The organism is Mesorhizobium sp. M0676, assembly GCF_040320535.1.
In the GTDB taxonomy this organism is placed as follows: Bacteria; Pseudomonadota; Alphaproteobacteria; order Rhizobiales; family Rhizobiaceae; genus Mesorhizobium.
Window position 1 is genome coordinate 56,253 of record NZ_JAMYPU010000018.1, and the last position, 54,929, is coordinate 111,181.

Consider the following 54,929-nt stretch of genomic DNA (forward strand, 5'->3'; position numbering starts at 1 on the left):
GCGCTCCCGCCCAAACGGAGAGCCGACATGCTTTATCAAAGCCCATTAACCGCCAAGTTCCATCGTGCCTTCACCCTCACGTCAGGTGAGCGTCAAGCTCTCGACGCGGTAAGAATAAGGATCGTTGCGATTGGCGCAAACCAGAACTTGGTTCGGGAAGGCGACCAGCCGTCCCGGTGCATAATGGTCCTGGCTGGCTTAGCCAGCACCTCGAAGGTAACAGGAGACGGGAAGCGTCAGGTCACTGCTTATCATGTGCCTGGCGACATGCCCGATCTGTTGAGCCTGCACCTCGATCTGTTGGATAGCGACGTTCGAACGGTGAGCGCTTGCAGTGTTGGCTTCATAGATCACTCGGCTATCCGGCTGCTCTGCGAACGCCACCCCAGGCTGGCGGCAAATCTTTGGCGAACGACACTGGTTGATGCATCGATTTTCCGCGAATGGGTGGTCAATGTCGGGAAGCGCCAAGCGCTTGGCCGAGTGGCCCACCTTCTCTGTGAAATCATGCTACGTATGGAAGACGCCGGACTCGCGTCCGATCAAACCTGCGCTTTTGCTGTGACTCAAGCTGACCTTGGCGAGGCGACAGGGCTGTCGGCAGTCCACATCAACCGCACGCTCAAGTCTCTTCGGGAGAAGCGCCTTACATCACTTGTGAATGGCCAATTGACCATCCATGATTGGGAAGGACTGGCCTTTCTTGCTGAGTTCCGGCACGATTACCTGCACTCAGCAAGGACCAATAAAACGGCCGAGTTCATGTCAATGCATTGATTGCTCCAGGGGAAAATCGCCAGAAATGCGGATTGGCTCCAAGGGTAGCCGGACCACTTGTTGGCCTTCGCTGACCATCAGCGGTGCGATCGCCCCCCAAACATGTTTTGCCATGGTGGCGCGGCGGAAATGATTAGCAGGTTGATACCAAGCCTGTCTGGCTTGCTTCTTTTTGATGCGGCAGGCGGGGCCGCCTTGCCCCAGGCCAAACGCAGGCCCCAAACGAACCCGGCCTCACTTGGTGCACGCTCCTTTTACCGCGCGGTCAATGCTTTGATGGCGCGTCGAAGCGTTAGCGCAAGGGGTTCACTTGCGCGCAGAGTGCATTCGAATGCTTACCGGCCCACACGGGCGTTGACTATCCGTATGGCCGTCTGGGTCGTGGAGGTTAACTGGGACGGGACACCTGCTCTCCTTGCCAGCCTTCGGGACGTTTCCTCGCCGCGTGCGCAGGAGGAACGTCGACGTCAATCCCAGAAGCTCGGAGCAATTGGCCGCCTCGCAGCCGGCATAGTTCACGATAACAACAATCTGATAGCAGCGTTCGACTCGGGCCTGCGGCTCCTGCAAAAGCAACTCGCCGAAAATCCCGGCGATCCGAAATCAGCCATCCTGATCGACGAACTGCTCAAACGAACACAGAACGGCGGGGCACTTACGCAGCAATTGCTTGCGTCTCTCGGCGCCAGTCGCTTACGCCCGAAAGCATTGATCTGAACGGACGGATCGAACAGCTTTCGATGCTGCTGGAACGAACGCTTGGGAGTGCAATCAAAATTGAACGCAACTTGGACGCGGCGCTTGGCCCTGTTCTGGTCGACCCCAACCAGCTCGATGTCGCCATGCTCAATCTGGCGGTGAACGCCAAGGACGCCATGGCCGGGCGTGGGAACGCTCACAATCGAGACTAGCGATGTCCCGGACGACATCGACGATGTGCATTCACTGGCGGGTTCGTGCGTTCGTATGACCGTGCGCGATGCCGGTTGCGGCATGAACAAGGAGATTCTGGCGCAGGTCTTCGAGCCGTTCTTCACCACCAAACCCGATGGACGCGGGACCAGACTTGGACTTAGCCAGGTTTATGGCTTCGTCAAACAATCCGGTGGGCACATTCGGATCGAGAGCGAAGCTGGTGAAGGAACAAGCGTCCATCTTTTTCTGCCGCCTGTGCAGAAGCAGTAACCAGGCTCTGCCGGTATCGTCTTTGCATTGGGTATCGCGGAAGTGACGGGGCCAGTCCGCCAAAGCAATCCCGTAGAGCGACATAATGGGTTGGTTAGCGGCCGCTTTAGAGATCGGGTGCAGAGGGTACACGGGCTGTCCCCTTTATCCTTTTTTCTCCCGGCCGCGCCACTGTCTATTATCGGCGGCTAGGCCGCTATCACCTTCTGAGCGGGTTAGCGATGGAGTGCCTTGGACGGTGAAAACGATTCCGGCATCCTCAAACGCTTTGCGGATGGCGGCCATGTTGTGGGGACGCGGTTTCCTGTATCCGTTCTCAAAAGCGCTGATCACCATCTCGCTAAGATTGGCCTTGGCGGCAAGTCGCACACGCGGCCAGTTCAGTAGGGCTCGTGCTGCTCTGACTTGATCTGCTGAGAGTAGGGTTCGGCTGTCCATAGCCAGTCGAACATTTAGTATCGCTAAACTGTTCCTCTTGACCTTCTGCGATTTCTAACGGTGTGAGGCCGGCTTGTCGGAAGCCGTCATCGATTATGGCTGCAACCTTTCGGACGGTTGTTACCTCGGCTCCAACAAGACGTACTGCCTGCATTCTTGCTTGGAGATCAGCCAAGCGGGCAACCAGGGCTTGCGTCCTCTCGAGTTCAGGGTTCGTCATGTTCATTATCCAGCTGAGTGGCATTTTGAATTTGTCCGGCTGAGTAGCGTTTGAATGCCCACGCTCGCCACCCAAGGGTGGCGAGCGTGGGTTCGTTCGAAATCTCAGTCGTAAACTTTCACGATCTTGCGGGTGCCCGGATCGACCAGGACCGTGCGGTTGTCGACCACCACGTAACGGTATTTGATGTTCGGGACCTCGTGGATCTCCACAGTTTCCGGCAGAGCTGTCCCGACGTTCAATTCCACGCCGGGAAGGTTCACCGAAGCCAAGGGCTGCTTCTTGACATACTCACGGATGACCGTGTCCTGTTCCGGCTGGATGATAATGTCGTCAGCGGCGGCGGAGCCGATCCCCGCCAAGAGCAACATGGCTGCGGCGGTGTTCACAATGTGCATCTTCATATCTTCTCTCCTGCAAGGACCGGCACACGACGATCATCGTCCCGCACTGCCCGGCAACCAACTTTGAACCGGGGTAAACGTTCCCGCCTACGCACCTTTGTCTAATCCGATTGGCCTAAAGTCCGAACCGTACAACGCAATGGTCTTAGCTTTGGACTAGGCGGAACGGATTAGGGCTTCAGGTTGTTGGTTCTCCACAACGGGAGAGAACAAATGGATCAAAGTGTTGGCCAGGCGCGATGGTTGCTCGCACCGATTTTTGCAACAGCCGTTACCTTTTTGGTAATGGCGGTCGTCCTTAGCTGACATGTCTTGGATCGGCGCAGCCAGGTCCCTTCCTGCGCTGATAGGATTCGCGAGTTGCTTGAGCGGCTGGCGAATCCTCTATTTTACCGTGCGCTGGGCCTGCTCCTTCAGCAGGCGGGGCGCTTCGTTCAGCTCATGTAACTTGGGAGGTTTACTATGGATCGGCGATCCTTTTTGACAGCGATGTTTGGCGTTGCAGGGGCAGCAGCCTTTGCAAGCGCGGTCCGGCCTATCAACGCATTGGCCGGTGTTCCAGCGGCCAAAAGCGGCATTCTCGAAGAACTCGACGCGCCAGACGCCTTCGACAACGAAGGTACTCACGCGGAAGTGGAGCCGGTCAACCATCGGCGCTACTACGACCAAGATTACGACCCAGATTACTACCACCGGCGCCGCCGCCGGCGGGGCTGGAGAAGAGTCTGCCGTAGTTACTGGCGACACGGGCGCCGTCGGGTCCGGTGCTATCGCCGACGTGGTCCTTCGGTCGTCTTGCGATTTTAGCTAGTCGGCTGCTTCTGCCCATGGCCCGTTCCGGCTGACGTGCTGAGAACGGGCCGGTACGATTCCTTTTTCGTGGCAAACGCAATCCATCTGAGGGCATTCATCAGCAGCGCCGATGGACCTGACTTACAGCTTGGTGGTGTCGCTGTGGTGCGCCAGGAGCGGTCTGACGATCCCTCTTGTGCAGCCCTTCGGCTGCCGCCAGCCTGGGAAAGCTTTTCGGAACGTTTGGTTCTGGCCGTTAGGCCACGGGGCCAAGCTCAGCCATCAGGACACCCCGCAAGCGATGAGCAGCGGGGCCTGTTAAGGCCCGGCGACCTCCTTTTGACATACGGGGAGAAACCAAGAAGGGCGCCGAGCATTACCGGCGCTGCTTTGAGGGAGACGACGCCGGACGAGATGAGAGTAGGCGATCATGCTAATTTCTGCGAACCATGCGAATGAAGGAAAGCCGTGTGCGATTCTTCGCTATCCAGCCACGAACCTCTGCCTTTCGGGCATGGCGGTCCGTCGCTCGATCGAAGATGAAGAACGCCTGTAGCGCTCGACTTCGTAGAGCCCGACCCGGATCTCGAACCCTGTCTGGCGGGTGGCATCGAAGTCACCGGGACCGATGACAGGGAAGGCGACGACGATGGCGAAGCGGACGACGAGCGCGAAGCCAACGATGCCGAGTATGGCTTCATAGAGGGAGGGCAAGGCCTATAATTGTCCGGTCGAGAATGAATAGCCCGCTGCCTCACGGTGGCTGGCTTCAGTTTTTGTGTGGCACGATGTAGCGACTGCTCACCGCACCCGCCCCTGTGCCCCGCGTGACGACAATCGTGCTATACCCGGCTGGAACGGAACCTGTAGCGGAGGGGTCGATCGAACTGCATCGCCCGACGATCTCCCCGTTGGGAGCGCCCTCGAGCCTCACGGCTAACGCCAACTGGCATGTGTCAAGGGATCCGAACATGGCCGGTGATGTATCGAGTGGCTTGCAGACTCCCTGGGCGGGACTGCAAGAAAGCAAAATCATCACAGCTGCAGTTGCCGGATCCATTCGTGAAGCTCCGTTGTTCGACGAGCCTCAACGCGGAATAGCGAGCTTTGTTTCGCAGGGGCTAAAATATGAGTTTTCTGGTCTGGCACGGTGGCGGGCTTTTCATTGTCACAGCTTTCGCCTCTCAATTGTCCCGATCCCGAACGGTAAAACAGCCATCCGACGAGACACACCGAGGGGATTGCGATGGCCAGAAGGATGCCGCCGGCAATGTTCACCATCAACATGAAATCCATCGGACCTCTCCCTCTTATATGCCGACAGTCGGAAACTCGTGAAATCAACATGGGTGAACAGGTTGCGAACATGCTGCTACGGTTTTTGCAGAGCCACGACATGAGACGAGACGGACCAGCAGGACAGGGACTAGCTCTCGTCGCAACAAATTGACAGACAAGGACTGGACGGAGTCGAACGGCAAGGGCAGGGACGCCATCAAGCGAATTTCAAAACAGATGCCTTGGCCGACGGGTAATCGCTGATAAGATCAAGGTATGCCCTGAGGTGACGTCACAAGGCAGTGTGCTTGGGTGTCGATCGGGCGGGCGGGTCGGAGAGGAACGGCAAATTCGGTGATGTCGCAATCGTCGGCATCACGAGCCCGCTGTATGGCGCTTAGAGCTTCGAACTCCCGCTTCGGCGCGGTGTCCATTTCGTTGCCGAAGCAAGTTCGTGACCGTGAAATCAGCTAACCGGCGCCGAAGGAGCGTCAGCATGGCGACGCCGCAGGCGAGACGCCGGGCCGCCGCCCCAAACGAGGGTGCCGTTTCAAGGCTGGTGATTTGGCCAGAGCACAGGGTGCGATTCTGACTACGCACAAGCCAGACGCTGTCATGGCGATGCTGGGTGGCCGGGCGTAGCGGCTTCGAAGCCGCCGATTACAAGTATTCTCGCTCTGTGGCTGCCGATTCTGCGATTAAGGATTGGATGAATAGGCATGGGGGAGAAAGGCCGCTATTCTAAGCCTCATTCCCCCTCGATGCAGGAATAACGAGATCATGGAGTAGGAAAATCTCATGCTATGCGGCGGAGGTGCTTACACGGGCGAGATTCACACCCGCCCAACGACAAGGCGCCCATCCGCTGCCCGATGGACGGTGGATAGAGTTTTGGTGCCATGAGCCAAACCCACACATTACAACCGTCATCTATCCGCGTCCCGGTACAACCACGGCTGGTGCCGGCGATCAAGGCGGCGCGTTATCTCCACCTGACGCTGCGGGAATTCATGGAATTTCTGCCCGCGTTGCAGGATCAAGGCTTTCCCAAGGCCTGCCCAATCACCGGCAACTACGACATGGTTGCGATCGACGCCTGGCTCGGTTAACGCTCGGGTCTTGCAGGATCAGGATCCGGCGCGCAGTCTAGCATTGACATTGCAAGAGCGAGGCTGGCGACCCTTGGGTAAGATCAAGTTGAAGCACTACGTCATCCGTAAGGGCAAATACGGCTACTGGCTGCCGACGCCGAAGATGGTCGAAGCTGGCTTCAGATGCATTTCCTGTGGAATCGACGGGCCTGAGGCTTGGACGATAGCCCGGGAGTGGGAAGACCGCTGGCAGGAACTCCGCAAGGGCAGGGAGCCGTCGCGCCTGCATGTATGGCCAAAGGATTCCATCGGAGACGCCTTTGCACGCTATCGCCGCATGGATGCATGGAAGCGCAAGCCACCGCGCACCCGCGAGGATTGGGAGCGCGGCTGGACCTTCATCGAGCCGTACTTCGCCGACCTGCCGCCAGCCGACATCACCCTCGAGCTGCTCGACGACTGGTATGGCCGTCTGCTCCGGGTCAAAGGTGTCGACATCGCCTACCGTGCCGTAAAGCGTGGCGTTCGCTCTATAATTTCATGGCCGGCATGAAGCTATGCCCGCCCGGCTCCGACCCATCGCAGGCGATCCGCCGCCAGACGCCACCACCGCGCCACCAGACCTGGACGGCAGGCGAGGCGGGGCGCCTGGCGCGCCGGCTACCGCGAACTGGCCTGCATCATCGCCGTTGCGTGGGACACGAGCTTCTCACCCGTCGACGTGCGCACGCTCACACCGGCGCAGGCAATGCAGACAGCACAGGAATGGGGTTTTCTGATTGCACGCAGCAAGAGTGGCGAGGCGGCTTTCGGCACGCTGTCGTCACGCACGCAGCGCCTGGTGCTGGCCTATGTCGAATCCTAGGCGTCACCCTGCTTGACGATGCGCCGATCTTTCGCTCGCGCGGTTTCGCGCCGGGCCCGAAGGGCGGCCGGCCGCGCGCCGGCGTGCCTTACACGAAGGATTCTCTGGTCGACGACTTTGCCGATCTGCGCACGCTGGTATTCGGGACATCGGAGAAGCGGCGGCTGATGGACATGCGGCGTTCCGGCGCGGTCGAGGCGAATGCCGGAGGCGCGTCGGTCGAGGCAATCTCGGCCAAGATGGGCAACTCGATCGACGGGAACAAGGCGCTGCAGAAGACCTATATGCCGGTCAATCTGGCCGCCGTCCGCTCAGCTGACGCCAGCCGCCGCAAGGGCAGAAAAGCTGCTTGGTCTGGAACGGAACGAATACAGAAAGTTGAAACTCTCCGGAGAATGAGAGTTGAAACTTTTCAAGGGGCGGTAGCTAACCCCTTGAAATTAATGGCGCGAGTGACGGGGCTCGAACCCGCGACCTCCGGCGTGACAGGCCGGCACTCTAACCAACTGAGCTACACCCGCGCATTGGACGAGCACGTGTCAGCCGTGTTCGTCGTTGGGGCGGTGGATAAGGGGTTCGCCACCGGGTGTCAAGCGCAGCTGGACAGCATAAACGCATCAGGAGAAGGTTTTTTGACAGGCGGCACTTTGCCCGCGAAAACCACTGTGCGGCTAAGCTAGCAGCTGCTCATTTGGCCTTGCGAAGCCGGTTGCGACCGCTTAAAGGTCCGGCCGGAGCGGGCGATTAGCTCAGTTGGTAGAGCGCTTCGTTTACACCGAAGATGTCGGCGGTTCGAGCCCGTCATCGCCCACCACTCAAGCTCTTGATAAATCGGTGCTTGCCCGGAGTTACGGTCTCATATCCGGTTGTACGCGTTGTCGGCATTCTGCTTCCTGGCCTTGTCGCGTTCGAAAGGGGTGACGCAGACCAAGTCGCTCTCGAACGCTTCACGCCAGACGTAGCCGTCGCGGCAGGTGCTGTCGCCGTAAGGTCCGCCGGTCGGCGAACGGTTGTTGCGGGCATTTGCATTCTGGGCCTGCACCTCGCCGTAGTCGGCAGGACTCACGCACACGCTGTCGCCGAAGATCGCCGATCGCCAGACGAATCCTTCCTTGCATCCTTTGGCCTCGATCGCTGCGGGCTCGATAGGCGACGGCAAAGGGGAGGGCCTCGGCCACAACGCCACCGTTGTCCCGCCGATGCCGAGCGCGATCATCGCGGCCAGCCCGTACAGCAGCCAGAGCCTCGGCCGCCGCGCCGCTGGCTTCGCTATCGCCGACGCAATCGCCGCCATATCGTCGTTGAAGCGCTCGTGGCGGACCTCCATGGCTTGACGCTTGGCCAGGTCCTGCAGATCGGGTGGCAAGGCGCTTTTCTTTGGCATGCTGGCGCCGTTGACGAGCACGGGGATGACGCGCACCCCAGCCTGGAGTGCCGTACGGATCTCCTTGCGCACGAAGTCGTCGGGGGACTCCAGCCGAACCTGGCCCTGCTCATCGGTAAGCGCGGCCCACTGCGGCCCCACGATCGCCAGCATGATTTTGCAACTGGCCAAACTGCGGGCAAGCGCCACCTCAAAGTCATCGCCGGGGTTGAGCTTGTCGACGTCCATGAAGATGGATGCATCAGGAAGCGCGCGGTTCAGATTATCGTAGACGCGGCCCGCCACGCCGGAATCGGTCTGCCGCCGGTAGTTGATGAATACGTCGCCAAGCAAGGCCTGCCTCTTCCCACATGAACGAGAAGGCCTCAAAGTAGCATGAGCGGTGACCTCGCAGCTAGTCTGGCGACAGACTGGCCATTACTGCGGATGCAGTCCGTTTCACGTCTCGCCAGAGGACACATGCACCGGCCCTTCGCGTCGCACGGTGGACTAAGTACAAGAGGCCATTACGGCGCGTCGCCAAAGCGGAATATACACAAATGTCTTCCGTCTGGATGGCAGCTGCAGAGCAAGTTCGGCCCACGCCCGCAACGCCAGGCGAACAATGCCTTTACCGGATTAACTTGGCGTATCCGGAAAAGCAGGTTCCTCCGGAAGGGCAGGGTGTTCTGGAAGGGTGGGTTCACCTGCACGGGTAGGTTCATCAGGAAGCTTAATATCTTGAGCGTCTATGCAATGTCGCTCTCTCAAAACCGGGGAACCGCTTTTGAGCGCCACGCATTGGGTGAGCACAGAAAGACGATCGGCTCCGCCACTTCTTCCTGTTTCGGCTCGCCGATGCGGGCAAGCGTGTACTTGTCGACGTTGTTCGCATACGGCTTCGATATCGGCGTAGGTGCCGTGTCACCGTGCCGCGATAAGGGTTCACAGCGGTCGAGTTGACGATAGCGTTCTCAGCGAAGATGTCGGCGGTTCGAGCCCGTCATCGCCCACCATATCTGGCCGACCATATCTCGAATGCCGGGCGCGGCCGCAACGAGCCGCACCCGCCGTTCTTCCCCGGCGCCACCTATCGTTTGACGTAGCAGTTCTTCTTCACGCGGCGGATGGGATCCTCGCCAAAGGCGTCGACGCTGCATGTGACGCCGTTCCTGAATACGCCCTGGACGTACTGGCCACGCGCCCCGTATCTCACCAGTTTGCGGCCACGGAACTCGCAGAACCGCCCCTCCGAGGCGCAGGCCACCCATCTGCCGCCGCCCTGGCCGTAGTCGTCATCGCCGTAATTGTCGTCGTCGTCATCATTGTCGCCATAGTCGTTACCGCCGCCGCGCCTCACGATGTAGCAAGCCTTGTCGCGGCCAGGCGCCGGGTCCCCAAAGACGCGATTCGTACACGGCACGGCACGACGATCGATGAAGCGCGAAGTGGTCTGCCCGCGCGCGCCGTAGACCACTTCCGAGGGGTAGGGCAGGCGGCAGATTTCGCCTTCGTCGGCGCATCGCTGCATCCGCTGGGCGGATGCGGTGGCTGGAAAAAGAATAGAGACGGACGAGGCCAGGCCGACCAGGCAGATGAATGTAAACGTCATCCGGATCAAAGCATTGAAGGTTTTTGACACGATTTGTCTCCCGTTCGATTCGACCAGCATGGTACAGCAGCCTTGTTAAATACACGATGAACGAAAGCCCTCCGGGAAGGCAGGACAATGATGGATCATCCAGGGCGCCTGATGCTGCGGTTGCTGTTCGCATTGGCAATCGTCGGCACTGGACGCTTCGCCTATGCAGGGAATGCGGGCGACGGCGTCGACCAGCCGGCGGCCAAGGCCGCCTTGCTCAAGGCCTATCCCGGACTTTTCACCATTTCGGGCAATGTACTGACCTGGACCGACGGCACCACGATGGTGTGGGACGACGGCAAGGCGCGCGACGCCGACGCGCTGCTGGAGAGCCCTGACATCGAAGACATGTTTCGCTACGTCTATCCCGGAGCAGCGGAGGGCGCGCTGGTCCCGGCCGAGGATTTCGATCCCGGCCGCATCCGCAACGAACCTTTCTTCGAGAAGCTCTACGGGGCAAGTGCCGCCGAGGTGGGCAAGCACATCGCCAACCTCAAATGGTTGCCGAAGCTCGGCAAGAAGACCGTGCAGGTCACCAGGATTTTCGGCATCAACGACCGGCTGGGCAAGGTCTCCGCTGCGCTTGAGGCGATGCCCGCGGAGCTGAGCCGTTACGGGCTCAAGCCCGGCGGCGGCTTTGTCTGGCGGCCCATCGCCGGCACGAACCGGTTGAGCGTCCACTCCTTCGGGGCGGCCTTCGACATCAATGTCGGCTTCTCCGACTACTGGTACAACAACAGGAACAAAACCAACCCCAAGGGCCCCATTCCGTTCAAGAACCGGATCCCGCTGGAAGTCGTGGAGTTGTTCGAGAAAAACGGCTTCATCTGGGGCGGGCGCTGGTATCACTACGACACCATGCATTTCGAGTACCGGCCTGAATTGCTGCTTTACAACAAATCCGGCTGATCACGGCGGCAGCAGCCGGAAATCCTTGCCTTCGGGCAGCAACTGGCCGCCGTCGACGATGATGGTGGTGCCGGTGATGTAGCTGGCATCGTCCGAGGCGAGGAACAGGAAGGCATTGGCGACATCGCGCGGACTGCCGAGGCGTCCCAACGGGATCGAATCCTCCATGTTCTTGATATAAGCGGCGCCCCGATGCAGCTCGATCGCTTCGGTCAGGATGTTGCCGGGCTCGACGCCGTTGACGGTGATGCCGTAGCCGGAAAACTCCAGCGCCGCCGAGCGGATGAAGCCGTTGATGCCGGCCTTGCTGGCGGCGTAGTGGCCATGGCCGGGGCTGGTGACATGCGGACCGGTGATCGATGAGGTGTAGAGCATGCGCCCGTAGCCTTGCGCCTTCATCGGCGCCAGCGCCGCCAGCGTGGCATTGAAGGTGCCGCGCAGATTGACCGCCATCACCCGGTCCCAGTCGCCCGGGCTGGTGTTCTCGATGAGCTGCCAGGGATAGATGCCGGCATTCTGCACGATGATGTCGAGACGACTGTGGCGGCTCAATGCCAGGGCTACCGCGGCCTCAGCATCGGCCATTTGCGAGATGTCGGTGCGGATGAAGGCAGCGCCGAGCTCTTCCGCGGCCGCTTGACCGGCCTCGGCTTCGCTGTCTGCCAGGACCAGCCGCGCGCCTTCCTCGGCAAAGCGCTGGGCGATGCCCTTGCCGATGCCGCGCGCGCTTCCGACGATCAGCGCGACTTTGCTTTCGAGCCGTCCTGTCATGCCAGCCGTCTCCTATGCCAGTCTTTGGCGAATGGTTTGCTTGAAGGCGTCGAGCAGCACGGCGGCGAGCACAAGCAGGCCGTGGATCACCTGGGTGAAATTGGCCGGCAGGCCCATCAGGTTGATCGCCGTGTTGATGGAGGAGAGCAAAAGCACGCCGGCATAGACGCCGGGCAAGGTGCCGACACCGCCTTTCAGGCTGACGCCGCCGATGACGACGGCGGCAAAGGCGTTGAACAACAGCCCGGTCCCGAGATTGGCGGTGGCGCCCGAGGTGCGGATGGCGAGCAGCCAGCCGGCGAGGCCGGCAATGGCGCCGGCAAGCACGAAGGCGATGATCAAATTGCGATTGACGCGGATGCCGGCGCGGAAGGTCGCGGTCTCGTTGCCGCCGATCATCACGAGGTGGCGGCCGAACGGCGTCTTGGCCATGATCAGCGAGAACAGGACGAAACAGGCGACAGCGATCCAGGCGGTCAGCGGCAGGCCCGCCAGCCGCTGGATGCCGAACCAGCGGATGGCCGGCGCCAGATCCTGTGCCGAGCGGCCGCCGGAAATCACCAGAACCAGGCCGCGCACCCAGATGTAGGACGCCAGCGTGATGATGAAGGCGCTCATCTTCACCTTGACCACGAGATAGCCGTTGAAGACGCCGATGAGGCCGCCGACGGCGAGCGCAACCAGCAGCGAAACCGGAACCATCAGCCATTGCGGATTGAGCTGTATGCCCATGCCGATGCCCGATGAGCAGAACAGGATGCCGACCGCCATGGCGCTGAGTGCGGCCACCGATTCCACCGACAGGTCCATATGGCCGGCAATGATGACCAGCGACAGGCCGATCGACATCACGCCGAGAACGCTCGAGGCCTCGATGATGTTGGCGAAGATGCCGAGCTGGAAGTAGTTCGGGACGAAGATGGAAAAGACAACCAGCACAAAGATCAGCATGAACCAGACGAGGTTGTCGAGGACGAACTCCAGGGCTTTGCGGGTGCGCGGGTTCATGGGCTGATCCGGTTGGCGCTCCCGAGAAAAATCAGGCTGAGAAATCAACTCGATTTCGTCGGGTTCAGGCGCGGGTTTAGGTTCGCCACGGTGTCCTGGGACGCGGCGTCGTGAATGGGCAGGCTCCGGGCCGCAATGGCCCGGAGCGCTTCGCTAGGCTACTATTCGACAGACTTGATCGTGTCCGTCGGCGGCTTCTGGTTGCCCCAGAAGGCCGGATTGTCGACGTTTTCCTTGGTAATGGCGGCGCCCGGGATCTTGATGTTGGGGCCCCAGCTCTCCTTGGTTACTGTCGACTTCAAGCCGAGCACGTCATACTCGCCAGGCTTGATTTCCTGCTTGCCGGCGATCTTGTCCATGAACATCGCCACGGCCGCGGCCTGCGCGTAGAGCGGTTGCTCGACTTCGACATTGAGCCAGCCCTTGCGGATCAGGTCGAGACCGACCGGAGCGCCGTTCGAGCTCATCAGCATGACGTCGCCCGGCTTCTTGCCGGCGGCCTCGAGCGAGGCGACGGCTGCGACCGACAGGTGCGCGGCATGGCTGAAGATCAGGTCGATGTCGGGGTTGGCGAGCATCTGGTCGGCAACGATCGTGCCGGCGTTGCTGGCTTCCCATTGCATGGCCGGCAGCGAGATGATCTTGACGTCAGGAAACGCCTTCAACTTCTCCTCGAAACCCTTCTGGATGTCGAGCGTGTAGGGATCGCCGGGATCGCCGAGCACCTGCAGGATCTTGCCCTTCACCGAACCGTTCTTGGCGGTCAGAAGCTTTTGCGCCTGCTCGGCGGCGACGTAGCCGATCTCGACCGTGCCCGCCACCGAGGTGAAATCGGACGGGGTCGAGGTGATCTGGCGGTCGAACTCGACCACCGGGATGCCGGCTGCACGCGCCGCTTCGATGGACGGCTTCAGCGCGTTGAAATCGACGGCGGCCAGGATGATCGCCGCCGGCTTCAGCGCAATGACGTCGTTCATCTGCGATTGCTGCGCGTCAGTCTTGTTATCGGCGTTGAGTGTTTTCACCTCATAGCCGACCTGCTTGAGGAACAGCTCCAGCGCGCTCACCGAGCCGGTCTGGAATTCATCGAGCAGGGTCGGGACCATATAATAGACGGTGCCCTTGGTCTGGGACATTGCCGGCGTGAGCGAGGCAAGAGCCAGTGCCAGGATACCGAAGACAAGAACCAGTATTCGCTTCATGTCGTTCGCTCCTCTTTTATACCGGACCCCTCTTTTGTCCCTCAACCTGCCGGTCCGGCACCGGCAAGCGTCTCACCGGTGATCATGTTGATCACCGCATCGGGACTTGTTTTGTTGCGTGCGACATCGCCGGCCACGACGCCTTGCCGGATCACCACGATCCGGTCGGCGACCTGGAAGGCCTGTTGCATGATGTGGGTGATGATGACGACGCCGATGCCCTGGTTGGCCACCTGGCGGATCATCTCGAGGCCGCGCCTGGTCTGCTCGACGCCGAGTGCCGCGAACGGCTCGTCCAGCAGCACCAGCTTGCCGCCCCAATGGACGAAGCGGTTGAGCTCGATGGCCTGGCGCTGGCCGCCCGAGAGATGCTCGACATTGGTGCGCAGCGACGGGATGCGGGTGCCGGCACTTGCCAGCGCCTTGCCGACCACGGCCTCCATGGCGCGCTCGTCGAGGATGGGGACACCGAGAACCTTGCGGGTGATTTCGCGGCCCATGAAGAAATTGGCGACGACGTCGACATTGGTGCAGAGCGACAGGTCCTGGTAGACGGTCTCGATGCCGGCAGCCTTGGCCTCGGCCGGCGTTTTCGCCAGGAATTCCTTGCCCTCGAACAGCATGCGGCCGGAGCTCGGCTCGAGGCCGCCGGCGATGATCTTGACCAGTGTCGACTTGCCGGCGCCGTTGTCGCCGAGCAGCGCCACGACTTCGCCCTTGCCGATCGAGAAGCTGATGCCCCTCAGCGCATGAATGGCGCCGTAATTCTTGGTGACGTTTTCGAGTACCAGCAGCGGTTCGGTCATGCCGCCACTCCCTTGCTGTGCATGAGGTCGGACCGGCGCTCGCGCTCGGCAATGAACATCTGGCCGAAGCGCGGCGACAGCACGCCCGAAACGGCTAATGCGGCAGCGCCCCGCAGCACCGAATGCTTGCCGCCGGTCGCCACCGTCACGCGCGGTGTCTTGCGGTCGCGCCGCGCCGAGACCGAATTGGGGAACTGTCCGGCCGCGCTGACCAGCTTTTCCAGCAGGTCTGTGGGCGCAAGCCCGCCGAGGATCACGGTTTCGGGGTCGAATATATTCTCGATTGTGACGATGGCGTTGCGGAAGATCGGCGCGATCTCGGCCACCCAGGCGGCGTCGCTGATGTTGCGGCGGCGACGTGCTTCCAGCGAGAGATACCGTTCGAGGCAGCCGCTGTTGCCGCATGGGCAAGGCTCGCCGCCGGGAACGGCAGGGATGTGTCCGATTTCGCCGGCATTGCCCCAGGCGCCGCGCATCACCGCGCCGTCATGCACGATGACGCCGCCGAGGCCGACGCCGAAATAGAGGTAGTAGTATTCGGAATAACCGGAGCCGAGACCGTAAAGCCGTTCCCCCATGGCGGCCGCCGCCATGTCGGTTTCGAAGAAGGCCGGCAGCCCGGTCGACGCCGCCAGCCGTTCCGGCAGCGCGACATCCTTCCAGCCGGCCATGGTCGTCGGGCCGACGAAGCTCATCGACTCCACGCCGAACGGTCCAGGCAGCGCCATGCCGATGCCGAGCACGCGCCCGCCGGGCCGCAGCGCCGTCAACTCCGGCACCATCGCGCCGATCAGCTCGAAGGCATGGTTGGGCGTCGCATGCGGCGCCTCGCGATGCATGCTCTCGATGACATCGCCGCTGAGATTGATGAGCGCCGCGTCGATCCCTAGCGGGGTGAGGTGGACGCCGACGGCATAGCCGCCCTCGGGGTTGATCCTGAGCGTCGCCGGCGGCAGCCCGCGTCCGCGCGGCTCTTCGCGCAGCGACAGCACATAGCCGTGCTCTTCGAGTTCGCGAACGATGGTCGATACGGTCTGGACGGTGAGGCCAACGCGGCCGGCAATGTCGCCGCGGGCGATGGGACCGTGAAGACGGATGGACTCCAGCACGATGCGCCGGTTGTAGGGCCGTCCGAACTCCTGATTGGTTCCCCGCAGTGCCATGTCCCGCGCCCCTTAGGAAGACCAAGACTTGCACAGGCAATTTATTCAGTCAAATGGAATTCAAAAATAATTCGGAATGGTTCCCGGACGCGGTGCAGGACCTGTCCCATGCGCCGCGCTGGCCGATTGCAGCCGGGCTGAAACCACCGCAATGGTGAATGACGTCAGGCGGGCGCGGGGCTCGCCGGCCAACAATCCAGCAGGAAAACCGATGATCGAATTGCCTTTTGCGCGCGATGAGTACCAGCGGCGGCTCAAGAAGATCCGCGCCGAGATGGCGGCGCGTGGGCTGGAACTGCTGGTCGTCAACGATGTCGCCAACCAGCATTACATCACCGGCTATGACGGCTGGTCGTTCTACACGCCGCAGGTCGTGCTGGTCCCGATCGAATACGAGGCCGAGCCGGTCTGGATCGGCCGCGCCATGGATGCGGCAGGCGGCTTGCTGACGGCCTGGATGAAGCCGGAGAATGTGGTCGGCTTCCCCGAAGACCACGTGCAGCGAGCCGATCGCCATCCGATGGACTGGATGGCGGCCTGGATCGTCGCCAAGGGCTGGGGCGCGAGACATATCGGCATCGAGCTCGAAGCTTATTATTTCTCGCCGAAGGCGCATGCCCGGCTGGTCGCTGGCCTGCCCAATGCGAAATGGCACGACGCCGATCTCCTGGTGAACTGGATCCGCGCCGTGAAATCCGCGCCGGAAATCGCCTACCTGCGCAAGGCGTCGACCTTGGCTGAAGCAGCTGTCGCGCGGGCCTTCGAAGTCATCGCGCCAGGCGTGCGCGAATGCGATGCGATTGCCGCGATCCAGGCGGCGCAGATTGCCGGCAGTCCAGACTTCGCCGGCGACATCACGGCACTTCCGCCGACGATCCTCGGCGGCGAGAATGCATCGGCTCCGCACATCATGTGGAGCGACCGGAGGTTCGGCAAGGACGAGACGATCGCGCTCGAACTCGCCGGCGTTTGCCGCCGATATGCCGCAGGCCTCGCCCGAACGATGCAGCTCGGCAAGACGCCGGCCCGTGTCGCCGACACCGCAAAGGCGGTGATCGAAGGCATGGATGCGGTGCTCGACGCGGTCAGGCCGGGGACCACAGCCGAAGCGGTCGAGGCCGCATGGCGCAAGGTTATCCAGCGCTACGGGCTGAAGAAGGAATCGCGCATCGGCTACTCCATCGGCGTCGCTTATCCCCCGGATTGGGGCGAGCACACGATCAGCCTGCGGCCCGGCGACAAGACCGCGCTGCAACCCGGCAACGTCCTGCACTCCATTCTTGGCATGTGGATGGATGGCTGGGGCATCGAGATCAGCGAGACCATTCTGGTGACCGAGACCGGCCATGAGACGCTGACCAAATTCCCGCGAGACATCCATGTCAAATCCTGACCGGTCAGCCACGACGGACGCCACCGCGACCCGCCTGACGCATCTGCTCAATATTGGATCGTCCGGCGCTCGATCAGCACCACAAGACAAAACAGGACGATCGACAGGCCCGATGACAGCACGATCGCCGCGTAGAGGCGGTCCGACTGGTAGTTGAAGGACGCCTGGACGATCAGCGCGCCAAGTCCTTGGTCGGAGCCGATCCATTCGCCGACAATGGCGCCGATCACGGCGGTGGCCGAGGCAATCCTCAGCGATGAGAACAGCATCGGCAAAGCGCGCGGCAGCCGCAGGCTCCAGAACGTGACGCCGGAGCACGCGATGTCGGATTGCCAAACAACAGGATGGTACAACGGGTGAAGGAGGCGGGGGCGTGCAACCAGCCGCCTGGCTTGACCCTACAGATACTGCTCGACCTTCTTGCCGACGGTCAGGAAGCGCAGCGGGTCGATGGCCTCGCCATTGTGGCGGACTTCGTAGTGCAGGTGCGGGCCGGTCGAACGGCCGCTGCTGCCGGTTTTGCCAATGATGTCGCCGGCTGCGAGTTTTTGGCCGACGGCAACGTCGATCTCGCTCAGATGGCCGTAGCGCGTGGCAAAGCCGTTGCCGTGATCGACCTCGACCATGCGGCCATAGCCGCCGTTCCAGCCGGCCTTGGTAACGATTCCGGCCGCCGTGACCTTGGCTGCCATGCCGACCGGCGCGCGGAAATCCATGCCCGAGTGCAGGGCAGCGGTGCCGAGGATGGGGTCAGTGCGCACGCCGAACGGGCTGGTGACGGAGTGGCCCGGCGCCGGGTTGGCGAGCGGCAGCCGCCGCGCCTCTTTCTTCAACTGGTCGAGCGTATCCAGCGCCTCGTCCAGTTCCTTGACCTTGCTGTCGAACATCATCGAGCTGTCAAGCGGGATCAGCGGTCCGCCGACATCGCTTTCGTTTTTGCCGAAATCACTGTCGACCGGCAGACCGGCCGCTTCCAGCGCCTGGGTGATGGCATCGGCGTTCTTGTAGGCGTTGTCGGCCAGGGTTTCGATGCGGGTGAGTTGCTGGCTCTCGATAGCCTTCAGTGAATCATTGATCGAGACGAACAATTTGTCGGCGCGGTCCGCAGCCGTTTCGCTGGGCAGCGGATCGGAACGTGTCGACCACAGCGAGAATGGCCTGGTGTCGCCCGAACCAAGGCTGGCGACCGAATAGGCGAGTGGCTCGCCGCCAGTCAGTTCGGCATGTTCGTCGGGTTTTGTTGTCGCTGCGGCATCAGCGGTTGGCAGCGTCCCGACTTCGTTTTCGGCCCGCTCGAGAATCGGGCCGAGGCGGCCATGGCGCTGGCTGAGCTGGCTCTGCCGCTCGATCAATTCGCTGACCTTGGTTTCCATCAGTTTCTGGTCGAGAAGCTGGCGGCTGGTGATGCGGTCGACCTGCGCGCGCAATGCGGAAATGCGATCTTCATAGGCCTGCTGCATGCGCGCCTGCCGGGCCGTGGTGGCGCCGATCAGATCGTCGCGCAGTACGAGATAGGAGGTCGCCAAGAGATAGCCGATGGCGATCGCCGCCAGTGCCGAGCCGAGAAAGGCGACGAGCCACGGCCGGATGGTGAAATGCCGTATTTCATTGCCCCGCGCAATGATGACCGTATGCGGCTCCTTGCGCCTGCCGAAGACCGCTGACTGACCGGTTAGGTTCACGGGACCAAGCTTTCGTTACGACACCAACGAAGCCCGATTACACATTATTAGGGTTAACAAAGTTTTGCCGTCGCGGGCGCGCTAGTGACCAACGGTGTCAGCCAACCGCATATATGTCTTATGCCCCTAATGCACTGCGCGGCGTTGGCCAGATCGGTGGCGCCTCAGAGCGCGCGGACCGCCTCCAGCACTGCTTCGGCATGGCCTTTCACCCGGACCTTGCGCCAGATCCCGGCGATCCGCCCGTCCTTGCCGATCAGGAACGTCGCCCGCTCGACGCCCATATAGTTCCGGCCATACATCGTCTTCTCGACCCACAGATTGTAGGCCTCGATCACCTTGCGCGCCTCGTCGGCAACCAAGTCGACGGTGAGATCGTATTTGGTTTTGAACTTGTCGTGCTTCTTCACGCTGTCCGGCGACAGGCCGATCACCACGGCGCCGGCCTTTTCGAACTCCGGCTTCAGCTGCGAAAAGCTGATCGCCTCATTGGTACAACTTGTAGTGTCGTCCTGCGGATAGAAATAAAGTACAACGGGCTTCCCCCGCATCGAGGCAAGGCTGAGTGAGCCGCCGCCGTCGCGCGGAAGATCGAATTGCGGCGCAACGTCGCCAACGTCGAGATCAGCCATATCGATGCCCTTGTTTGAGGTTACGCGGCCCTAAATCAAAGAGATAGAGCATGATGTCGTCCGAAAACCGCCTCACACTTTTCGGCATCATGCTCTAGCCTGCGTCGTTATAGTGTCGGGCGGGGATTCGTCCACGATCGAATTCGCACAACGGAAAATTGCGTGGATCAGGAAGAACCGCAGCACGAGAAAATCCGGTTCAGGCGTGACGAGATCACCGACCTGGGGGCTTTCCCGTCCGCTTGCCGCGTGCCGCCGCTCGGCAAGGCACGGATCGGCCGCGGCTTTCGCATCCTTGCCCGGCTGTTTGCCGGCACTGGAGCCCTTGTGCTGCTGGCAGCGGCCGCCGTCTACGTCATCGGCGCCACCGGCATCGGCAACGAACGGCTGCGGTTGGAAGCCGAAACGGCGATCGAGAAACTGGCCGGTTTCGACGTCAAAGTCGCCGTCGGTCCTGCCAGCCTGACACTTGACGGATCGAGCTTCATTGCGCTGCAGGTCAAGGATGTCAGCGTCGAGACGGCCGACGGCAAGCCGATGGCCGATGCCGGGCGCGTCCGCTTCGGCATCCGGCTGATCCCGCTGCTTTCGGGCGAGGTTCGGCTGACCAGCGCCAGGATTTCCGACGCCCATATCGTCACCGCGGCAATGCCGTCGGGTGGTGACTGGACAGCGCGCCTGCGCAATCAAGACGGTCTCATCGATCCGGAAAAACTGGCCGCCGCCGTCTTCAGTGACGTCAATCGTGCACTCGATGCCGTGCGCGAGGATTCGATGCGCCGCATCGATCTCAAAAATGTCGCATTCGAGCTGCCCGAGGCCGGATCGGTCAAGCTGGTCATGATCGCCAACGCGACGGTGCTGCAGTCGGGCCCCGGCAGCGTGGAGTTCTCGTCCGAGGCGGATGTCGATGGCCGCGCGCTCACCGTCACCGCCACCGCCACCCGCGATACGAGCTCGATGCGCGTCACCGCCTTGAACGCCGCCATCGACATGGCGGATGTCGCGGAGACCACGCCGGCGGCCGGCGGGCGAACCGGCGCGATTGCTTTGAAGCTCACCGGATCCGAAGGCTCGGGCGAGACCGATTCGCGGCTGACGGGCTCGCTGTCGCTAACCGGCTCGGTGCTCGACCTCGGCACACGCGGGCTGTTGCCGGCCGATGTCGATGTCGACGCCGCCCTTGTCTCCGGCTCCAACAAGATCGATGTCGGCAGGCTGGTTCTAAAGACCGGTCGCTCGGCGTTCAATTTCGCCGGCTCGATCGGGCCAAAGCCGTCGACCGGCGCGGCCGGCGAGGAGCCTTCCTATCGTTACGACCTGACCAGCGACGGCTCGACGCTGGCGCCTTCGGAATCGCCCGAGCCGGCGCTGAATTTCTTCGCCCGCATCGCCGGCGTCTATCAGATCAAGAGCCGCAAGCTTGTCGCCGACCAGATCGGCATCAGGTCGGGATCGGGGAGCGAAGTGCTGGGAACCGCTGCGGTTTCCTTCATCGACAACGGACCGCCGGGTATCTCGGTGTCGCTCAACGTCCACGACATGGCGGTCTCGCACGTCAAGCAATTGTGGCCCTGGTTCTCCGCCAAGAACGCGCGGCTGTGGGTGCTGCAGAACCTGTTTGGCGGCCGCGTCGTCGATGCCAGCCTGCAGTTCCAGGTCGTGCCAGGACGTCTCGGCAACGGCGTGCCGCTTTCGGCCGACGAGGTGTTCGGCCGCTTCCAGGTCGAGGGCTCGCGTTTCGACACCGCCGGCCGCATCCCGCCGATACGCGATGCCGTCGGCGTCGTTTCCTTCCACGGCAACGATGTCGACGTCGCGCTGTCCTCGGGCAGCGTCTATATGCCGAGCGGCCGCACCGTGGCGGCAAGCAATGGCACACTGTCGGTAAAGGCGGCAAACCACCCGCCGGTGATCGGCGCGCTCGACATCGACGTCGCCGGTGAGGCGCCGGCCATCGCCGAACTTGCCTCCTACGAACCGATCAACGCCATGCGCCATGTCGGCATCTTGCCGGACGACCTGTCGGGCACGGTGACCGGCCACGTCAAGGCCGACATTCCGTTGCAATCCGGCGTCGATACGTCGAAGCTCGATTGGCTGGTATCGCTCGACTACAAGGACCTGTCGCTCGCCAAGCCGTTCGAAGGCCAGATGGTGACCGATGCCGACGGTTCGATCGAAGTCGGGCCCGGCAAGGCGGTGATCTCTGCCAAGGCGCGGCTGAACGGCATTCCAGCCGAGCTCGATCTGGTCGAGCCGCTCAGGGATGGCGGCCCGCCGCGCAGCCGCAAGGTGGCGCTTGTGCTCGACGACAAGACGCGCGCCATCGCCATGCCTGGCCTGTCGCCGCTGATTTCCGGCACCATCAAGGTGGCAATCGACAAGAGCGGCGAAGGCGGCAGCCAGAACGTCGACGTTGACCTGACGAGCGCCAGGCTGGACATTCCCTGGGCAGGCTGGAGCAAGGGGCCGGGCATTCCCGCCAATGCCACTTTTACCATGAGCAAGTCCGGCGATACCACGACGCTGTCCGACTTCGACCTCGACGGAAAGAGCTTTTCGGTCGAAGGCGATGTCGTCCTGGTCAAGGGCGCGCTGTCTTCGGCCCGCTTCAGCAAAGTCGCCTTGAACCGGGGCGACGATGTCGCCGTGACGGTGAAGCGGTCGGGCAAGGGCTTCGCAGTCGATGTCAGCGGCAACGCGCTCGATGCCCGCTCGCTGATCAAGCAGTTCACCTCCGATGTCGATACCGCCACCAAAACCACCGGCACGGACGCGGTTTCGGTCAGCGCCGACGTCAATTCGCTAACCGGGTTCCATGACGAGGTCCTGTCCAATTTGAAGCTCGACTACAGTGCCGCCGGCTCCAGGGTGAACAGGCTCAAGGTCAGCGCCGCGGCAAGTTCCGGCGCCGCCATCACCATCAGCAATACGGCAGGCAATGGTGCTCGCGCGCTCACCATGAAGTCGGCCGACGCAGGCGCCATATTGCGCTTCCTCAACATCTACGAGCATATGGAAGGCGGATCGATCACGCTGGCGCTCAGCGGCGCAGCCGACGGCCCGATGCGTGGACAGGTCGATTCGAGCAACTTCTTCATCGTCAATGAACCGAAGCTCGCCTCGATCGTCTCGACCACGCCAACCGGCGACAGCCGCAGCCTGAACGAAGCGGTCAAGGGCAAGATCGACACTTCGCGGGTAAAGTTCGAGCGCGGCTTTACCGAGATCGACAAGGGGTCGGGCTATTTGAAATTGGCGAATGGCGTGCTGCGCGGCCCGCGCATCGGCACCACCTTCCAAGGCACGCTCTACGACCAGAACAACAATATGGACATGACCGGAACCTTCATGCCGGCCTATGGCCTCAACCGCATCTTTGGCGAACTGCCGCTGGTCGGCGCGCTGCTCGGCAATGGCCGCGACCGCGGGCTGATCGGCGTCACCTACCGGCTTAAGGGCAACGCCAACAAGCCGGTGCTGGACATCAACCCGCTATCGGTAATCGCGCCGGGCATTTTCCGCTCGATCTTCGAATATCGCTGAGGATCCCAGAAGACGGGTCAGACCGGCCGCACCAGAACGTGTTTTTTCTTGCCCATTGAAAGCTTTGCGACGTTTTCCGGACTCAAATCCTGAGGCGTCACCATCCGCCGGTCGTCCGCCACCGGCTGGTCGTTGAGGCGCACGGCGCCACCCTGTATGTGACGCCTTGCCTCGCCGTTTGACCCGGCAAGGCCCCCGCTGACCAGCAGCGACAGGATGCCGATGCCGGCTTCCAGCGCGGCGCCGTCCACTTCCACGGTCGGCAGCGTTTCGGCGGTCACGCCTTCCTCGAAGGTCTTGCGCGCGGTCTCCTCGGCTTGTTGCGCCGCCTCGCGGCCGTGCACGATGGCCGTGGTTTCGGTGGCCAGCACCTTCTTGGCCTCGTTGATCTCCGAGCCGCCAAGGGCGGCCAACCGCGCGATCTCCGAAAGCGGCAGCCGGGTGAAGATCTTCAGGAAGCGCTCGACGTCGGCATCCTCGGTGTTGCGCCAGTATTGCCAGAAATCATAGGGCGAGAAGAGGTCGCCGTTCAGCCACACCGCGCCCTTGGCCGATTTGCCCATCTTGGCGCCCGACGATGTCGTCAGCAGCGGCGTGGTCAGCGCATAAAGCTGCGGCGTGCCCATGCGGTGGCCGAGATCGACGCCGTTGATGATGTTGCCCCACTGGTCCGAACCGCCCATCTGCAGCCGGCAGTCGTGGCGGCGGCTGAGCTCGACGAAATCATAGCCTTGCAGGATCATGTAGTTGAATTCGAGGAAGGACAGCGACTGTTCGCGCTCGAGCCGCAGCCTGACGCTGTCGAAGGTCAGCATCCGGTTGACCGAAAAGTGGCGGCCGACATCGCGCAGGAACTCGACATAGTTGAGCTTCATCAGCCAGTCGGCATTGTTGACCATGATGGCGTCGTTGCCGGTGTCGCCGAAGCGCAGGATGCGGCCAAAAATGCGCTTGATGCCTTCGATGTTGGTGGCGATCGCCCCGGGCGTCAAAAGGCTGCGCTGGTCGTCGCGGAAGGACGGGTCGCCGATCATCGAGGTGCCGCCGCCCATCAGCGCGATCGGCCGGTGTCCGGTCTCCTGCATCCAGTAGAGCATGGTCGCCGATATCAGATTGCCGATGTGCAGGCTGGTCGCCGTGGCGTCGTAGCCGACATAGGCGGTCACGGTTTCCTTCGCGAAAAGTTGATCCAGCCCGGTCTCATCCGAAATCTGGTGGATGAAGCCGCGCTCGCTCATGACGCGCAGGAAATCGGACTTGAAGGCGGACATTGTTTCTTCCTGAAAGCGCCGGGTCCGAACGGCCCGGCATGGCCTGAACGCGGGCGTTTAGCATCCAAGCGCGTCAAGCAAAAGTGGTTTCCGATTTTGCGCCGGCATGGACAGCCTATTCTGCACTGCCGCGCATGCTTGCTTCATCCTGTCGGCTGGCGTAATGAGGCGCCGCGCCAACGGGTTCGATCCGCTGGAACGGCACCGCACGGCATCCACCGAATGCCATATCTTGTGACAGAGCCCGACGCGATATGCCGGACGCATTGATATCCATCGTCATTCCCTGCCGCAACGAGGCGGCGAACCTGCCGCTGCTGATCGACGAGATCGAGGCGGCGATGACCGGGCGCGATTTCGAAATCATCGTCGTCAATGACGGTTCGACTGACGACACCGCTTCGGTGCTTGCCGCTGAAGCCGCCAAACGTCCGTTTCCGCTTCGGCAGCTGCGGCACGAAAAATCCGCCGGCCAGTCGCTTTCGGTGCGCTCGGGCGCTTGGGCGGCGCGCGGCTCGATCGTCGCCACCATCGACGGCGACGGCCAGAACGACCCGCAATATATCCCCGTTCTGGTCGATGCGCTGCGTCGGGCAGGGCCCGATTTCGGCGCCGCGCAGGGGCAGCGATTGAAGCGCCGCGACAGCAAGATCAAGCAATTGGCATCGCGTTTCGCCAACTGGCTGCGCGGCGCGATCCTGCATGACGACACCCGCGACACCGGCTGCGGCCTGAAGGCGATCCACACCGATATCCTACGCAAACTGCCCTTCTTCGACGGCACGCATCGTTTCGTTCCGGCCCTGGTCATCCAGGAAGGCTACCGCGTCGTCCATTGCGACGTCGTCGACCGCTCGCGCCGCCACGGCAAGTCGAATTACGGCATCTTCGATCGCGGCCTGCAGGGCGCGCTCGATCTCGCCGGCGTCTGGTGGCTTCGGCGCCGGCGCCGCAGAATGCCAAAGGTAGAGGAAATCACGCATGGCTAACGTGTTTCAGGAATTGGCGACCTGGCTGCACCAGGTTTTCGTCAAGCAGTTCGACGCCTGGGTTCTGCTCGGCTTCGTTGCCCAGTTCTTCTTCACCATGCGCTTCCTGGTGCAGTGGATCGCTTCGGAAAAGGCCAAGCGCAGCGTCGTGCCGATCGCTTTCTGGTTCTTCTCGCTGTTCGGCGGCGGGCTGCTGCTCGTCTACGCCATCCAGCGTGAGGATCCGGTGTTCATCGCCGGCCAGGCCATGGGCATGGTGATCTATGTCAGAAATTTATGGCTCATCGCCAATGAGCGCAAGGCGGCGATGACCAAGGTCGACTGAGCCACCAGTCCCGCCAAATCCAGTCTGTCCGGTGTTGACCAGTCTGTCCGGTGTCGAAATGAGCAGGAACTACATCTTTCTCTTCCTGTTCAGCCTGATGATGACGGCGTCGGGACTGGCCTCTTTGCCGCCGCTCGACCGCGACGAGCCGCGCTTCGTCCAGGCGACCAAGCAGATGACGGAGACCGGCGACTATGTCGACATCCGCTTCCAGGACGCGTCGCGCTACCAAAAGCCGATCGGCATCTACTGGCTGCAATCGGCGGCGGTGACGCTGAGCGGCGAGGGGGCACAGGCGCCGATCTGGATTTACCGGCTGATCTCGGCGCTGGGCATCGCCATCGCCGTCGTCGCAATCGCCTGGACCGGGGCCAATCTGTTCGGCGCCAATGCCGGTCTTGCCGCCGGCCTGGTCATGGCGGCGATTTTCGCCACCGCCTTCGAAGGCCGTGACGCCAAGACCGACGCGATGCTTCTTGCCTGCTGCGTTCTGGCGCAAGGCGCGCTGGCGCAGATTTATCTGGCATCGCGCCGCAACGAGCCTGTCGCCGGCCATCTGCCGTGGATTTTCTGGGCTGCGCAGGGCGCGGCGATCCTCATCAAGGGGCCGATTGCACCGCTGGTGTCGGCGCTGACGGTGCTCACGCTGGTTGCCTTCGAGCGCGACTGGCGCTGGCTGGCGAGGCTGAAAGCCGGGCGTGGGCTGATTCTGGTGCTGTTGATCGTGCTGCCTTGGCTCGCCCTCATCACCTGGAAGAGCAACGGCGCCTTCCTGCAGCAGGCCGTCGGCAAGGATATGCTCGGCAAGGTCGCGCAAGGCGAGGAGTCGCACGGCGTTCCGCCGGGCTTCTACGTGCTGACCTATTGCCTGTTCATGTGGCCGTTCGGCCTTGTGGCGCTCGGCGCCGGACTGCAGGCGCTCAACCGATTGCGCGACGATCCGCGCCTGCGTTTCTGCCTCGCCTGGTACGTTCCGTTCTGGCTCGTCTTCGAATTGATCCCGACGAAACTGCCGCATTATGTGCTGCCGGCCTATCCCGGCATGGCCCTGCTCATCGGCTGGCTTTTGACGCTGACACCGCAAGAGGCAAATGCGCCGCTCAGGCGCTGGCAGACATGGCTGTGGTGGGCGACCGCATTCGGCACCGTTCTGGTGACAGTCGGTCTCGCCGTGCTTTGCGTCGGTGCGCCGATCTATCTCATGAAGACATTTTTATGGTGGAGCGTTCCGGCCGCCGCGGCAGCATTGGGCGCCGGCTACCTCGCTGTTTCGCGCCAGACGCTGGTGCCGCTGGTCCGCATCGGCGGGGCTGCGGTTTGCGCCGGTATAACCTACGCCCTGCTGTTCGGTGTCATCGTGCCGTCACTGAAACCGATTTGGATGAGCCGGGAAATCGAGGCTGCGGTTCGCGCCGATCGTCCCTGTGAGATGAGCGTGCTCGCCTCCGCGCAATATCACGAACCGAGCCTGGTATTTCTGGTGGGCACAAAGACGGTACTGACCGATGTCGACGGGGTTGCGCAACATCTGCTTGGCGATCCGGCCTGCGCGCTGGGCCTGGCGCCGGTCGGCGATGAAAAACGGCTGGATGACCTGCTGGCAGGGCAAGGCAAGAAGGCCAGCCGCGTCGCTGAAATCGACGGCATCAACTATTCGTCAGGTGATAAACTGTCGCTCGGCCTGTACCGTGTGGCGAACTGATACCTCTTCGATGATCGCTTCGAGCTCCGCATGTTGACGAAGTCGCCATCACCGGCGCGTGCCGCTATGCCTGCCATGCTCCGGCAGTCTGTCGATAATTTCCGCGATACTTTCGGGATTGTACGGCATCGCCTGGCGACGCGCCCGGCGCGCCACCCGAAAATCCTGTGGTCGGTCTGGGTTGTGGCCTGGCTTTTGCTGACGATCGCGGTGTCGCTCCGTTTCGACCATCTTGCAGGGACCATGGCGAGGGAGTGGGCTTCAGGCTCGACCAATATCTTCCGCATCGCCGAGTTTTTTACCTTCTTCGGCCTAGGCGGCTGGTATCTTGTCCCGTCGGTACTGGTGCTGATTGCCGCGAATCTGACGGATTGGCGCAGCCTTTCCCGGCGCGCGCGGATGACCTTCTACAACTGGACCTGCTTTGCCTTCATGGTGCTGGGTTCGATCGCACTCTCGGCCATGGTCGTCAACGTGCTGAAATATGGCGTGGGCAGAGCCAGGCCGATGAATTTCGACAAGCTCGGCGATCTGTCGCTGCATCCTTTTTCCTTGGAGGCGCGCTTTGCCAGCTTCCCGTCCGGCCATGCCACGACCATGGGCGTCATTTTCGGCATTGCACTGCTGTTGTTGCCCCGGCGCAGATGGGTGCTGCTGGCTGCAACCTTGTCGGTCGCATCGACCCGGATCTTTATCGGCGCGCACTATCCGAGCGACACTGTCGCCGGCTTCGGCCTTGGCTGTGCTGTTGCCATCGTCTGTGCGATGGTGCTTGGCCGGCTGGGATGTATCTTCCGCTACACGGCGTCGGGGTTGCCGGTGGCAAAAACTACGTTCCGCCTATTCCGTCGGGCTCGCAAACCAAACCAAAACGATGCGCCGAGACAGACGAATTTCGGCATTGGAGCAGCGCCGGCAAGCAACTGAATTGCTGACGCCTTTGGAACCATCTAAGACCACCCCAGCTAGCTGTCGATGCCACCCCAACTCCGCACCAGCCGAGCCATGTCAGGCGCGCTGGCGGCTTCCTTCTCCAGCCCTTCGGCGACACCGACGCGGTCGGCGACAGGCCGGTTCTGGCTGACTTTCCACTTGCCGCTGATTTCGGCGATCTCGATCTCAAGCCCGACAATGCCCTTGATTTGCGACTGGATGAAGGTCGGCGGCGCATCGGTCACCGCCCAGGGTGCCTCGCGGGCGCCTTCCTGCGACAGCGTCAGCTCGGTGATCTGCTGTGCGATCCAGGCGGAATCCTCGATCACTCTGACGGTTCCTCGCACCTGGACAATGGCGTAGTTCCAGGTCGGCACGACCTTGCCGGTCTCGCGCTTGGTCTCGTACCAGGACGGCGTCACGTAGGCGTCGGCGCCCTGGAAGACGACCAGCACCGGCGATGTCGGATTGTCGGCCAGCTGACGCCATTGCGGGTTGGCCCTGGCCAGATGGGCGCGCAGCCGGCCATTCGGCCCAACCTCTGCATCAAGCAGGAAGGGAATGGCATTGGCGACCGGGCCATCGGTGCCGTTGGAGATCAGCAACCCCAGCGGATGCGTCCGGATCAGCCCGTGCAGGACGTCCGGCCGCGTTTCCTGGAAATGGGGAGGCTGGTACATGATCGGTCATGCCTTCTTGCGCTGGCTGAACCGGCATTGTGCACCGTTCAGCCGAGCCGCGCCACATGTCAGGCTGGCTTCACCGTTTGGATCAGCCGAAATGGCATTTTCGCGCCCATGATGGGCACGACTGTGACGGCATCGGACCGGGAGTTTTTGTTTTGACGCAATTCCGGACGGAAAACCCGTTTACACTTTTCCTGGAATTGCTCTTAGCGCAGCCGCTTCGGCCGCGGATCGGACAATTCGCCGGCCAGCCGTCGGTCGAGATAGTCGGCGCATTCCTCGAGCAGCAGATCGGCGTCGTTGGCGAAGAAGTGGTTGGCGCCTGGCAAGGTCTTCTGCGTGATGGTGATGCCCTTTTGCGTGTGCAGCTTGTCGACCAAGCCCTGCACATCCTTGGGCGGCGCCACCTTGTCGGCATCGCCATGGATGATCAGACCCGATGACGGGCAGGGCGCCAGGAACGAGAAATCATAGGTGTTGGGCTGCGGCGCGATCGAGATGAAGCCCTCGATCTCGGGCCGGCGCATCAGAAGCTGCATGCCGATCCAGGAGCCGAAGGAATAACCGGCCACCCAGCAGCTCTTGGAATCCGGATGCAGCGACTGCACCCAGTCGAGCGCTGCGGCGGCATCCGACAATTCGCCGGTGCCGTGGTCGAATTCGCCCTGGCTGCGGCCGATGCCGCGGAAGTTGAAGCGAAGCGTGGTGAAATCGCGCTTCTGGAACATGTAGAAGAGGTCATAGACGATCTTGTTGTTCATCGTGCCGCCGAATTGCGGATGCGGATGCAACACGATGGCAATCGGCGCGCTCTTCTCCTTGGAAGGCTGGTAGCGGCCCTCCAGGCGGCCGGCCGGACCGGTGAAAATGACCTCAGGCATGAAATACTCCAAATGGCATACGAATGCGCGGCGCCCGGAACAATTCTTACTCCAGCCCCAGCCCTTCCGGGCCTTGACGCAGGGCAAGCGTCTTCTTAGAAGCTAGTTTAGAATTGTTCAAAACTGGATAGCCAGCCGTGACGGCCCGGCCATCCTCGCCGCAAGCCGCGTAAATAGGACGTCTTGCCTTGCAATTTCAAGGAAATAACGCGCTATCCTTGCGGAAAGGGTCTTGACGGGATCGATTGGGTGAAAATGGCCGCAGCACGCGCCTATCTCGACTACAATGCCAGCGCGCCGCTCATTGCCGAGGCGCGCGAGGCGATGATTGCCGCGCTCGATCTCGTCGCCAATCCGTCGTCGGTGCATGCCGAGGGGCGCGCGGCGCGGCGCCTGATCGACACTGCCCGGCGCGATGTGGCAGCACTTGTCGGCGCCAAGGCCGAGCATGTCGTCTTCACCTCGGGCGCGACGGAAGCCGCATCGACGCTGCTGACGCCGGATTGGCGGATGGGCCGTGGCACGGTGCGGATGAGCCGGCTCCATGTGTGCGAGGCCGACCACCCTTGCCTGTTGAACGGCGGCCGCTTCCCGGCAACACAGGTTTCGCGGATCGGCGTCGACGCCGATGGCATTGCCGACCTCGCTCAGCTGACAGCCGCTCTGGCCGCGCATGACAAGGCCGAAGGCCTGCCGTTGGTCGCGATCCATGCCGCCAACAACGAGACCGGCGTTATCCAGCCGATCGAGGCAATCGCTGCAATCGTCAAGGCGGCGGGCGGCATTCTGGTGGTCGATGCCGTGCAGGCTGCGGGCCGCTTTTCCATCGATATGTCAGAGCCTTACGCCGACTATCTGATTCTGTCTTCGCACAAGATCGGCGGCCCCAAGGGCGTCGGCGCCATCGTTGCGGCAGCCGATCTGATGATGCCGAAGCCGCTGATCAATGGCGGCGGCCAGGAAAAGGGCCATCGCGGCGGCACCGAAAACCTGGCGGCCATCGCCGGCTTTGGCGCTGCCGCCCGGCTGGCTTTGGCTGGACTGAACCATGTCGATGCGCTCGCGCACCGGCGCGACGAGGTCGAAACCATCATCAAAACACTGGTGCCGGACGCAGAAATCTTCGGATCCGGCGCGCCAAGGCTTGCCAACACGACATTCTTCGCTATTCCCGGCGTCAAGGCCGAAACGGCGCAGATCGCGTTCGATCTGGCTGGCGTTGCGCTGTCGGCGGGATCGGCCTGTTCGTCGGGCAAGGTCGGGCCGAGCCATGTGCTGAAAGCCATGGGTTATGGCGACAGCCTGGGCGCTTTGCGCGTGTCCATCGGCCACGCAACGAGTGCCGGGGATATCGAACTGTTCCGTGCTGCGCTGGCCGGTATTGCCCAGCGCCGGGCGGGCAGGGAACAAGCCGCCTGAGGCGGCGACAAAGAATTCAGGCCTCGCGGCCTGGTAGAGCCGTGCGTTTGCAAGTGGCCGGGTGAATTCCCGGCCGAGACGCACTATATGAAACTTACGCCGCCCTCGGCGCCTCATGGGCAGCCCTCGGCGATGCCATAGTTTGAAAACTGTCGGGCCTTGACCCCGGCGTGGATGGAGAACGCTTATGCCTGCTGTGCAGGACACGATCGATCGGGTCCGAAAGATCGACGTCGACCAGTACAAATACGGATTCCAGACAGAGATCGCGATGGACAAGGCCCCCAAGGGCCTGAGCGAAGACATTATTCGCTTCATCTCTGCCAAGAAGGATGAACCGTCCTGGATGCTGGAATGGCGTCTGGAAGCCTATCGGCGCTGGCTGACGCTGGAAGAGCCGACCTGGGCGCGCGTCCATTATCCGAAGATCGACTTTCAGGACCTCTATTACTACGCGGCGCCCAAGAGCACGCCCGGCCCGACCTCGCTGAGCGACGTCGATCCCGAGCTGTTGAAGGTCTACGAGAAGCTCGGCATTCCGCTGCGGGAACAAGAAATCCTCGCCGGCGTGCAGAAGACCGACGTCTCCGATCTCGAGGAGCCCAGCGACAACGTCTACAAATCGGGCCGTGTCGCGGTCGACGCGGTGTTCGATTCCGTTTCCGTCGTCACCACGTTCAAGAAGGAGCTGGCGCAGGCCGGCGTCATCTTCTGCTCGATCTCGGAGGCCATCCGCGAGCATCCGGAGCTGGTCCAGAAATATCTCGGCTCGGTCGTGCCGACCTCCGACAATTTCTACGCCACGCTGAATTCGGCTGTCTTCACCGATGGCTCGTTCGTCTTCGTGCCCAAGGGCGTGCGCTGCCCGATGGAGCTGTCGACCTATTTCCGCATGAACGAGAAGAACACCGGCCAGTTCGAGCGCACGCTGATCATCGCCGAGGAGGGGGCTTACGTCTCCTATCTCGAAGGCTGCACGGCGCCGCAGCGCGACGAGAACCAGCTGCATGCCGCCGTCGTCGAACTGGTGGCGCTCGACGATGCCGAGATCAAATATTCGACGGTGCAGAACTGGTACCCCGGCGATGCCGAGGGCAAGGGCGGCATCTACAATTTCGTCACCAAGCGCGGCGACTGCCGCGGCCACCGTTCGAAGATCTCGTGGACACAGGTCGAGACCGGTTCGGCGATCACCTGGAAATATCCGAGCTGCATCCTGCGCGGCGACGATTCCTCCGGCGAGTTCTATTCGATCGCTGTGTCGAACGGCTACCAGCAGGTCGATAGCGGCACCAAGATGATCCATCTCGGCAAGAACACGTCGAGCCGCATCATCTCCAAGGGCATTGCCGCCGGCTTCTCGCAGAACACCTATCGCGGCCAGGTCTCGGCGCATCGCAAGGCGACCAACGCCCGCAACTTCACCAATTGCGATAGTCTCCTGATCGGCGACCAGTGCGGCGCCCACACCGTGCCCTACATGGAAGCCAAGAATTCGACGGCGCAGTTCGAGCACGAAGCGACGACGTCGAAGATTTCCGAGGACCAGAAATTCTACGTCATGCAGCGCGGCATTCCCGAGGAAGAGGCGATCGCGCTGATCGTCAACGGCTTCGTCAAGGATGTTATCCAGCAGCTGCCGATGGAGTTCGCGGTCGAAGCGCAGAAGCTTATCGGCATCAGCCTCGAGGGCTCGGTCGGCTGACCGGACAATATATATCCAGGAAAGAAAAAATGCTTGAGATCAAGAATCTGCATGCCCGCATCGTCGATGACGGTACCGAGATCATCCGCGGCCTGAACCTGACGGTGAAAGCCGGCGAGGTCGCCGCCATCATGGGGCCGAACGGCTCGGGCAAATCGACGCTGTCCTACATCCTCGCCGGCCGCGAGGATTATGAGGTCACCGAAGGCGACATCCTCTATAACGGCCAGTCGATCCTCGAAATGGATCCGGCCGAGCGCGCCACCGCGGGCATTTTTCTCGCCTTCCAGTATCCGATGGAGATACCTGGGGTCGCGACCATGGAATTCCTGAAAGTGGCGATGAACGAGCAGCGCAAGGCGCGCGGCGAGGAACCGCTGAAAATTCCGGAATTCCTGAAGCGGGTGAAGGAGGCGGCAGCCTCGCTCTCGATGGACATGGCGATGCTGAAGCGGCCGCTCAATGTCGGCTTCTCCGGCGGCGAGAAGAAGCGGGCCGAGATCCTGCAGATGAAGCTGCTGGAGCCGAAACTTTGCGTGCTCGACGAGACCGATTCCGGCCTCGATATCGATGCGCTGAAGATCGTCTCGGACGGCGTCAACGCGCTGCGCTCGCCCGACCGCGCCATCATCGTCATCACTCACTACCAGCGCCTGCTCGAGCACATCGTGCCCGATAGCGTGCACGTCCTATACAAGGGCCAGGTGATCAAGTCCGGCGACAAGTCGCTGGCGCTCGATCTCGAAGCCAATGGCTATGCCGGCGTGATCGGCGAAGCCGCGTGAGATGCCAGGTCATTTTGTACCAAAAGACAGGGCCAAGCTTATGAACATGCATTCGACACCCCAGCGCACCCAGGCTGAAACGGCGTTGATCGACGCTTTCGGCGAGCGGCTGTCGCTGCTGCCGGGCGACGGTGCGGTGATGCTGAAGCGCGACGACGCCATCGAGGCGATCAAGCACGGGCTGCCGACGCGGCGCATCGAATCCTGGCATTACACTGACCTGCGCCGGCTGTTGACCGCGGTGCCGGCATTCGATCCGACGGCCGCCGCCAAAACGCTAACGCCCATCGTCGAAGGTTCCGCCGTGCTGGCGGTTCTGAACGGCGTCTCGAGTGCGAAATTCCCCGCGATCGAGGGCGTGACGATCCAGCGCCTGTCGGAAAAGCTGACCGACGGCTCGATTGCGCCCGGCCTCGACCCCTATGGCAGCGATGACGCCATCGGCGCGCTGAACACTGCTTTCGTCGCCGACGGCTATTTGGTCGACGTCGCCGATGGCGCAGCACTGGAGAAGCCGATCGAATTGCAGAACCTGCAAGCCGGCGGACAGACCCATGTGCGCTTTCCCGTGCGTGTCGGCGCCGGCGCCAAGGCTGCGATCGTCGAGCGTCAGGCGGGCGAGGGCGCGGCTCTGGCCAGCTCCGTCAGCCAGCTGGTGTTGGGCGAGGGCGCCGAGGTGACCTGGCTGATCATCCAGGAACAGCCGGAAACGGCCACCCATCTGGCGCAGTTCAAGGCGCATCTCGGCAAGAATTCGAAGCTGACGCTGTTCTTCATGAATGCCGGCGGCAAGCTTGTGCGCCAGGAGATCGTGGTGAAGACCACGGGCGAAGGCGCCGACTTCAAATTGCGCGGCATCAACCTTCTGGCCGGCGACACCCACACCGACGTGACAATGGTGCTCGACCATGCCGTGCCGCACACGACATCGACGGAAGTGATCCGCAATGTCGTGACCGGCAAGGCGCGCGGCGTCTTCCAGGGCCGCATCAACGTCCACCAATACGCGCAGAAGACCAACGCCAAGATGGCCTGCAACACGCTGCTTTTGTCGGATGATGGCGAGTTCTCGACCAAGCCGGAGCTGGAAATCTTCGCCGACGACGTCATCTGCGGCCACGGCGCGACCGTTACCGAGATCGACCACAACCATCTGTTCTACCTGATGGCGCGCGGCATCGACGAGAAGAGCGCCCGTGGCCTGCTGGTCAAGGCGTTCGTCGCCGAAGTGATCGAGGAACTGGACGACGAAACCATCGTCGAGGCCCTGGAAACAAGGCTGGACGACTGGTTCGTGGCGCATGGGTAGCGCCTCCCCTTCTCCCCTTGTGGGTCCGAAGGACGGGCGAGGCAAGTGACTCGCCCCGGGCGGTGGCCGAGCGAAGCTCGGTCGGGTGAGGGGTGACGAAGTGAGGCGGTGCCTGAAGAGAGCTTGTAATGGACCAGAAGATCGAAACAACCCCATACGACGTCGAGGCGATCCGCCGCGACTTCCCGATCCTGTCGCGCGAAGTCTACGGCAAACCGCTGGTCTATCTCGACAATGGCGCCTCGGCGCAGAAGCCGCAGGTGGTGCTGGATACGATCCAGCACGCCTATTCCCAGGAATACGCCAACGTGCATCGCGGCCTGCATTTCCTGTCGAATGCCGCAACCGACGCTTATGAGAAGGCACGCGAGACGGTGCGCCGTTTCCTCAATGCGCCAAGCACCGACAACATCGTCTTCACCTCGAACACGACCGCGGCGATCAACACCGTGGCTTACGGCTATGGCATGCCCAATATCGGCGCGGGCGACGAGATCGTGCTGTCGATCATGGAGCACCACTCCAACATCGTGCCGTGGCATTTCATCCGGGAACGGCAGGGCGCCAAGCTGGTCTGGGTGCCGGTCGACGATCTCGGCATCTTCCACATCGAGGAATTCGAAAAGCGCCTGACCGACAAGACCAAGCTCGTCGCCATTACGCATATGTCGAACGCGCTGGGCACGGTAACCCCGATCAAGGAGATCGTGCGCATCGCGCATTCGCGTGGAATTCCCGTACTTGTCGACGGCAGCCAGAGCGCCGTGCACATGCCGATCGACGTCCAGGACCTCGATTGCGATTTCTTCGTCTTCACCGGCCACAAGGTCTACGGGCCCTCCGGCATCGGCGTGCTCTACGGCAAGAAGGACATTCTGCAGGGCATGCGCCCCTTCATGGGCGGCGGCGAAATGATCGAGGAGGTGACTGAAGACATCGTCACCTACAACGAGCCGCCGCACCGCTTCGAGGCCGGCACGCCGCCGATCGTGCAGGCGATTGGCCTGGGTGCAGCATTGGAATACATGGAAAAGGTTGGCCGCGAGCGCATTGCCGCCCATGAGGCCGATCTCAAGACCTATGCGCATGAACGGCTGCGCGCCATCAACTCGCTGCGCATCTTCGGCGACGCGCCGGACAAGGGCGCCATCATTTCTTTCGAATTGCAGGGCATTCATGCCCATGACGTGTCGATGGTGATAGACAGGCAGGGTGTTGCCGTCCGCGCGGGCACCCATTGCGCCCAGCCGCTGTTGAAACGCTTTGGCGTAACCTCCACATGCAGGGCATCGTTCGGCATGTATAATACCAGGGCCGAAGTCGACGCTTTGGCCGATGCGCTGGAAAAAGCGCGCAAGTTCTTCGGGTGACAGGTTCTTTGGATGACGACCATGGATGATGCGAGCCACACCACCGCGCCGGAAGCAGCCATCAATCCGCTGGTTTCCGCCTCGGCCATTCCCGCCGACGAGCTGGCGCGGCTGACCGACGACATCGTCTCGGCGCTGAAGACCGTCTATGACCCGGAAATCCCGGCCGACATCTATGAGCTCGGCCTCATCTACAAGATCGACATCGAGGACAACCGCGCGGTCAAGATCGACATGACGCTGACCGCGCCCGGCTGTCCGGTGGCCGGCGAAATGCCCGGCTGGGTGGAAAACGCCGTCGGCGCCGTCGAAGGCGTCTCCGGCGTCGAGGTCAACATGACCTTCGACCCGCCCTGGTCGCCCGACCGCATGTCGGAAGAGGCGCAGGTGGCGGTGGGCTGGTACTAGGTTGACTGAGGTTGGTGCACTTGCACCAGTGGTAAAACTTCACCATTTTAGGTGAGGAATCATTCGGCAGGCCTTGAACCTGCATGGAATGGAAGAGGAAAAAGAATGGGACGCTTCGCCGTCATCACGATGACCGAAAAGGCAGCCGACCGGGTGCGCGAGATCGTCGCCACGCGCGACAATGCGCATGGCATTCGCCTCGGCATCAAGAAGGGCGGCTGCGCCGGCATGGAATACACGGTCGACCTGGTGACCGAGCCCAACACCAAGGACGACCATATCGAACGCGACGGCGCGCATGTCTATGTCGCGCCCGAGGCTGCCCTTTTCCTGTTCGGCACCGAGATGGATTTCGAGCAGACCACGCTGCGCACCGGCTTCACCTTCCACAACCCGAACCAGAGTTCGGCCTGCGGCTGCGGCGAATCCGTCGAACTGAAGCCCGCCGACCTGAAGGCGCTGGCTGAGGCGCGCGCTTCGGCCTGATCTTCCTTATCCCCGTTCACGGGGAGGTGAGGAATGGTCCGCGCAGCGGGCGAAAAGCCAATTGCTTGGCTTTTCGAATGACGAACGGCCCGAAGGGCCGGGTGAGGGGCAGTGCTAACCATCGCAAGTCGCGCTCCGAGCCCTCACTTCACCCACATCTTCGTCCGCTTGTGCCAGTCGGCGATCGATTCCTCGGGATAGACGTCGAAGACCTTGTCCTTTTTGCCGATCACCGGCTCGACCCAACTCGCCTTGTATTTCAACATCAGATGCACCTTCTCCGGCGGCTTCGGCAACTCGCTGTCGATTGCCGAGGCGAACGGGTGCACCAGTTCCGGCCAGGTCGGATCGTAGAGCCAGAGCGCCGAACCGCACTTCTTGCAGAAATTGCGCTCGCCGGTCGAAATCTCGCAGTTTGGATGCTCGTCGTCCGCGATCTCGGCCTGGTAGACGCCGAGATTGCGCTTGCCCTTGATTTTCAGCGTCTTGTAATCGGCGCCGAGATTGATGGCGAAGCCGCCGCCGCCCTGCTGCTTGCGGCAGATCGAGCAGTAGCACAGCATGAACGGCACCGGCGTGTTGCTCTCCACCTCGAAATGGACGGCATCGCAGCGGCAGGATCCCTTGAGCAGCAGCGGCATGACAGAACTCCGACGGATGGCTCTCAACTTGCCAGCATGGTTTTTGGTTGCAGCCGTGGCAAGCCCGGTGACATGATTGCGGCATGGACAATGAACGCATCGAAGAACTGTTCGAAGGCCTCGGCCCGGTCAGTATCCGAAAACTGTTCGGCGGCAAGGGTATCTATTTCGACGGCGTCATCGTCGCTATCGTGCTGCGCGGCGAATTGCTGCTCAAGGCTGACGAGCAAAGCGCGCCCGACTTCGAAGCCGCCGGCTGCAAGCAATGGACCTATACCGGCACCCGCCACGGCAAGCTGGTCGCGATGCCGTACTGGAGCATTCCCGACGACGCGTTTGATGATCCTGACGAGATGAGGGTGTGGGCGCGTCGGGCTTATGAGGCGGGACGAAGGGCGGGGAAGTGAACCGGGACCGCCGCGTTTCTTCCCACCCCCCTCTGTCCTGCCGGACATCTCCCCCGCAAGGGGGGAGATCAGTTGTCACATTGGCCTTCGCCAATCACCAACGTTGAAAATGGGAGCCTGCGGCTAAGCTGTTAATCTCCCTCCTTGCGGGGGAGATGGCCGGCAGGCCAGGGGGGTGCTGTCCCGCCGACGTAGGCGATCCTACAGCGCCTTCGCAATCCTCGCCGCCAACCGCGCATTGTTCTCGACCAGCGCGATGTTGGTCTTCAAGCTCCGGCCGCCGGTCAGTTCGAGGATTTTGCCCAACAGGAACGGCGTCACCGCCTTTCCGGTCACATTCTGCACTTCCGCCGCCTTCTGCGCGGCCTCGATATAGCCGGCCATCTCGTCGGCCGGGATTTCATCGTCCTGCGGCACCGGGTTGGCGATCAGCATGCCGCCGACCAGGCCAAGTGCCGCCCTGGTCTTGTAGAAATGCGCGATCTCTTCCGGTCTGTGCAGGGTCAGCGGCGCGCGGAACGGCGAATGCCGCGACCAGAAGGCCGGCATCGTCTCGCAGCCATGGCCAATCACCGGCACGCCGCGCGTCTCCAGCACTTCCAGCGTCTTTTCGATGTCGAGGATCGCCTTGGCGCCGGCCGAGACGACGATGACCGGCGTGCGCGCCAACTCGTCGAGATCGGCCGAGATGTCGAAGCTCTTTTCCGCGCCCTTGTGGACGCCGCCAATGCCGCCGGTGGCGAACACCTTCATCCCGACCATGTCGGCGGCGATCATGGTGGCGGCGACCGTGGTGCCGCCGGTGCGGCCTTGCGCCACCGCAAAGCCGAGGTCGGCGCGCGACAGCTTCATGGCATCGGCGGTCATGGCCAGCGACTCGCGCTCGCCGTCGGACAGTCCGATCTTGATGCGGCCGGCGACCACGGCGATCGTCGCCGGCACCGCGCCATTGTCCAGGATGATCTTTTCGACATTGGCGGCCATGGCGCCATTGTCGGGGTAAGGCATGCCATGGGTGATGATGGTGCTTTCCAGCGCCACGACGGGGCGGCCAGCGGCGAGCGCCTCGGCCACGGGCGCGTGGAGGTCGATGAAGGGGCGGGCGCTTTGCGGTGTCATGATGGTCTCCGATCCGGAGATCCGCGCGTCCGCTTGGACGTCGCGCTCCGGCAATGGCAATTGGCCGCCCTCATGCCATTTCCTGCGCGTCGGGCACAAGAGCCAGTGCCTCAGTGAAGGTCGCAATCGTGAAGGCCGGAACCGCGTCGGCGCTTTCAATGGCCAGCGTGGCGGCGGCAACGCCCTCGCGCAATGCCTGGCGCAGGGGCAGGCCGCGCAGCAGGGCAGCGATGGTGGCGCCGGCCAGCGCGTCGCCGGCGCCGGTGACGTCGGCGACTTTTCTCGGCGCCGGCGGCAGGATAGAGAAGGCGCCGGCTTCGTCGAATCCCAGCACCGGGCCGTCGCCCGCCGTCACCACGCCACTGGTGAGGCCGCTGCAGCGCAGTCCGTCGACGGTCTCGCGCTCGGTGGCATTGGCATCGACGCCGGCCAGCACCATGGCCTCGCGCCGGTTCATGAAGACCTGCGCGAGTTCCTTCAGCACCGGTATCAGCCGCACCACCTTGGCCGGCGAAATGGCGATGGCGAACACCGGCTTGCCGGCGGCGAGCCCCACCAGCCGCTCCAGCGCCGTTGATGGCAGATTGGCGTCGCAGAGCACCGCATCGGCCTCGGCGACCACCTCGCGCACCTTGGAGCGGCGGATCTGCTTGGGGAACGCCAAATCGTAGAGCGCCATATCGGCAAAGCCGGTGATCAGCTCGCCGTCGCGATCGATCAGCGCGGTGTAGCTCGGCGTCGTGCGGTCGAGGAAAACCGCCGACAGGTCGGCAATGCCGGAGTCGGCGATGGCGCGCGCAACCGTCTCGGCCGAGGCATCGCCGCCGCGCACCGACAAAAGCGAGGCCGAGACGCCGCGCCGCACCAGGCTGCGCAGCGCGTTGAAAACGCCGCCGCCGACAGCCTCGCGCATCGTGCCGGGGTTGGACGCCGCGGGCACGTACGTGCCCGACACCTGGCCGCGGCGATCGATATGGGCGCCGCCCACCGCCAGTATCTTTGCTGATTTCACCATGCCGGCGATATGACCTTTGTTTTTCGAACCGGACAAGCGCTAGGCTGTGCGACGGAGCTTCGCAGGCGAGCCGGCGATTCGGCCGATCGAAACAGCCGGAGCATCTGGCCCAATGGTGGATACATCCGGAAACGAAACCATGAGACAAAAAAAGAACAAATCCGGATAAAGATTGCTTTTCAGATATTTGACCCCTCTTGCCAAACGAGAACAAAAAAGGTACAAATAGGGCAGGGATTACGGATTGTCCGGCCTTCATTGACGACCAAGGGGTGATGTATCATGGCTCAGAATTCTTTGCGGCTTGTAGAGGACAAAGCGGTGGACAAATCAAAGGCTCTGGACGCGGCGCTGTCGCAAATCGAGCGCGCCTTCGGCAAGGGCTCGATCATGCGGCTGGGCGCCAACGAGCAGGTCGTCGAGATTGAAACCGTGCCGACCGGATCGCTTGGCCTCGACATCGCGCTTGGCGTCGGTGGCCTGCCGCGCGGCCGCATTGTCGAGATCTACGGGCCGGAAAGCTCGGGCAAGACGACGCTGGCGCTGCACACGGTGGCGGAAGCCCAGAAGAAGGGCGGCATCTGTGCCTTCGTTGATGCCGAGCACGCGCTCGACCCGGTCTATGCCCGCAAGCTCGGCGTCGATCTGGAAAACCTCTTGATCTCGCAGCCGGACACCGGCGAGCAGGCGCTGGAAATCTGCGACACGCTGGTGCGTTCCGGCGCCATCGACGTGCTGGTCGTCGATTCGGTGGCCGCCCTGACGCCGCGCGCTGAAATCGAGGGCGAGATGGGCGATTCGCTGCCCGGTCTCCAGGCGCGTCTGATGAGCCAGGCGCTGCGCAAGCTGACTGCCTCGATCTCGCGCTCCAACACCATGGTCATCTTCATCAACCAGATCCGCATGAAGATCGGCGTCATGTTCGGTTCGCCGGAAACCACGACCGGCGGCAACGCGCTGAAATTCTACGCTTCGGTGCGCCTCGACATCCGCCGCATCGGCTCGGTCAAGGACCGCGACGAGGTCGTCGGCAACCAGACCCGCGTCAAGGTGGTCAAGAACAAGCTGGCGCCGCCCTTCAAGGTGGTCGAGTTCGACATCATGTATGGCGAGGGCGTCTCCAAGACCGGCGAACTGGTCGATCTCGGCGTCAAGGCCGGCGTGGTCGAGAAGTCCGGCGCCTGGTTCTCCTACAATTCGCAGCGTCTCGGCCAAGGTCGCGAAAACGCCAAACTGTTCCTGCGCGACAATCCCGACACGGCGCGTGAGATCGAACTTGCGCTGCGGCAGAATGCCGGGCTGATCGCCGAGAAATTTCTTGAAAATGGTGGCCCCGAGCGCGGCGAAAGCGACGACGGCTTCGAGGAAGAATCCGGCGCCATGTAGGGCACGGCCAGAGTTCGGCCATAAATCCAGTCTATTATCCGATGCTTAAGTAACCGAGTTCTTTAGTATTGCGTTTCAAACCGCCGGCCTTCGCGCTGGCGGTTTTCGTTTTTGGGCAGCGTGAAGCCGGCTTGGCAGTTGCCGGATTGGCCCAATTCCGTGTTTCTGGACAGGGTGGGGCGTGCCCGCTAAAAGGCCAAGTCAATCTTCTAAAAAGCAGAGACCAGTGTCCGCCGGCCGTGCCGGCGGTTTTCGCGAAAAGGCAGCACTCATGAGTGGCGTGAACGAGATCCGGTCGACATTCCTCGACTATTTCCGCAAGGAGGGCCACGAGGTCGTGGCCTCGAGCCCGCTGGTGCCGCGCAACGACCCGACGCTGATGTTCACCAATGCCGGCATGGTGCAGTTCAAGAACGTCTTCACCGGCCTGGAGAAGCGGTCCTATTCGCGCGCCACCACTGCGCAGAAAAGCGTGCGCGCCGGCGGCAAGCACAACGACCTCGACAATGTCGGCTACACCGCGCGCCATCTGACCTTCTTCGAAATGCTCGGCAATTTCTCCTTCGGCGACTATTTCAAGGAGCGCGCCATCGAACTGGCCTGGAACCTGATCACCAAGGAGTTCGGGCTGAACAAGGACAAGCTGCTGGTCACCGTCTATCACACCGATGACGAGGCGGCCGGCTTCTGGAAGAAGATCGCCGGTTTCTCCGATGACCGCATCATCCGCATCCCGACCTCCGACAATTTCTGGGCTATGGGCGACACCGGACCGTGCGGGCCGTGCTCGGAAATCTTCATCGACCGTGGCGAGCACATCTGGGGCGGCCCTCCCGGCAGCCCGGAGGAGGACGGCGACCGCTTCCTTGAATTCTGGAACCTGGTGTTCATGCAATATGAGCAGGTCACCAAGGATGAGCGCATCGACCTGCCGCGGCCGTCGATCGACACCGGCATGGGCCTGGAGCGCATGGCCTCCATCCTGCAAGGGGTGGAGAGCGTCTTCGAGACCGACCTGTTCCGTCATCTGATCGATGCGGCCTCGTCAGCGCTCGGGCAGGGACCCGACAAGGAGACGGTCGCCTCCTTCCGCGTCATTGCCGATCATCTGCGCTCGTCCTCTTTCCTGGTGGCCGATGGCGTGCTGCCGTCGAACGAAGGCCGCGGCTATGTGCTGCGCCGCATCATGCGCCGCGCCATGCGCCATGCGCAGTTGCTCGGCGCCAAGGAGCCGTTGATGTGGAAGCTGGTGCCGGCGCTAATGCGTGAGATGGGCCAGGCCTATCCCGAACTGCTGCGCGGCGAACAGCTGATTACCGAGACGCTGAAGCTCGAGGAGACCAGGTTCCGCAAGACGCTGGTGCGCGGCCTCGGCCTGCTCTCGGAGGCGACGGATACGCTGCACGCCGGCGATATGCTGGATGGCGAGACGGCGTTCAAGCTCTATGACACGTACGGCTTCCCGCTCGATCTGACGCAGGACGCACTGCGCCAGCGCAACATCTCGGTCGACCTTGCCGGCTTCACCCATGCGATGGAGCAGCAGAAGGCCGAAGCGCGCAAGCATTGGGCTGGCTCCGGCGACGCGGCCACCGAGACCATCTGGTTTTCTGTACGCGAGAAGGCCGGCGCCACCGAATTCCTCGGCTACGAGACCGAACAGGCGGAAGGCCTCATCCAGGCCCTGGTCAAGGACGGCAAGACAGTCGATAGCGCCGGCAAGGGCGACGCGGTGGCGGTGGTCGTCAACCAGACGCCGTTCTATGGCGAGTCGGGCGGCCAGATGGGCGACACCGGCATCATCTCCGGCGAAGGTTTCTCGATCGAGGTTTCCGACACGCAGAAAAAGGCCGACGGCCTGTTCGTGCATCTGGGCAAGGTGACGAACGGCACGGTCAAGCCAGGTGCAGCCGTCGAGCTGAAGGTTGACCATGCGCGCCGCACCCGGCTGCGTGCCAACCATTCGGCAACGCATCTGATCCATGAGGCGCTGCGCGAGGTGCTGGGCACCCATGTCGCGCAGAAAGGTTCGCTGGTCGCGCCCGAGCGCCTGCGCTTCGACATCTCGCACAACAAGCCGATCTCGGCCGAAGATCTCGAAGAGGTCGAGCGCATGGCCAACGAAATCGTCGTCCAGAACAGCCCGGTGACGACGCGGCTGATGTCGGTCGACGACGCCATCGCCGAAGGCGCCATGGCGCTGTTCGGCGAAAAATACGGCGACGAGGTGCGTGTCGTCTCGATGGGCACCGGCGTGCATGGCGCCAAGGCCAATAGACCCTATTCCGTCGAACTTTGTGGCGGCACCCATGTCCGGGCGACCGGCGATATCGGCCTGGTCCGTGTCGTCTCCGACAGCGCAGTCGCCGCCGGCGTGCGCCGCATCGAGGCGCTGACCGGCGAAGCCGCACGAAAATATCTCGACGAGCAGGACAGACGCCTGAAGGCGACGGCGGCTGTGCTGAAGATCTCGCCGGCCGACGTGCCGGCGCGTGTCGAGACGCTGCTCGAGGAGCGCAAGAAGCTCGAGAAGGAGCTGAGCGAAGCGCGCAAGAAACTCGCGCTGGGCGGTGGTGCCGCGGCCGATGCTCCGGCCACCACCGAAACCGTCGCCGGTATCGGCTTCCTCGGCAAAGCGGTTTCCGGCGTGTCGCCGAAGGATTTGAAGCCGCTGGCCGATGCCGGCAAGACTTCGCTCGGCTCAGGCGTCGTCGTCTTCGTCGGTGCGGGCGAAGACAACAAGGCAAGCGTCGTGGTCGCAGTGACGGACGATCTCGTCGGCCGCTTCAGCGCTGTCGATCTTGTGCGCGTTGCCTCGGCCGCATTGGGCGGGCAGGGCGGTGGCGGACGGCCCGACATGGCGCAAGCCGGCGGCCCGGACGCCTCGAAGGCCAATGATGCGATCGCCGCGGTGAGGGCGGCGCTGGAGGCAGCCTGAAAGCCACCCTATGCCTTATCTGGTTTTGTGTGCGGCTTTCCGGCCTTCGCCGCCGTGCTTGCCATTCTGTGGCTGATAGTGGCAAGCCGGCAATCAGCTCTTAGACGGTCCGTCTAGCTAGTTCTTTTTCGCCGCTTTCAGGGCGCGCGTCATTCTGCTGGAATCGCCCCAGGTGGACAGCCAGATCAGCACGTCCGTGGCGATCGAAATCAGCGACCGTAAAAAGTTCAGCGCCGGGCCGGACGATTTCAGCTGCTCTTCGGCGTGATGGAGATGGGCGAGCTCTTCCTCGCGGATCGCCAGGATGATGCCGTGCAAGTCGTGGTCGCGGTTGGCGAGAAAAAACAGCTGATCATCCAGATGGCGGTGCACCGCCGCTTCAACAGCCGCCGTGCAGGCCCAGATGCCTTGCGGACCAATCAGGGCGGTCACAAAACCCAGCAGCCAGCCACCCCAGCTCCAGAATTGCATCACCCGGCACGGTCGCGCCTTCCGCGCCGGCATGGCGGCACGGAAGGCGGCGCAATGCGTGCGCTCGTGCCCGAGCATCTCCGACAAGGATGGCACGCAATCCGGCCAGAAGCGCCTGGCGACAAGAATCTGCGCCGAATAGATCCTGATCGCACCGAACTCACCGGCGTGGTTGACCCTGACAATTCTGGCGATGGTGAGCGCGTCCTGGCGAGATGGGTCAGCCATGGCCCGAACCCATATCAGCCCGCCGCCAGGCTCGGACGTTTTGCGATGCCGTTCCACCAGGCCTGGATGTCGGCGAACGCCGCAAGCAGCTTTTGCCCGTCGGCGATCTTGACGAAATAGGCGATGATGGATGCCGCATGCAGGTCGACCAGCGTCAGCTGGTCGCCGAGCAGCCACGGCCCGGGAGGCTTGAGTGCGGTGAGCACCCGCAGCACCGTTTCCGCCTGGCGCAGCCCGTTGGCGACCAGTGCCTCGTCTGGCGCTTCCTTCTCAAGCCGCTCGACGGCGACGTCCCAGACCATCGATCTGTAGGCATAGGCGTCGAGCATGCCGATGATCTGGTTCATCGTTGCGCGGGTGCGGGCGTCTTTTGGCTGCAGTGCCGGGCCGTCGAACGCCTCGTCGACATAGCGGGCGATTGCGCTGGTTTCGAACAGGCGAAACCCGCCGTGCTCGAAGGCCGGAATGCGGCCGAAAGGGTGATGCTCGAAGTACCAGGCGGGAGTGCCCTCGGCGGCAAAGACATCGACCGGCACAAGGTCGTAGTCGATGCCTTTTTCCGCCAGCACGAGGCGGACGATGCGCACATAGACGCTGTAGTCCGCCCCGTAGACGACCGGCTTGGCCATGGCTGCCGGCTTACGCCATCGCCTTCTGCAAATTCTCGTCGATCTTGTCGAGGAAGCCGGTGGTCGACAGCCATGGTTGGTCGGGACCGATCAAGAGCGACAGGTCCTTGGTCATGAAGCCGCTCTCAACCGTCTGGATGCAGACCTTCTCCAGCGTGTCGGCAAATCGCTTCAACTCGGCATTATCGTCGAGCTTGGCGCGGTGGGCGAGGCCGCGCGTCCAGGCGAAGATCGAGGCGATCGAATTGGTCGAGGTTTCCTCGCCCTTCTGGTGCTGGCGATAGTGGCGCGTCACGGTGCCGTGCGCGGCCTCCGCTTCCACCGTCTTGCCGTCCGGCGTCATCAGCACGGAGGTCATCAGGCCAAGCGAGCCAAAACCTTGCGCCACCGTGTCGGACTGGACGTCGCCGTCATAATTCTTGCAGGCCCAGACGTAGCCGCCAGACCATTTCAGGGCGGAGGCCACCATGTCGTCGATCAGCCGGTGCTCGTACCACAGCTTCTTCGCCTTGAACTCGGCCTCGAATTCAGCCTCGTAGACCTCCTGGAAAATGTCCTTGAAGCGGCCATCATAGGCTTTGAGGATGGTGTTCTTGGTCGAGAGATAAACCGGATAATTGCGCAGCAGGCCGTAATTCAGCGAGGCGCGGGCGAATTCGCGGATGGAGTCGTCGAGATTGTACATCGCCATGGCAACACCGGCGCCGGGTGCGTCGTACACGTCGTGCTCGATCACCTTGCCGTCCTCGCCGACGAACTTGATGGTCAGCTTGCCCTTGCCGGGGAAGCGGAAATCGGTGGCGCGATACTGGTCGCCGAAGGCATGACGGCCGACGATGATCGGCTTGGTCCATCCCGGCACGAGACGCGGCACGTTCTTCATGATGATCGGTTCGCGGAAAATGGTACCGCCGAGAATGTTACGGATGGTGCCGTTGGGCGACTTCCACATCTTCTTCAGCTTGAATTCCTCGACGCGCTGCTCGTCGGGCGTGATCGTCGCGCATTTCACACCGACGCCCCATTTCTTGATGGCATTGGCCGAATCGATGGTCACCTGGTCGTTGGTGGCGTCGCGGTGCTCGACGCCGAGGTCGTAATATTCGAGCTTCAGGTCGAGATAAGGGTGAATCAGCTTGTCCTTGATGAACTGCCAGATGATGCGGGTCATCTCGTCGCCGTCGAGCTCGACGACCGGGTTCGCCACCTTGATCTTCGCCATGAAAAGAATGCCTCGCTTTTGGGGAACTAAACGGCCTTGCCCGCATGGCTTCGGCCGGGGATGCGGAGCGTATATCAAAGCCTATTTGGCCGCGCAAACGCCGATCCGTGCAGAATGGGTCGTCTGTGCCGCGACCGGTGTTTTGCAAAAGCTTCATTTTGCCGAGCGGATGTGGCAGGGAACGCTGAAATGCCGCAAACAGCAGTTCATTGAGATCATGTCCGCCGTCGATCATCCTGAAAACGAATCCGCCGCCGGGCCGGCGATCATCCTGGTCGAGCCGCAGCTCGGCGAGAATATCGGCATGGTTGCGCGCGCCATGGCCAATTTCGGCCTTGCCGAACTGAGACTGGTCAACCCGCGTGACGGCTGGCCGAGCGAGAAGGCGCGCGCCGCCGCCAGCCGCGCCGACCATGTCATCGATGCCGTAACAGTGTTCGGCGACCTGGCGTCCGCCGTCGCCGACCTCAACTTCGTCTTCGCCACCACGGCGCGGGAGCGCGACGGCTTCAAACCCGTGCGTGGTCCGGTCGAAGCGGGCAGGGCGCTGAGGGCGCGTCAGATGGCCGGCCTGCGCACCGGCATCTTGTTCGGCCGCGAGCGTTTTGGGCTCTACAATGACGAGGTCGGGCTGGCCGACGAGATCGTCACCTTCCCGGTGGATCCCGGCTTTTCGTCGCTCAACATCGCCCAGGCCGTGCTGTTGATGTCCTATGAATGGATGAAGTCGGGCCTGGAAGACGAGACGGCGACCAATTTCTCCAGCCCTGAAATGAAGCCGGCAAGCAAGGAAGAGTTGCACGGGCTGTTTGCCTATCTCGAAGGCGCGCTCGAAGCGCGCGGCTATTTCCGCCCGGCGCCCAAGAAACCCAAGATGGTCGACAATCTGCGCGCCGTCTTGACGCGCGCCGGTTTCGCCGAGCCGGAACTGAAAGTGCTGCGTGGCATCATCTCGTCGCTCGACCGGTTTTCGCCGGCCATGCCGCGCGGTGACGGCTCGCCGGGAGACGATCCAAGGCGTTTGCCGGCCGCTGCGCGAAAACGCCAGGCAGACAAAGAAGATTAGAAATCGCTAAGCTTCGAACGGCTGAAGTAACCGAATTTTATTTGCCTCTCATCCATTGTTGTCAAAACGGTGGGGTGGCAAATGTTCACGTCCAAAATCGGCCGTATGCGCTTCTTCTTCTATTCGCTCGGCGTAGCCCTGCTCGAGGCCGTTCTTGCTGTGCTGTGCATCGTTGGCACGATCGGCTTTGAGGGGCTGGTCAACTCGGCGCCCGGTCCATCGCGGCAAGGGATGGCAGGCGCGGTTCTGGTCGTTTCACTCCTGGCCATGGTCATGCGTGCCAACATCGCCTGGCGACGCAGCCGCGACGCCAGCGGCAAAGCCTGGATCCTGTGGTCCTACATCGTGTTCTGCGCCATCTACGCCTTTCTGCAGGCAGGCACGCTGCTGGTCATCGATTTCAACAATCCGGAAAGCACGTCCAGCGGTCTCAACCTGCTTGCGCTGTCGATCTTTGGCCTTTGGTGCACGATCCTGGTGGCTAAGCCGGTGGCGGGCATCAATATCGACGAACTGACATCGGTTTTCGATTTCGATGGCGATACGCCCATGCCTGCGGGATCCGGCCGGATGGCCAGCAGCACGGCACAGTCTTCCATGCGCAACGCCACACCGGCCACGCGCTCGGTGCCGTCCGCCCAACCTTTGGGCCGTCCTCGGCCCGCCGGCTTCGGCAAGCGCGGGCTCTAGAGCAACCGAGGCAAGGTCGTCTTCGCCGGCTTTGCTAAGAACTTGCTGACATTCGCCACTTCAAGACCATGATGGTTGCAGATAGAACGGCATTGGCCAATGACCGCCAATGCCTTCTTATCCAGCCTCTTTCATGGTCCGATATCAATGAGCCACCGTCCGATCCTGATGTTTGATTCCGGCGTTGGCGGATTGACCGTGCTGCGCGAAGCGCGCGTGCTGATGCCCGACCGGCGCTTCGTCTACGTCGCCGATGACAAGGCCTTTCCCTACGGCGCGTGGGAAGAGCCGGCGCTGCAGGCCCATATAGTCGAGCTCTTCGCCAAGTTGCTCGACCGTTTTGATCCGGAAATTTCGGTCGTCGCCTGCAATACCGCTTCGACGCTGGTGATCGATGCGTTGCGGGAAAAATTCCCTGGCCATCCCTTTGTCGGCACGGTGCCGGCAATCAAGCCGGCTGCCGAGCGCACCCGCTCCGGGCTGGTCTCGGTGCTGGCGACGCCGGGCACGGTGAAGCGCCAGTACACGCGCGACCTGATCGGCAAATGGGCGCAGAAATGCCATGTCCGGCTGGTCGGCAGCAACAATCTCGCCGGACTGGCCGAGGCCTACATGCGCGAGGGCTTTGTCGACGAGGAGGCCGTGCGTGCCGAGATCGCACCGTGTTTCGTGCAGCATGACGATTTGCGCACGGACATCGTCGTGCTCGCCTGCACGCACTATCCGTTCCTGGCCAATCGCATGCGCAAGACCGCGCCCTGGCCGGTCGACTGGATCGACCCGGCCGAGGCGATTGCGCGGCGTGCTCTGTCGCTGCTTCCGGCTGTCGACGGGCCATTGCCGCAAAGCGAGCCTGACATCGCCGTCTTTACCTCGGGAAAGGCGGATTTCGCCATCAGCCGGCTGATGCAGGGTTTTGGATTGAGCGCGCGCTAATGCATGTCGCCCAAAAGTGCGCAGCGATCTTGGGACAACGACATGCATAAAAACAAAAAACTACAGCGCGTCGCCGACGCGCTTTAGACAGGCTCGAAGACAATGACGCGCCGATCCGGATCGGCCGAAACAAGCCTTAGCGTTAGGCCATCGCCCTGCCTGAACCCCGAGGCCTTCACATTCGCAACGACAGGCATGTCCGAGAGCTGAACGCGCGCACGCTGATCACCGACGTCGGTGACGACGGCCTTGAATGTTTCACCCATGCGCCCCCTCAGCATCACCGCCTCGGCAAGGTCGATGGCCGCGTGGTTGATCTGCGAGGCGCGGGCGCCTGCGCGGCCCATCACCTTCGGCAGTCTGGAAAACGCCTCGGTAACGGCTTGCGGCACCGGCTGGCCGTTGGCGATGGCCAGCACGCAGCGCACGACGTAGCGATCGGCCAGCCGCCTCAGGGGCGCGGTGGCGTGGGCATAGGTCGCGGCCATCGCCTCGTGCCAGGGGACAACGCCTTCCTCATAGGGTTGGTAGGACGCACCGGAGCCGGCGCGGCGGATTTCCAGCATCAGCGCTGCCTGTTGCCTGTTGGTCGGATCGAGGGTTCGCTGATAGTCGGGCAGGCTGGTCGAAGGAGGCCAGGACAGGCCTAAGGCCCGTGCCGCGCTGCGCAGTCTTTGCACTTTGGAAGCATCGGGCGGCACCATCACCCGAAACAAGCCGGTCCGGTGTGCCAGCATGGCGTCGGCAATCGCCATGTTGGCGGCCAGCGAAAGTGCTGCGTTGTCTTGCTCGGATTGCAGCAGCGGTCTGAACGCAAGCTGGAATGTGCCATCGGCAAGCTGTTCCACCTCCTGCTCGGGCGGGTCGACGCGCGAAGCGCCGCGACGGTCTTCGGCCGCCGCCATGCGCCGCGCGATTTCGGCGAAGCCGACTGGGACGTCGGCGGCCTGCACGCTGTCATAGGCGAGCTTGGCGCGGCTTTGAATGATTGCCCGCTCCGCGCCATCCAGCCTTACCGCTCCGTCGTCGGCGATCCGGACCGTGAAGATGACAGCCGGACGCGGACCGCCGGGCAGCAAGCTCGCGGCGCCCTCGGCAATGACCCGGGGATAGAGCCCGGCCTTGCCGTCCGGCAAATACAGGGTTTCGCCCCGCGCCCAGGCTTCGCGATCCACCGCGTCGCCGTCCGCGACGAACCAGGCTACGTCGGCAATCGCATAGTGCAACAGAAGGTCGCTACCGCTCGCTTCGATCGAAAACGCTTGGTCAAGATCGGTGGAAGCCGCGGGATCGAGCGTCACGAAGGGCATCGCCGTGCGGTCGGCATGCTGGTCGGGCACGCGCCTGGCCGCCGTCTGTGCCATGGCCGTTACATCAGGGGGAAATCCCTCCGGCACATGGAACTCGGTGCGGATTTTCGCGAGGCCGGTAGCGAGTGCCTGCGAGGGATCGTTCAACGATTTCATGGCGCCGTCCTACACCGGCGTTGCGGGCACGGGAAGGTGGTTTGCCGGCAGTGCCGGCCGACCATGGGCTGGCATGAGCGCGGAACGGAAGTTGACCGCCAGCGCTGGAACCGTCGCCGGAGCGCAACGTTTCTTCCCCTGGCAGCAAAGGAGGTGTCGATATGCCTGCAACCTCAAAAGCACAGCAAAAGGCCGCTGGCGCAGCCCTGTCGGCCAAGCGCGGCGAGACCAGGAAGAGCGAGCTTCAAGGCGCGTCGAAGTCGATGTACAATTCGATGAGCGAAAAACAGCTCGAGGAATTCGCAGAGACCAAGCGCAAAGGCCTGCCGGAGAAGAAATCGGCAGACTGAAACCTTGAACCGAGTCGATAACAAAGCCCGTGGCCGAAACCACGGGCTTCTTCGATTCAGGCCAAGCCCGAAACTCCTGACGTCACCAGCAGCGCTTCACCTTGTAGCGGATGACCTTCTTGTGGCCATGCCGCCAGATGACCTTCTTCTTCACCACGACATGGCAGGTCTGACGATGCTTGTGGCCCTGCCAATGCTTGGCCATCGCTGGCTCGGGCACGGCGATCGACATCGTCCCGGCCAGGACGGCTGCACCGACCAACGAGAGGAAAAACTTCTTCATGCGACTTCGGGCTCCTTTGGCTCCAGTCCCTTCCTAAATGCCGTCGGCGCAACAACCTCCCGCCGCATCCGGCACGGCACTCAACGCCAAAAGACGTGATATGGTTGCCGGGCCCAGCGCCAGCGACGCGCTTGACTCTGCTCAAATCTCCGTTTAACGAGCGCACCAACACCGGGCCGCAATGCCCGGTTGTTTCTTTTGCATGGCAAGCCCGGGAAAGCAGGTTTATCGTTTCCTGGGCCTTGTCTAGACTGACGTGTCCCGTGGGTTTCCGCCGCGTTGCGTGGGAAAACCCTGTCAGGCCTCGAAAACGGAGGCCAGAGGAGGGCGCGTTTCCTTCACCCGGACCATGAGGTTCCGGGTGGTTTGTTTTGAAAGGGAATGCGATGAGCAAGCGCGAATCCGCGAAGTACAAGATCGACCGCCGTCTCGGCGAAAACATCTGGGGCCGCCCGAAGTCCCCGGTCAACAAGCGTGAATACGGCCCCGGCCAGCACGGCCAGCGCCGCAAGGGCAAGCTTTCCGATTTCGGCCTGCAGCTGCGCGCCAAGCAGAAGCTGAAGGGGCACTATGGTGATGTCTCCGAAAAGCAGTTCCGCAAGGTCTATGAAGAGGCTGATCGCCGCAAGGGCGACACCTCCGAGAACCTGATCGGCCTGCTCGAGTCGCGTCTCGACGCGGTCGTCTACCGCTCCAAGTTCGTGCCGACCATTTTCGCGGCTCGCCAGTTCGTCAACCACGGCCACGTTAACGTCAACGGCAAGCGCGTCAACATCGGCTCGTACCGTTGCAAGCCGGGCGATGTCGTCGAAGTGCGCGAAAAGTCGAAGCAGCTGGTCATCGTGCTGGAAGCGGTCGGCCTCGCCGAGCGCGACGTGCCGGACTATATCGAAGTCGATCACAACAAGATGGTCGCGACCTTCTCGCGCATCCCCGGCCTGGCCGATGTTCCGTTCGCCGTGCAGATGGAGCCGAACCTGGTCGTCGAATTCTATTCGCGCTAAGCGATCGCTTTTCTGCGATACCGGAAGGGGCCGCCCGTCGAGGCGGCCTTTTCTTTGTCGGCCATGTCCGCTAATCCGGCACTCTCGGCTATGGAAAGCGACAAGCCATGAACATGCTGGCAGACATCGAAACAGTTGAACCGATTGCTGAAGGCGGCTTCCATCCGCTGTTTGCCGACGTGCCGTCTTCCGTCGAGTTCAACAAACTGCGCAAGCGGCTGTTGCGGTTAACCCGTCAGGCGGTCGAGGATTTCGCCATGGCGAGGCCCGGCGACCGCTGGCTGGTGGCCTTGTCCGGCGGCAAGGATTCCTACGGCCTGCTCGCCGTGCTGCTCGATCTCAAATGGCGCGGCCTTTTGCCGGTCGATTTGCTGGCCTGCAATCTCGACCAGGGCCAGCCGAACTTCCCGAAGCACATTTTGCCCGATTACCTCGATGCGCATGGCATCGCCCATCGCATCGAGTATCAGGACACCTATTCGGTGGTCACCGACAAGCTGCCTCAGGGCAGCACCTATTGTTCGCTGTGCTCGCGGCTGCGGCGCGGCCATCTCTATCGCATCGCGCGCGAGGAGGGCTGTTCGGCGCTGGTCCTCGGCCACCACCGCGAGGACATTCTCGAAACCTTCTTCATGAATCTATTCCATGGCGGCCGCCTTGCCGCCATGCCGCCAAAGCTGCTCAACGACGACGGCGACGTCATGGTGCTGCGGCCGCTGAGCTACTGCGCCGAGGTCGATCTGGAAAAATTCGCCGCCGCTATGAAATTCCCGATCATTCCCTGCGATCTCTGCGGCAGCCAGGAAGGCCTGCAGCGCAACGCCATGAAGGCGATGCTGGACGATATGGAAAAGCGCATGCCGGGCCGCAAGGATACGATGCTGCGCGCGCTGTCCAACACCAGGCCGTCGCATCTGCTCGACAGAAAGCTGTTCGACTTTGCCGCCCTCAATGGCAGCCTCAGCACAGGACAAGACATTTCCGATGATATTTGACGACCAAGCGATCGACTGGCTGGCCGAGCTTCTCGCCGATGCAGCCATGGGCGCAATAGGTCCAACTGCTGGTAGGGCTTTCGTCAAGTATATTGGCTCTGTTATAGTGTCCAATCTCTCGCGAAGTCGGAAGCCGCGAAATGAAACATCGGTCCGCAATTGTTGCAACGGCGCTTGCACTTGCCTTGGCCGCCGCTGGCGCCACTGAGGCAAGATCGCAGGAACGCGCGTGCGGCAGTCGCGATCCCGTCGATACCATAGACGAGATGTTTTCCGCGATCTTTGCCTGTTGGCAGCCGCCGCCTGGAAGTGCTGGCATGACCCTGACGCTGAGTTTCTCAATTCGCAAAAACGGCACGCTGATGGGCAAACCGCGCGCCACCTTTTCGCATATGGGAGACGATGCCGCGCTCAACCGGGTCTTCGTCACGTCCGTGCTCGAAGCGCTCGACAAGGCTCTGCCGATGCCGCTGTCGGACAGCATGGGTGGCGCCATCGCAGGGCGCCCGCTGTTCCCTCGTTTCACGGCAGTGATTGGCGGCGCATCCTGAAACGCGTCGCATAAAGGTGGATGCGGTTTTGAGACCAACAATCTCAAGGCGCGTCGCTCAATGCAGGTCGGTGACGTGCCCTGAAACGGGTGG

General features: G+C 62.3%; 56 protein-coding genes, 2 tRNA genes and 1 pseudogene (1 of these 59 only partly in view). 31 read left to right on the forward strand and 28 right to left on the reverse strand.

Features of this window, described 5'->3' with window-relative positions; all coding sequences use genetic code 11:
- Positions 1 to 27 precede the first annotated feature (27 nt).
- The 4 genes from NKI35_RS20200 to NKI35_RS20215 all read left to right on the forward strand — a co-directional run bounded on the left by NKI35_RS20200 (position 28) and on the right by NKI35_RS20215 (position 1,962).
- A complete protein-coding gene (locus NKI35_RS20200; RefSeq protein WP_023708903.1) occupies positions 28 to 777 on the forward strand; it encodes a Crp/Fnr family transcriptional regulator in 750 nt (249 codons plus the stop codon).
- A gap of 366 nt (positions 778 to 1,143) precedes the next feature.
- Positions 1,144 to 1,494: a sensor histidine kinase gene (locus NKI35_RS20205; RefSeq protein WP_352741312.1), complete on the forward strand. Its 351-nt coding sequence runs from the start codon at positions 1,144 to 1,146 to the stop codon at positions 1,492 to 1,494.
- A gap of 71 nt (positions 1,495 to 1,565) precedes the next feature.
- Entirely contained in the window at positions 1,566 to 1,688 is a 123-nt protein-coding gene (locus NKI35_RS20210) for a hypothetical protein (RefSeq protein ID WP_352741313.1), read from the forward strand.
- An 82-nt stretch (positions 1,689 to 1,770) separates the two neighbouring features.
- Positions 1,771 to 1,962: an ATP-binding protein gene (locus tag NKI35_RS20215; RefSeq protein WP_352741345.1), complete on the forward strand. Its 192-nt coding sequence runs from the start codon at positions 1,771 to 1,773 to the stop codon at positions 1,960 to 1,962.
- A gap of 144 nt (positions 1,963 to 2,106) precedes the next feature.
- Here the strand turns inward: NKI35_RS20215 and NKI35_RS20220 are convergent, their stop codons facing one another.
- The 5 genes from NKI35_RS20220 to NKI35_RS20240 form a co-directional block, all read right to left on the reverse strand.
- Complete coding sequence (locus NKI35_RS20220; protein ID WP_352459440.1) at positions 2,107 to 2,400, reverse strand: helix-turn-helix domain-containing protein; 294 nt, start codon at positions 2,398 to 2,400, stop codon at positions 2,107 to 2,109.
- A 324-nt stretch (positions 2,401 to 2,724) separates the two neighbouring features.
- Positions 2,725 to 3,024: a DUF1236 domain-containing protein gene (locus tag NKI35_RS20225; protein WP_352741314.1), complete on the reverse strand. Its 300-nt coding sequence runs from the start codon at positions 3,022 to 3,024 to the stop codon at positions 2,725 to 2,727.
- Positions 3,025 to 3,408: 384 nt separating this feature from the next.
- The gene (locus NKI35_RS20230; protein ID WP_352741315.1) at positions 3,409 to 3,675 is read right to left on the reverse strand and encodes a hypothetical protein; all 267 of its coding nucleotides are present in this window, start codon (positions 3,673 to 3,675) and stop codon (positions 3,409 to 3,411) included.
- Positions 3,676 to 4,299: 624 nt separating this feature from the next.
- On the reverse strand, positions 4,300 to 4,530 hold the full coding sequence (locus NKI35_RS20235) for a hypothetical protein (RefSeq protein WP_352741316.1): 231 nt from the start codon (positions 4,528 to 4,530) through the stop codon (positions 4,300 to 4,302).
- 321 nt (positions 4,531 to 4,851) lie between these two features.
- On the reverse strand, positions 4,852 to 5,112 hold the full coding sequence (locus NKI35_RS20240; protein ID WP_352741317.1) for a hypothetical protein: 261 nt from the start codon (positions 5,110 to 5,112) through the stop codon (positions 4,852 to 4,854).
- A gap of 881 nt (positions 5,113 to 5,993) precedes the next feature.
- Between NKI35_RS20240 and NKI35_RS20245 the strand changes: the two genes are divergently transcribed.
- Complete coding sequence (locus NKI35_RS20245) at positions 5,994 to 6,203, forward strand: hypothetical protein (RefSeq protein ID WP_156933983.1); 210 nt, start codon at positions 5,994 to 5,996, stop codon at positions 6,201 to 6,203.
- Between the two features lie 73 nt (positions 6,204 to 6,276).
- Positions 6,277 to 6,738, forward strand: a complete 462-nt coding sequence (locus NKI35_RS20250; RefSeq protein WP_352741318.1) for a hypothetical protein — start codon at positions 6,277 to 6,279, stop codon at positions 6,736 to 6,738.
- A gap of 756 nt (positions 6,739 to 7,494) precedes the next feature.
- On the opposite strand, the gene NKI35_RS20255 is transcribed toward NKI35_RS20250, so the two are convergent.
- Positions 7,495 to 7,571, reverse strand: a tRNA-Asp gene (locus tag NKI35_RS20255).
- A 217-nt stretch (positions 7,572 to 7,788) separates the two neighbouring features.
- Here NKI35_RS20255 and NKI35_RS20260 point away from each other — a divergent pair.
- Positions 7,789 to 7,864, forward strand: a tRNA-Val gene (locus tag NKI35_RS20260).
- Positions 7,865 to 7,906: 42 nt separating this feature from the next.
- Here the strand turns inward: NKI35_RS20260 and NKI35_RS20265 are convergent.
- Together NKI35_RS20265 and NKI35_RS20270 are read right to left on the reverse strand one after the other, a co-directional pair.
- A complete protein-coding gene (locus tag NKI35_RS20265) occupies positions 7,907 to 8,767 on the reverse strand; it encodes a toll/interleukin-1 receptor domain-containing protein (protein ID WP_023739412.1) in 861 nt (286 codons plus the stop codon).
- A gap of 736 nt (positions 8,768 to 9,503) precedes the next feature.
- The gene (locus NKI35_RS20270) at positions 9,504 to 10,085 is read right to left on the reverse strand and encodes a hypothetical protein (RefSeq protein ID WP_352741319.1); all 582 of its coding nucleotides are present in this window, start codon (positions 10,083 to 10,085) and stop codon (positions 9,504 to 9,506) included.
- Positions 10,086 to 10,142: 57 nt separating this feature from the next.
- On the opposite strand from NKI35_RS20270, the gene NKI35_RS20275 reads away from it, so the two are divergent.
- Positions 10,143 to 10,964 carry a M15 family metallopeptidase gene (locus NKI35_RS20275; RefSeq protein WP_352741320.1) on the forward strand — a complete coding sequence of 274 codons (822 nt, stop codon included), beginning with the start codon at positions 10,143 to 10,145 and terminating at the stop codon, positions 10,962 to 10,964.
- Here the strand turns inward: NKI35_RS20275 and NKI35_RS20280 are convergent, their stop codons facing one another.
- From NKI35_RS20280 to NKI35_RS20300, 5 genes are all read right to left on the reverse strand, one after another.
- Positions 10,965 to 11,735 (reverse strand): SDR family oxidoreductase, encoded by a 771-nt coding sequence (locus NKI35_RS20280; RefSeq protein ID WP_023743160.1) that lies wholly within the window; start codon positions 11,733 to 11,735, stop codon positions 10,965 to 10,967.
- Positions 11,736 to 11,747: 12 nt separating this feature from the next.
- Positions 11,748 to 12,743 carry an ABC transporter permease gene (locus NKI35_RS20285; protein WP_023743159.1) on the reverse strand — a complete coding sequence of 332 codons (996 nt, stop codon included), beginning with the start codon at positions 12,741 to 12,743 and terminating at the stop codon, positions 11,748 to 11,750.
- Between the two features lie 161 nt (positions 12,744 to 12,904).
- Positions 12,905 to 13,945: a sugar ABC transporter substrate-binding protein gene (locus tag NKI35_RS20290; protein ID WP_023684845.1), complete on the reverse strand. Its 1,041-nt coding sequence runs from the start codon at positions 13,943 to 13,945 to the stop codon at positions 12,905 to 12,907.
- Positions 13,946 to 13,986: 41 nt separating this feature from the next.
- Positions 13,987 to 14,751 carry an ATP-binding cassette domain-containing protein gene (locus tag NKI35_RS20295; RefSeq protein WP_023669142.1) on the reverse strand — a complete coding sequence of 255 codons (765 nt, stop codon included), beginning with the start codon at positions 14,749 to 14,751 and terminating at the stop codon, positions 13,987 to 13,989.
- Positions 14,748 to 15,914, reverse strand: a complete 1,167-nt coding sequence (locus NKI35_RS20300; RefSeq protein ID WP_023739408.1) for an ROK family transcriptional regulator — start codon at positions 15,912 to 15,914, stop codon at positions 14,748 to 14,750. The genes NKI35_RS20295 and NKI35_RS20300 overlap by 4 nt, the downstream gene beginning before the upstream one ends.
- Positions 15,915 to 16,125: 211 nt before the next feature.
- Between NKI35_RS20300 and NKI35_RS20305 the strand changes: the two genes are divergently transcribed.
- The gene (locus tag NKI35_RS20305; RefSeq protein ID WP_352741321.1) at positions 16,126 to 17,307 is read left to right on the forward strand and encodes a M24 family metallopeptidase; all 1,182 of its coding nucleotides are present in this window, start codon (positions 16,126 to 16,128) and stop codon (positions 17,305 to 17,307) included.
- 47 nt (positions 17,308 to 17,354) lie between these two features.
- On the opposite strand, the pseudogene NKI35_RS20310 reads toward NKI35_RS20305, so the two are convergent.
- From NKI35_RS20310 to NKI35_RS20320, 3 genes and pseudogenes are all read right to left on the reverse strand, one after another.
- A pseudogene (locus NKI35_RS20310) lies at positions 17,355 to 17,612 on the reverse strand (ABC transporter permease); the annotation flags it as partial.
- 93 nt (positions 17,613 to 17,705) lie between these two features.
- Complete coding sequence (locus NKI35_RS20315; RefSeq protein ID WP_023708648.1) at positions 17,706 to 18,989, reverse strand: M23 family metallopeptidase; 1,284 nt, start codon at positions 18,987 to 18,989, stop codon at positions 17,706 to 17,708.
- 164 nt (positions 18,990 to 19,153) lie between these two features.
- On the reverse strand, positions 19,154 to 19,621 hold the full coding sequence (locus NKI35_RS20320; protein WP_023819420.1) for a peroxiredoxin: 468 nt from the start codon (positions 19,619 to 19,621) through the stop codon (positions 19,154 to 19,156).
- A gap of 162 nt (positions 19,622 to 19,783) precedes the next feature.
- On the opposite strand from NKI35_RS20320, the gene NKI35_RS20325 reads away from it, so the two are divergent.
- Positions 19,784 to 23,170 (forward strand): hypothetical protein, encoded by a 3,387-nt coding sequence (locus NKI35_RS20325; protein ID WP_352741322.1) that lies wholly within the window; start codon positions 19,784 to 19,786, stop codon positions 23,168 to 23,170.
- Positions 23,171 to 23,187: 17 nt separating this feature from the next.
- Here NKI35_RS20325 and tyrS read toward each other — a convergent pair whose 3' ends face one another.
- The gene (gene tyrS, locus NKI35_RS20330) at positions 23,188 to 24,441 is read right to left on the reverse strand and encodes a tyrosine--tRNA ligase (RefSeq protein ID WP_352741323.1); all 1,254 of its coding nucleotides are present in this window, start codon (positions 24,439 to 24,441) and stop codon (positions 23,188 to 23,190) included.
- A gap of 254 nt (positions 24,442 to 24,695) precedes the next feature.
- Between tyrS and NKI35_RS20335 the strand changes: the two genes are divergently transcribed.
- The 4 genes from NKI35_RS20335 to NKI35_RS20350 all read left to right on the forward strand — a co-directional run bounded on the left by NKI35_RS20335 (position 24,696) and on the right by NKI35_RS20350 (position 28,384).
- Complete coding sequence (locus tag NKI35_RS20335; protein WP_023739402.1) at positions 24,696 to 25,430, forward strand: glycosyltransferase family 2 protein; 735 nt, start codon at positions 24,696 to 24,698, stop codon at positions 25,428 to 25,430.
- Positions 25,423 to 25,755 carry a lipid-A-disaccharide synthase N-terminal domain-containing protein gene (locus tag NKI35_RS20340; protein ID WP_023669132.1) on the forward strand — a complete coding sequence of 111 codons (333 nt, stop codon included), beginning with the start codon at positions 25,423 to 25,425 and terminating at the stop codon, positions 25,753 to 25,755. Before NKI35_RS20335 ends, NKI35_RS20340 begins: the two co-directional genes overlap by 8 nt.
- A gap of 58 nt (positions 25,756 to 25,813) precedes the next feature.
- The gene (locus NKI35_RS20345; RefSeq protein ID WP_352741324.1) at positions 25,814 to 27,457 is read left to right on the forward strand and encodes an ArnT family glycosyltransferase; all 1,644 of its coding nucleotides are present in this window, start codon (positions 25,814 to 25,816) and stop codon (positions 27,455 to 27,457) included.
- Between the two features lie 195 nt (positions 27,458 to 27,652).
- On the forward strand, positions 27,653 to 28,384 hold the full coding sequence (locus NKI35_RS20350; protein WP_352741325.1) for a phosphatase PAP2 family protein: 732 nt from the start codon (positions 27,653 to 27,655) through the stop codon (positions 28,382 to 28,384).
- A gap of 38 nt (positions 28,385 to 28,422) precedes the next feature.
- On the opposite strand, the gene NKI35_RS20355 is transcribed toward NKI35_RS20350, so the two are convergent.
- Positions 28,423 to 29,070, reverse strand: a complete 648-nt coding sequence (locus tag NKI35_RS20355; protein ID WP_023690215.1) for an FMN-binding negative transcriptional regulator — start codon at positions 29,068 to 29,070, stop codon at positions 28,423 to 28,425.
- A 212-nt stretch (positions 29,071 to 29,282) separates the two neighbouring features.
- Positions 29,283 to 29,957, reverse strand: a complete 675-nt coding sequence (locus tag NKI35_RS20360; protein WP_023669128.1) for an alpha/beta hydrolase — start codon at positions 29,955 to 29,957, stop codon at positions 29,283 to 29,285.
- A 255-nt stretch (positions 29,958 to 30,212) separates the two neighbouring features.
- Between NKI35_RS20360 and NKI35_RS20365 the strand changes: the two genes are divergently transcribed.
- From NKI35_RS20365 to sufA, 7 genes are all read left to right on the forward strand, one after another.
- Complete coding sequence (locus tag NKI35_RS20365; RefSeq protein ID WP_352741326.1) at positions 30,213 to 31,376, forward strand: cysteine desulfurase family protein; 1,164 nt, start codon at positions 30,213 to 30,215, stop codon at positions 31,374 to 31,376.
- 187 nt (positions 31,377 to 31,563) lie between these two features.
- Entirely contained in the window at positions 31,564 to 33,081 is a 1,518-nt protein-coding gene (gene sufB / locus NKI35_RS20370; RefSeq protein ID WP_023706434.1) for a Fe-S cluster assembly protein SufB, read from the forward strand.
- Between the two features lie 29 nt (positions 33,082 to 33,110).
- Positions 33,111 to 33,866, forward strand: a complete 756-nt coding sequence (gene sufC / locus NKI35_RS20375) for a Fe-S cluster assembly ATPase SufC (RefSeq protein WP_023734519.1) — start codon at positions 33,111 to 33,113, stop codon at positions 33,864 to 33,866.
- A 40-nt stretch (positions 33,867 to 33,906) separates the two neighbouring features.
- Positions 33,907 to 35,175 carry a Fe-S cluster assembly protein SufD gene (sufD, locus tag NKI35_RS20380; RefSeq protein ID WP_023734520.1) on the forward strand — a complete coding sequence of 423 codons (1,269 nt, stop codon included), beginning with the start codon at positions 33,907 to 33,909 and terminating at the stop codon, positions 35,173 to 35,175.
- A gap of 128 nt (positions 35,176 to 35,303) precedes the next feature.
- Complete coding sequence (locus NKI35_RS20385) at positions 35,304 to 36,545, forward strand: cysteine desulfurase (RefSeq protein ID WP_023684864.1); 1,242 nt, start codon at positions 35,304 to 35,306, stop codon at positions 36,543 to 36,545.
- Between the two features lie 21 nt (positions 36,546 to 36,566).
- Positions 36,567 to 36,953: an SUF system Fe-S cluster assembly protein gene (locus NKI35_RS20390; protein WP_023709315.1), complete on the forward strand. Its 387-nt coding sequence runs from the start codon at positions 36,567 to 36,569 to the stop codon at positions 36,951 to 36,953.
- A 105-nt stretch (positions 36,954 to 37,058) separates the two neighbouring features.
- Positions 37,059 to 37,439 carry a Fe-S cluster assembly scaffold SufA gene (sufA, locus tag NKI35_RS20395; protein WP_013532156.1) on the forward strand — a complete coding sequence of 127 codons (381 nt, stop codon included), beginning with the start codon at positions 37,059 to 37,061 and terminating at the stop codon, positions 37,437 to 37,439.
- Positions 37,440 to 37,582: 143 nt separating this feature from the next.
- Here sufA and NKI35_RS20400 read toward each other — a convergent pair whose 3' ends face one another.
- Positions 37,583 to 38,080, reverse strand: a complete 498-nt coding sequence (locus tag NKI35_RS20400) for a GFA family protein (RefSeq protein ID WP_023834176.1) — start codon at positions 38,078 to 38,080, stop codon at positions 37,583 to 37,585.
- A gap of 83 nt (positions 38,081 to 38,163) precedes the next feature.
- Here NKI35_RS20400 and NKI35_RS20405 point away from each other — a divergent pair, with 83 nt between their 5' ends.
- Positions 38,164 to 38,487, forward strand: a complete 324-nt coding sequence (locus NKI35_RS20405; RefSeq protein ID WP_023669120.1) for a TfoX/Sxy family protein — start codon at positions 38,164 to 38,166, stop codon at positions 38,485 to 38,487.
- Between the two features lie 201 nt (positions 38,488 to 38,688).
- On the opposite strand, the gene NKI35_RS20410 is transcribed toward NKI35_RS20405, so the two are convergent.
- Positions 38,689 to 39,606: a pseudouridine-5'-phosphate glycosidase gene (locus NKI35_RS20410; protein ID WP_352741327.1), complete on the reverse strand. Its 918-nt coding sequence runs from the start codon at positions 39,604 to 39,606 to the stop codon at positions 38,689 to 38,691.
- Between the two features lie 70 nt (positions 39,607 to 39,676).
- On the reverse strand, positions 39,677 to 40,621 hold the full coding sequence (locus NKI35_RS20415) for a carbohydrate kinase family protein (protein ID WP_352741328.1): 945 nt from the start codon (positions 40,619 to 40,621) through the stop codon (positions 39,677 to 39,679).
- Positions 40,622 to 40,903: 282 nt separating this feature from the next.
- On the opposite strand from NKI35_RS20415, the gene recA reads away from it, so the two are divergent.
- Entirely contained in the window at positions 40,904 to 42,007 is a 1,104-nt protein-coding gene (gene recA / locus NKI35_RS20420) for a recombinase RecA (protein ID WP_023669117.1), read from the forward strand.
- Positions 42,008 to 42,278: 271 nt separating this feature from the next.
- A complete protein-coding gene (gene alaS, locus NKI35_RS20425) occupies positions 42,279 to 44,945 on the forward strand; it encodes an alanine--tRNA ligase (RefSeq protein ID WP_352741346.1) in 2,667 nt (888 codons plus the stop codon).
- A 117-nt stretch (positions 44,946 to 45,062) separates the two neighbouring features.
- Here alaS and NKI35_RS20430 read toward each other — a convergent pair whose 3' ends face one another.
- The 3 genes from NKI35_RS20430 to NKI35_RS20440 are packed head-to-tail and all read right to left on the reverse strand — an operon-like array spanning position 45,063 to position 47,495.
- Entirely contained in the window at positions 45,063 to 45,644 is a 582-nt protein-coding gene (locus NKI35_RS20430; RefSeq protein WP_352741329.1) for a demethoxyubiquinone hydroxylase family protein, read from the reverse strand.
- A 14-nt stretch (positions 45,645 to 45,658) separates the two neighbouring features.
- Entirely contained in the window at positions 45,659 to 46,273 is a 615-nt protein-coding gene (locus NKI35_RS20435; RefSeq protein ID WP_352741330.1) for a glutathione S-transferase family protein, read from the reverse strand.
- Positions 46,274 to 46,283: 10 nt separating this feature from the next.
- Positions 46,284 to 47,495: an NADP-dependent isocitrate dehydrogenase gene (locus NKI35_RS20440; RefSeq protein ID WP_023669114.1), complete on the reverse strand. Its 1,212-nt coding sequence runs from the start codon at positions 47,493 to 47,495 to the stop codon at positions 46,284 to 46,286.
- Positions 47,496 to 47,712: 217 nt separating this feature from the next.
- Between NKI35_RS20440 and NKI35_RS20445 the strand changes: the two genes are divergently transcribed.
- From NKI35_RS20445 to murI, 3 genes are all read left to right on the forward strand, one after another.
- Positions 47,713 to 48,561 carry an RNA methyltransferase gene (locus NKI35_RS20445; protein WP_352741331.1) on the forward strand — a complete coding sequence of 283 codons (849 nt, stop codon included), beginning with the start codon at positions 47,713 to 47,715 and terminating at the stop codon, positions 48,559 to 48,561.
- Between the two features lie 81 nt (positions 48,562 to 48,642).
- Entirely contained in the window at positions 48,643 to 49,251 is a 609-nt protein-coding gene (locus NKI35_RS20450; protein ID WP_023750765.1) for a hypothetical protein, read from the forward strand.
- 147 nt (positions 49,252 to 49,398) lie between these two features.
- Positions 49,399 to 50,187, forward strand: a complete 789-nt coding sequence (gene murI, locus NKI35_RS20455; RefSeq protein ID WP_023684874.1) for a glutamate racemase — start codon at positions 49,399 to 49,401, stop codon at positions 50,185 to 50,187.
- Between the two features lie 83 nt (positions 50,188 to 50,270).
- On the opposite strand, the gene NKI35_RS20460 is transcribed toward murI, so the two are convergent.
- Entirely contained in the window at positions 50,271 to 51,653 is a 1,383-nt protein-coding gene (locus NKI35_RS20460; protein WP_352741332.1) for an RNB domain-containing ribonuclease, read from the reverse strand.
- Between the two features lie 161 nt (positions 51,654 to 51,814).
- Between NKI35_RS20460 and NKI35_RS20465 the strand changes: the two genes are divergently transcribed.
- Complete coding sequence (locus NKI35_RS20465) at positions 51,815 to 52,003, forward strand: DUF3008 family protein (protein WP_023684876.1); 189 nt, start codon at positions 51,815 to 51,817, stop codon at positions 52,001 to 52,003.
- A gap of 82 nt (positions 52,004 to 52,085) precedes the next feature.
- On the opposite strand, the gene NKI35_RS20470 is transcribed toward NKI35_RS20465, so the two are convergent.
- Positions 52,086 to 52,286 carry a hypothetical protein gene (locus NKI35_RS20470; protein WP_023690200.1) on the reverse strand — a complete coding sequence of 67 codons (201 nt, stop codon included), beginning with the start codon at positions 52,284 to 52,286 and terminating at the stop codon, positions 52,086 to 52,088.
- A gap of 386 nt (positions 52,287 to 52,672) precedes the next feature.
- Here NKI35_RS20470 and rpsD point away from each other — a divergent pair, with 386 nt between their 5' ends.
- The 3 genes from rpsD to NKI35_RS31350 all read left to right on the forward strand — a co-directional run bounded on the left by rpsD (position 52,673) and on the right by NKI35_RS31350 (position 54,836).
- On the forward strand, positions 52,673 to 53,290 hold the full coding sequence (gene rpsD, locus NKI35_RS20475) for a 30S ribosomal protein S4 (protein ID WP_023669107.1): 618 nt from the start codon (positions 52,673 to 52,675) through the stop codon (positions 53,288 to 53,290).
- 107 nt (positions 53,291 to 53,397) lie between these two features.
- A complete protein-coding gene (gene ttcA, locus NKI35_RS20480; RefSeq protein ID WP_352741333.1) occupies positions 53,398 to 54,285 on the forward strand; it encodes a tRNA 2-thiocytidine(32) synthetase TtcA in 888 nt (295 codons plus the stop codon).
- 140 nt (positions 54,286 to 54,425) lie between these two features.
- Entirely contained in the window at positions 54,426 to 54,836 is a 411-nt protein-coding gene (locus NKI35_RS31350) for a UCP034077 family protein (protein ID WP_502897155.1), read from the forward strand.
- A 43-nt stretch (positions 54,837 to 54,879) separates the two neighbouring features.
- Here NKI35_RS31350 and NKI35_RS20490 read toward each other — a convergent pair whose 3' ends face one another.
- Positions 54,880 to 54,929: the 3' portion of a multidrug effflux MFS transporter gene (locus NKI35_RS20490; RefSeq protein ID WP_502897157.1), read on the reverse strand. It continues 1,150 nt past the right edge of the window; 50 of the gene's 1,200 nt are visible here — the last part of the coding sequence; its start codon lies off the right edge, out of view — the gene reads right to left on this strand; its stop codon occupies positions 54,880 to 54,882.

Bases quoted from the DNA above. Each gene is read 5' to 3' on its own strand.
- NKI35_RS20200 (WP_023708903.1), top strand. From the start codon at position 28: ATGCTTTATCAAAGCCCATTAACCGCCAAGTTCCATCGTGCCTTCACC.
- NKI35_RS20205 (WP_352741312.1), top strand. From the start codon at position 1,144: ATGGCCGTCTGGGTCGTGGAGGTTAACTGGGACGGGACACCTGCTCTC.
- NKI35_RS20215 (WP_352741345.1), top strand. From the start codon at position 1,771: ATGAACAAGGAGATTCTGGCGCAGGTCTTCGAGCCGTTCTTCACCACC.
- NKI35_RS20220 (WP_352459440.1), bottom strand. From the start codon at position 2,400: ATGGACAGCCGAACCCTACTCTCAGCAGATCAAGTCAGAGCAGCACGA.
- NKI35_RS20225 (WP_352741314.1), bottom strand. From the start codon at position 3,024: ATGAAGATGCACATTGTGAACACCGCCGCAGCCATGTTGCTCTTGGCG.
- NKI35_RS20230 (WP_352741315.1), bottom strand. From the start codon at position 3,675: ATGGTTGACCGGCTCCACTTCCGCGTGAGTACCTTCGTTGTCGAAGGC.
- NKI35_RS20240 (WP_352741317.1), bottom strand. From the start codon at position 5,112: ATGGATTTCATGTTGATGGTGAACATTGCCGGCGGCATCCTTCTGGCC.
- NKI35_RS20245 (WP_156933983.1), top strand. From the start codon at position 5,994: ATGAGCCAAACCCACACATTACAACCGTCATCTATCCGCGTCCCGGTA.
- NKI35_RS20270 (WP_352741319.1), bottom strand. From the start codon at position 10,085: ATGCTGGTCGAATCGAACGGGAGACAAATCGTGTCAAAAACCTTCAAT.
- NKI35_RS20275 (WP_352741320.1), top strand. From the start codon at position 10,143: ATGATGGATCATCCAGGGCGCCTGATGCTGCGGTTGCTGTTCGCATTG.
- NKI35_RS20280 (WP_023743160.1), bottom strand. From the start codon at position 11,735: ATGACAGGACGGCTCGAAAGCAAAGTCGCGCTGATCGTCGGAAGCGCG.
- NKI35_RS20285 (WP_023743159.1), bottom strand. From the start codon at position 12,743: ATGAACCCGCGCACCCGCAAAGCCCTGGAGTTCGTCCTCGACAACCTC.
- NKI35_RS20290 (WP_023684845.1), bottom strand. From the start codon at position 13,945: ATGAAGCGAATACTGGTTCTTGTCTTCGGTATCCTGGCACTGGCTCTT.
- NKI35_RS20295 (WP_023669142.1), bottom strand. From the start codon at position 14,751: ATGACCGAACCGCTGCTGGTACTCGAAAACGTCACCAAGAATTACGGC.
- NKI35_RS20300 (WP_023739408.1), bottom strand. From the start codon at position 15,914: ATGGCACTGCGGGGAACCAATCAGGAGTTCGGACGGCCCTACAACCGG.
- NKI35_RS20305 (WP_352741321.1), top strand. From the start codon at position 16,126: ATGATCGAATTGCCTTTTGCGCGCGATGAGTACCAGCGGCGGCTCAAG.
- NKI35_RS20320 (WP_023819420.1), bottom strand. From the start codon at position 19,621: ATGGCTGATCTCGACGTTGGCGACGTTGCGCCGCAATTCGATCTTCCG.
- tyrS (WP_352741323.1), bottom strand. From the start codon at position 24,441: ATGTCCGCCTTCAAGTCCGATTTCCTGCGCGTCATGAGCGAGCGCGGC.
- NKI35_RS20335 (WP_023739402.1), top strand. From the start codon at position 24,696: ATGCCGGACGCATTGATATCCATCGTCATTCCCTGCCGCAACGAGGCG.
- NKI35_RS20340 (WP_023669132.1), top strand. From the start codon at position 25,423: ATGGCTAACGTGTTTCAGGAATTGGCGACCTGGCTGCACCAGGTTTTC.
- NKI35_RS20345 (WP_352741324.1), top strand. From the start codon at position 25,814: ATGAGCAGGAACTACATCTTTCTCTTCCTGTTCAGCCTGATGATGACG.
- NKI35_RS20355 (WP_023690215.1), bottom strand. From the start codon at position 29,070: ATGTACCAGCCTCCCCATTTCCAGGAAACGCGGCCGGACGTCCTGCAC.
- NKI35_RS20360 (WP_023669128.1), bottom strand. From the start codon at position 29,957: ATGCCTGAGGTCATTTTCACCGGTCCGGCCGGCCGCCTGGAGGGCCGC.
- NKI35_RS20365 (WP_352741326.1), top strand. From the start codon at position 30,213: ATGGCCGCAGCACGCGCCTATCTCGACTACAATGCCAGCGCGCCGCTC.
- sufB (WP_023706434.1), top strand. From the start codon at position 31,564: ATGCCTGCTGTGCAGGACACGATCGATCGGGTCCGAAAGATCGACGTC.
- sufC (WP_023734519.1), top strand. From the start codon at position 33,111: ATGCTTGAGATCAAGAATCTGCATGCCCGCATCGTCGATGACGGTACC.
- sufD (WP_023734520.1), top strand. From the start codon at position 33,907: ATGAACATGCATTCGACACCCCAGCGCACCCAGGCTGAAACGGCGTTG.
- NKI35_RS20385 (WP_023684864.1), top strand. From the start codon at position 35,304: ATGGACCAGAAGATCGAAACAACCCCATACGACGTCGAGGCGATCCGC.
- NKI35_RS20390 (WP_023709315.1), top strand. From the start codon at position 36,567: ATGGATGATGCGAGCCACACCACCGCGCCGGAAGCAGCCATCAATCCG.
- sufA (WP_013532156.1), top strand. From the start codon at position 37,059: ATGGGACGCTTCGCCGTCATCACGATGACCGAAAAGGCAGCCGACCGG.
- NKI35_RS20400 (WP_023834176.1), bottom strand. From the start codon at position 38,080: ATGCCGCTGCTGCTCAAGGGATCCTGCCGCTGCGATGCCGTCCATTTC.
- NKI35_RS20405 (WP_023669120.1), top strand. From the start codon at position 38,164: ATGGACAATGAACGCATCGAAGAACTGTTCGAAGGCCTCGGCCCGGTC.
- NKI35_RS20410 (WP_352741327.1), bottom strand. From the start codon at position 39,606: ATGACACCGCAAAGCGCCCGCCCCTTCATCGACCTCCACGCGCCCGTG.
- NKI35_RS20415 (WP_352741328.1), bottom strand. From the start codon at position 40,621: ATGGTGAAATCAGCAAAGATACTGGCGGTGGGCGGCGCCCATATCGAT.
- recA (WP_023669117.1), top strand. From the start codon at position 40,904: ATGGCTCAGAATTCTTTGCGGCTTGTAGAGGACAAAGCGGTGGACAAA.
- alaS (WP_352741346.1), top strand. From the start codon at position 42,279: ATGAGTGGCGTGAACGAGATCCGGTCGACATTCCTCGACTATTTCCGC.
- NKI35_RS20430 (WP_352741329.1), bottom strand. From the start codon at position 45,644: ATGGCTGACCCATCTCGCCAGGACGCGCTCACCATCGCCAGAATTGTC.
- NKI35_RS20435 (WP_352741330.1), bottom strand. From the start codon at position 46,273: ATGGCCAAGCCGGTCGTCTACGGGGCGGACTACAGCGTCTATGTGCGC.
- NKI35_RS20440 (WP_023669114.1), bottom strand. From the start codon at position 47,495: ATGGCGAAGATCAAGGTGGCGAACCCGGTCGTCGAGCTCGACGGCGAC.
- NKI35_RS20445 (WP_352741331.1), top strand. From the start codon at position 47,713: ATGTCCGCCGTCGATCATCCTGAAAACGAATCCGCCGCCGGGCCGGCG.
- NKI35_RS20450 (WP_023750765.1), top strand. From the start codon at position 48,643: ATGTTCACGTCCAAAATCGGCCGTATGCGCTTCTTCTTCTATTCGCTC.
- murI (WP_023684874.1), top strand. From the start codon at position 49,399: ATGAGCCACCGTCCGATCCTGATGTTTGATTCCGGCGTTGGCGGATTG.
- NKI35_RS20460 (WP_352741332.1), bottom strand. From the start codon at position 51,653: ATGAAATCGTTGAACGATCCCTCGCAGGCACTCGCTACCGGCCTCGCG.
- NKI35_RS20465 (WP_023684876.1), top strand. From the start codon at position 51,815: ATGCCTGCAACCTCAAAAGCACAGCAAAAGGCCGCTGGCGCAGCCCTG.
- NKI35_RS20470 (WP_023690200.1), bottom strand. From the start codon at position 52,286: ATGAAGAAGTTTTTCCTCTCGTTGGTCGGTGCAGCCGTCCTGGCCGGG.
- rpsD (WP_023669107.1), top strand. From the start codon at position 52,673: ATGAGCAAGCGCGAATCCGCGAAGTACAAGATCGACCGCCGTCTCGGC.
- ttcA (WP_352741333.1), top strand. From the start codon at position 53,398: ATGAACATGCTGGCAGACATCGAAACAGTTGAACCGATTGCTGAAGGC.
- NKI35_RS31350 (WP_502897155.1), top strand. From the start codon at position 54,426: ATGAAACATCGGTCCGCAATTGTTGCAACGGCGCTTGCACTTGCCTTG.